48 protein-coding genes and 1 tRNA gene are annotated in these 53,001 nt (G+C 72.9%); 35 read left to right on the plus strand and 14 right to left on the minus strand.

Annotation, left to right across the window (positions count from 1 at the left end):
- The first annotated feature begins 9 nt into the window (after window positions 1-9).
- From HGA03_RS17520 to HGA03_RS19670, 9 genes are all read left to right on the plus strand, one after another.
- Window positions 10-327 (plus strand): hypothetical protein, encoded by a 318-nt coding sequence (locus HGA03_RS17520; protein ID WP_425591864.1) that lies wholly within the window; start codon window positions 10-12, stop codon window positions 325-327.
- 698 nt (window positions 328-1,025) lie between these two features.
- A complete protein-coding gene (locus tag HGA03_RS17525) occupies window positions 1,026-1,706 on the plus strand; it encodes a hypothetical protein (protein ID WP_168631587.1) in 681 nt (226 codons plus the stop codon).
- 31 nt (window positions 1,707-1,737) lie between these two features.
- Window positions 1,738-2,163, plus strand: coding sequence for a ribosome silencing factor (gene rsfS / locus HGA03_RS17530; RefSeq protein WP_168631588.1), 426 nt, complete (start codon window positions 1,738-1,740; stop codon window positions 2,161-2,163).
- Window positions 2,160-2,855: a histidine phosphatase family protein gene (locus HGA03_RS17535; protein ID WP_168631589.1), complete on the plus strand. Its 696-nt coding sequence runs from the start codon at window positions 2,160-2,162 to the stop codon at window positions 2,853-2,855. The genes rsfS and HGA03_RS17535 overlap by 4 nt, the downstream gene beginning before the upstream one ends.
- Window positions 2,856-2,960: 105 nt before the next feature.
- Window positions 2,961-3,033 (plus strand) — tRNA-Ala (locus HGA03_RS17540).
- Between the two features lie 85 nt (window positions 3,034-3,118).
- Complete coding sequence (locus HGA03_RS17545; RefSeq protein WP_168631590.1) at window positions 3,119-3,901, plus strand: helix-turn-helix transcriptional regulator; 783 nt, start codon at window positions 3,119-3,121, stop codon at window positions 3,899-3,901.
- Window positions 3,902-3,955: 54 nt separating this feature from the next.
- Window positions 3,956-4,573 (plus strand): LysE family translocator, encoded by a 618-nt coding sequence (locus HGA03_RS17550; protein ID WP_168631591.1) that lies wholly within the window; start codon window positions 3,956-3,958, stop codon window positions 4,571-4,573.
- A gap of 28 nt (window positions 4,574-4,601) precedes the next feature.
- Entirely contained in the window at window positions 4,602-5,096 is a 495-nt protein-coding gene (locus tag HGA03_RS17555; protein WP_168631592.1) for a DUF6153 family protein, read from the plus strand.
- Window positions 5,097-5,191: 95 nt separating this feature from the next.
- Window positions 5,192-6,229, plus strand: coding sequence for a CueP family metal-binding protein (locus HGA03_RS19670; RefSeq protein WP_308439759.1), 1,038 nt, complete (start codon window positions 5,192-5,194; stop codon window positions 6,227-6,229).
- Between the two features lie 57 nt (window positions 6,230-6,286).
- Here HGA03_RS19670 and HGA03_RS17565 read toward each other — a convergent pair whose 3' ends face one another.
- The gene (locus HGA03_RS17565) at window positions 6,287-7,168 is read right to left on the minus strand and encodes a MurR/RpiR family transcriptional regulator (RefSeq protein WP_168631593.1); all 882 of its coding nucleotides are present in this window, start codon (window positions 7,166-7,168) and stop codon (window positions 6,287-6,289) included.
- Window positions 7,169-7,281: 113 nt separating this feature from the next.
- Between HGA03_RS17565 and murQ the strand changes: the two genes are divergently transcribed.
- The 7 genes from murQ to HGA03_RS17600 all read left to right on the plus strand — a co-directional run bounded on the left by murQ (window position 7,282) and on the right by HGA03_RS17600 (window position 13,513).
- Complete coding sequence (gene murQ / locus HGA03_RS17570) at window positions 7,282-8,190, plus strand: N-acetylmuramic acid 6-phosphate etherase (RefSeq protein WP_239073564.1); 909 nt, start codon at window positions 7,282-7,284, stop codon at window positions 8,188-8,190.
- Window positions 8,191-8,226: 36 nt separating this feature from the next.
- Window positions 8,227-9,672: a PTS transporter subunit EIIC gene (locus tag HGA03_RS17575; RefSeq protein ID WP_168631595.1), complete on the plus strand. Its 1,446-nt coding sequence runs from the start codon at window positions 8,227-8,229 to the stop codon at window positions 9,670-9,672.
- Window positions 9,672-10,712, plus strand: a complete 1,041-nt coding sequence (locus HGA03_RS17580; protein WP_168631596.1) for a MupG family TIM beta-alpha barrel fold protein — start codon at window positions 9,672-9,674, stop codon at window positions 10,710-10,712. The genes HGA03_RS17575 and HGA03_RS17580 overlap by 1 nt, the downstream gene beginning before the upstream one ends.
- Window positions 10,713-10,856: 144 nt before the next feature.
- Window positions 10,857-11,348: an NUDIX hydrolase gene (locus HGA03_RS17585; RefSeq protein ID WP_168631597.1), complete on the plus strand. Its 492-nt coding sequence runs from the start codon at window positions 10,857-10,859 to the stop codon at window positions 11,346-11,348.
- Window positions 11,345-12,238, plus strand: coding sequence for a DMT family transporter (locus HGA03_RS17590; protein ID WP_168631598.1), 894 nt, complete (start codon window positions 11,345-11,347; stop codon window positions 12,236-12,238). The genes HGA03_RS17585 and HGA03_RS17590 overlap by 4 nt, the downstream gene beginning before the upstream one ends.
- A gap of 10 nt (window positions 12,239-12,248) precedes the next feature.
- Entirely contained in the window at window positions 12,249-12,848 is a 600-nt protein-coding gene (locus HGA03_RS17595; RefSeq protein ID WP_168631599.1) for a GNAT family N-acetyltransferase, read from the plus strand.
- Between the two features lie 32 nt (window positions 12,849-12,880).
- Window positions 12,881-13,513, plus strand: coding sequence for a CYTH domain-containing protein (locus tag HGA03_RS17600; protein WP_168631600.1), 633 nt, complete (start codon window positions 12,881-12,883; stop codon window positions 13,511-13,513).
- A gap of 3 nt (window positions 13,514-13,516) precedes the next feature.
- Here HGA03_RS17600 and HGA03_RS17605 read toward each other — a convergent pair whose 3' ends face one another.
- The 3 genes from HGA03_RS17605 to HGA03_RS17615 are packed head-to-tail and all read right to left on the minus strand — an operon-like array spanning window position 13,517 to window position 17,467.
- A complete protein-coding gene (locus tag HGA03_RS17605; protein ID WP_168631601.1) occupies window positions 13,517-14,860 on the minus strand; it encodes an L-serine ammonia-lyase in 1,344 nt (447 codons plus the stop codon).
- Window positions 14,861-14,867: 7 nt separating this feature from the next.
- Window positions 14,868-16,199: a DUF3100 domain-containing protein gene (locus HGA03_RS17610; protein WP_203767394.1), complete on the minus strand. Its 1,332-nt coding sequence runs from the start codon at window positions 16,197-16,199 to the stop codon at window positions 14,868-14,870.
- Between the two features lie 53 nt (window positions 16,200-16,252).
- Entirely contained in the window at window positions 16,253-17,467 is a 1,215-nt protein-coding gene (locus HGA03_RS17615) for a M20 family metallopeptidase (protein ID WP_168631603.1), read from the minus strand.
- Window positions 17,468-17,535: 68 nt separating this feature from the next.
- Between HGA03_RS17615 and HGA03_RS17620 the strand changes: the two genes are divergently transcribed.
- Together HGA03_RS17620 and HGA03_RS17625 are read left to right on the plus strand one after the other, a co-directional pair.
- Window positions 17,536-18,558, plus strand: a complete 1,023-nt coding sequence (locus tag HGA03_RS17620; protein WP_168631604.1) for an Lrp/AsnC family transcriptional regulator — start codon at window positions 17,536-17,538, stop codon at window positions 18,556-18,558.
- Window positions 18,559-18,579: 21 nt separating this feature from the next.
- Window positions 18,580-19,482 carry a VOC family protein gene (locus tag HGA03_RS17625; protein WP_168631605.1) on the plus strand — a complete coding sequence of 301 codons (903 nt, stop codon included), beginning with the start codon at window positions 18,580-18,582 and terminating at the stop codon, window positions 19,480-19,482.
- Window positions 19,483-19,485: 3 nt separating this feature from the next.
- Here HGA03_RS17625 and HGA03_RS17630 read toward each other — a convergent pair whose 3' ends face one another.
- Entirely contained in the window at window positions 19,486-20,523 is a 1,038-nt protein-coding gene (locus HGA03_RS17630; protein WP_168631606.1) for a glutathione S-transferase family protein, read from the minus strand.
- A gap of 98 nt (window positions 20,524-20,621) precedes the next feature.
- Between HGA03_RS17630 and HGA03_RS17635 the strand changes: the two genes are divergently transcribed.
- Window positions 20,622-22,487 (plus strand): hypothetical protein, encoded by a 1,866-nt coding sequence (locus tag HGA03_RS17635; RefSeq protein WP_168631607.1) that lies wholly within the window; start codon window positions 20,622-20,624, stop codon window positions 22,485-22,487.
- A gap of 1 nt (window position 22,488) precedes the next feature.
- Here the strand turns inward: HGA03_RS17635 and HGA03_RS17640 are convergent, their stop codons facing one another.
- From HGA03_RS17640 to HGA03_RS17650, 3 genes are all read right to left on the minus strand, one after another.
- Window positions 22,489-23,688, minus strand: coding sequence for a hydroxymethylglutaryl-CoA synthase (locus HGA03_RS17640; RefSeq protein WP_168631608.1), 1,200 nt, complete (start codon window positions 23,686-23,688; stop codon window positions 22,489-22,491).
- A 210-nt stretch (window positions 23,689-23,898) separates the two neighbouring features.
- The gene (locus HGA03_RS17645) at window positions 23,899-24,957 is read right to left on the minus strand and encodes a hydroxymethylglutaryl-CoA reductase (RefSeq protein WP_168631609.1); all 1,059 of its coding nucleotides are present in this window, start codon (window positions 24,955-24,957) and stop codon (window positions 23,899-23,901) included.
- Window positions 24,958-24,997: 40 nt separating this feature from the next.
- Complete coding sequence (locus HGA03_RS17650) at window positions 24,998-26,038, minus strand: LacI family DNA-binding transcriptional regulator (RefSeq protein ID WP_168631610.1); 1,041 nt, start codon at window positions 26,036-26,038, stop codon at window positions 24,998-25,000.
- 166 nt (window positions 26,039-26,204) lie between these two features.
- Between HGA03_RS17650 and HGA03_RS17655 the strand changes: the two genes are divergently transcribed.
- From HGA03_RS17655 to HGA03_RS17690, 8 genes are all read left to right on the plus strand, one after another.
- The gene (locus HGA03_RS17655) at window positions 26,205-27,581 is read left to right on the plus strand and encodes an ABC transporter substrate-binding protein (RefSeq protein WP_168631611.1); all 1,377 of its coding nucleotides are present in this window, start codon (window positions 26,205-26,207) and stop codon (window positions 27,579-27,581) included.
- Window positions 27,582-27,660: 79 nt separating this feature from the next.
- Window positions 27,661-28,539, plus strand: coding sequence for a carbohydrate ABC transporter permease (locus HGA03_RS17660; protein WP_168631612.1), 879 nt, complete (start codon window positions 27,661-27,663; stop codon window positions 28,537-28,539).
- Window positions 28,539-29,327, plus strand: a complete 789-nt coding sequence (locus HGA03_RS17665; RefSeq protein ID WP_168631613.1) for a carbohydrate ABC transporter permease — start codon at window positions 28,539-28,541, stop codon at window positions 29,325-29,327. Before HGA03_RS17660 ends, HGA03_RS17665 begins: the two co-directional genes overlap by 1 nt.
- Window positions 29,328-29,402: 75 nt before the next feature.
- On the plus strand, window positions 29,403-30,284 hold the full coding sequence (locus HGA03_RS17670; RefSeq protein ID WP_168631614.1) for a TolB family protein: 882 nt from the start codon (window positions 29,403-29,405) through the stop codon (window positions 30,282-30,284).
- Window positions 30,284-30,736, plus strand: a complete 453-nt coding sequence (locus HGA03_RS17675) for a VOC family protein (protein ID WP_168631615.1) — start codon at window positions 30,284-30,286, stop codon at window positions 30,734-30,736. Before HGA03_RS17670 ends, HGA03_RS17675 begins: the two co-directional genes overlap by 1 nt.
- The gene (locus HGA03_RS17680) at window positions 30,733-31,836 is read left to right on the plus strand and encodes a Gfo/Idh/MocA family protein (protein WP_168631616.1); all 1,104 of its coding nucleotides are present in this window, start codon (window positions 30,733-30,735) and stop codon (window positions 31,834-31,836) included. Before HGA03_RS17675 ends, HGA03_RS17680 begins: the two co-directional genes overlap by 4 nt.
- An 88-nt stretch (window positions 31,837-31,924) precedes the next feature.
- A complete protein-coding gene (locus tag HGA03_RS17685; RefSeq protein WP_168631628.1) occupies window positions 31,925-32,614 on the plus strand; it encodes an ABC transporter ATP-binding protein in 690 nt (229 codons plus the stop codon).
- Window positions 32,611-33,303, plus strand: coding sequence for an ABC transporter permease (locus HGA03_RS17690; protein ID WP_168631617.1), 693 nt, complete (start codon window positions 32,611-32,613; stop codon window positions 33,301-33,303). Before HGA03_RS17685 ends, HGA03_RS17690 begins: the two co-directional genes overlap by 4 nt.
- Window positions 33,304-34,440: 1,137 nt before the next feature.
- Here the strand turns inward: HGA03_RS17690 and HGA03_RS17695 are convergent.
- The 3 genes from HGA03_RS17695 to HGA03_RS17705 form a co-directional block, all read right to left on the minus strand.
- Window positions 34,441-36,210, minus strand: a complete 1,770-nt coding sequence (locus tag HGA03_RS17695) for an ATP-dependent nuclease (RefSeq protein ID WP_168631618.1) — start codon at window positions 36,208-36,210, stop codon at window positions 34,441-34,443.
- A 201-nt stretch (window positions 36,211-36,411) separates the two neighbouring features.
- Window positions 36,412-36,966 carry an NUDIX domain-containing protein gene (locus tag HGA03_RS17700; RefSeq protein ID WP_239073793.1) on the minus strand — a complete coding sequence of 185 codons (555 nt, stop codon included), beginning with the start codon at window positions 36,964-36,966 and terminating at the stop codon, window positions 36,412-36,414.
- A gap of 257 nt (window positions 36,967-37,223) precedes the next feature.
- Window positions 37,224-38,492 carry a hypothetical protein gene (locus HGA03_RS17705; protein ID WP_168631619.1) on the minus strand — a complete coding sequence of 423 codons (1,269 nt, stop codon included), beginning with the start codon at window positions 38,490-38,492 and terminating at the stop codon, window positions 37,224-37,226.
- A gap of 327 nt (window positions 38,493-38,819) precedes the next feature.
- On the opposite strand from HGA03_RS17705, the gene HGA03_RS17710 reads away from it, so the two are divergent.
- The gene (locus HGA03_RS17710; RefSeq protein ID WP_168631620.1) at window positions 38,820-39,596 is read left to right on the plus strand and encodes an LLM class F420-dependent oxidoreductase; all 777 of its coding nucleotides are present in this window, start codon (window positions 38,820-38,822) and stop codon (window positions 39,594-39,596) included.
- A gap of 457 nt (window positions 39,597-40,053) precedes the next feature.
- Here the strand turns inward: HGA03_RS17710 and HGA03_RS17715 are convergent, their stop codons facing one another.
- Together HGA03_RS17715 and HGA03_RS17720 are read right to left on the minus strand one after the other, a co-directional pair.
- The gene (locus tag HGA03_RS17715) at window positions 40,054-41,769 is read right to left on the minus strand and encodes an alpha/beta hydrolase (protein WP_168631621.1); all 1,716 of its coding nucleotides are present in this window, start codon (window positions 41,767-41,769) and stop codon (window positions 40,054-40,056) included.
- Window positions 41,770-41,804: 35 nt separating this feature from the next.
- Entirely contained in the window at window positions 41,805-42,263 is a 459-nt protein-coding gene (locus tag HGA03_RS17720; protein ID WP_168631622.1) for an SRPBCC family protein, read from the minus strand.
- A 53-nt stretch (window positions 42,264-42,316) separates the two neighbouring features.
- Between HGA03_RS17720 and HGA03_RS17725 the strand changes: the two genes are divergently transcribed.
- From HGA03_RS17725 to holA, 7 genes are all read left to right on the plus strand, one after another.
- The gene (locus HGA03_RS17725; protein WP_275407621.1) at window positions 42,317-43,009 is read left to right on the plus strand and encodes a metal-dependent transcriptional regulator; all 693 of its coding nucleotides are present in this window, start codon (window positions 42,317-42,319) and stop codon (window positions 43,007-43,009) included.
- 104 nt (window positions 43,010-43,113) lie between these two features.
- Window positions 43,114-44,322: an MFS transporter gene (locus HGA03_RS17730; RefSeq protein WP_168631623.1), complete on the plus strand. Its 1,209-nt coding sequence runs from the start codon at window positions 43,114-43,116 to the stop codon at window positions 44,320-44,322.
- 10 nt (window positions 44,323-44,332) lie between these two features.
- A complete protein-coding gene (gene leuS / locus HGA03_RS17735; RefSeq protein ID WP_275407622.1) occupies window positions 44,333-47,266 on the plus strand; it encodes a leucine--tRNA ligase in 2,934 nt (977 codons plus the stop codon).
- An 86-nt stretch (window positions 47,267-47,352) separates the two neighbouring features.
- Window positions 47,353-48,189: a DegV family protein gene (locus HGA03_RS17740; RefSeq protein WP_168631624.1), complete on the plus strand. Its 837-nt coding sequence runs from the start codon at window positions 47,353-47,355 to the stop codon at window positions 48,187-48,189.
- 594 nt (window positions 48,190-48,783) lie between these two features.
- Window positions 48,784-49,452, plus strand: a complete 669-nt coding sequence (locus HGA03_RS17745) for a ComEA family DNA-binding protein (protein ID WP_239073794.1) — start codon at window positions 48,784-48,786, stop codon at window positions 49,450-49,452.
- The gene (locus tag HGA03_RS19675; protein ID WP_168631626.1) at window positions 49,449-51,026 is read left to right on the plus strand and encodes a ComEC/Rec2 family competence protein; all 1,578 of its coding nucleotides are present in this window, start codon (window positions 49,449-49,451) and stop codon (window positions 51,024-51,026) included. Before HGA03_RS17745 ends, HGA03_RS19675 begins: the two co-directional genes overlap by 4 nt.
- Before the next feature lie 4 nt (window positions 51,027-51,030).
- Window positions 51,031-52,056, plus strand: a complete 1,026-nt coding sequence (holA, locus tag HGA03_RS17755) for a DNA polymerase III subunit delta (RefSeq protein WP_239073796.1) — start codon at window positions 51,031-51,033, stop codon at window positions 52,054-52,056.
- A 32-nt stretch (window positions 52,057-52,088) separates the two neighbouring features.
- Here holA and HGA03_RS17760 read toward each other — a convergent pair whose 3' ends face one another.
- Window positions 52,089-52,844, minus strand: coding sequence for an EAL domain-containing protein (locus HGA03_RS17760; RefSeq protein ID WP_168631627.1), 756 nt, complete (start codon window positions 52,842-52,844; stop codon window positions 52,089-52,091).
- Window positions 52,845-53,001: the final 157 nt, after the last annotated feature.

A 53,001-nucleotide genomic window follows, 5' to 3' on the forward strand; every position in this document is an offset into this window, starting at 1 on the left:
GACTTCGCGATCAACCAGGTGTCGATCAGCCCGGAGCGGGCCGAGAACCTGGACTTCTCCTCCTCGTACTACGACACCGCGCAGGCCGTGGTCACGGTCGAGGGCAGCCCGGCGGCGGGACGACGACGGGCGCGGCCGCGGCCGGTGCTCCGACGACCCGGCCCGCCGGCGGCACCTCGCGGCGCGCGTTGCGGGGTGGCCCAGTGTCCGCCGTGGGCCCGGACGGGCGCACCGCGGAGCAGGGTGGCGCGCCGTACCAGGTGCCCGGCATACAGCCCGACGCGCCCGCGCGCACCCGCCGGTCGATCCGGTCGACCGACCCGGTGACCGGCGGCGCCGACGGACAGGTCCCCGGCGCACGTGCCACCGGGACGCCGAGCGGCGCAGCTGCCGAGCGCGCCCCGCAGGCCGGACGATTCGCCGGGACCACGGGTGACGCCGGTGCGCCGGCCGGAGCCCCGGGCCGCGCGGCGGGACCGGGCGGGGCCGCGGGTGGTGCGGCAGGACCTGGTGGGGCCGCGGGCCGCGTGGCGGGACCGGGCGGGGCCGGGGGCGGCGCGGCAGGACCGGGCGTGGTCGCGGGCTCGGGTGCCGGCACCAGGGGCACGACCGGGCCGGGCGCTACCTCGGGTGGCGCGATGGGACCGGGTGCTGCCATGGGTGGCGCGACCGGACCGGGTGCTGCCACGGGTGGCGCGACGGGACCGGGTGCTGCCACCGGGAGTCCCGCGGGACCGGGCGGAGCCACGACCGGTGGCGTCTGGGGGCGCGGCACGGCCGCGGGAGCCTCCGCCGGAGCTCCGGCGGGTACGCAGAGTGGCGCGGGATCGGCCGGGGCCGCGAGCAGCGCCGGTGGGCCGGCACGGCCCGCTGGACCGGCCGGCGCCGCAGGACGCGCAGCAGGACCGACCAGGGCTGCCGGGGGTGCCGCCGGTCCGGCCGGTGCCACGGGAGGCTTCGGGGGACCGGCCAGTGCCGCGGGCGGTGACGCCGGAGCTGCCGCCGCGCGCGGTACGCAGACCGGGGTGGCTCCCGGAACCGGCGCCACGAGCGCGCCGGGTGCGCCCGGGCGTACCGGGCCCGTCGCCGGTGTCCCGGGCCAGGCCCCAGGCGTCTGGGGCGCGGGCGCCGCTCGAGCGGGCCAGCCCGGTGGTACGGCCGCGGGATCGACCGCGCAACCGGCCTCGGGTGCTCCGGCCTGGGGCCGGACCTCTGCCGCCGGGACGAGTGGTGGGCCCGGTGCCGCCGGAACCCCGGGTGCCGCCGCATCCGGTGCTGCGGCCACCACCACCTCGTGGACCCCGGCGGGCACCGGCGCGGACACCACCCCGGCCACGACGCCCGGCGGCGACGCCCCGGCCGACCCGTCGCAGGGCGGCGAGGAGGTGCCGGACTGGCGGTCGCTGCTCAAGGCGATGGCCCCGCCGCCCGGCCCGGCCCAGGAGCCCGCCGAGACCGGCAGCATCCCGGTCGTCGGGAAGGACGAGAACACCGACGAGGTCGCCGCCGTCGACACCGAGGTGCCCGAGCGGATCCGGCGCCCGCTGCCGTTCACCTGGTTGCAGTGGATCATCCTGATCGTGGTGTTCTTCGTGCTCGGCTTCCTGATCGTGCTGGTCGCCAAGACCGCCGACATCGGTGCCACCGGCGATGTCGCCCCGGCGTTCGCGCTGGCCGCGGACCTGCTGCCCAGTCCACTGACCTGATCCACCCACCCGATCCACCCCGAGGAGACCCGTGTCGGCATCCGACCGCGCGATCGACCTGACCATCGCGGCCGCCCGCGCCGCCGCCGACCTGAAGGCGGAGGAGATCATCGCGCTGGACGTCAGCGAGCAGCTGGTGCTCACCGACGCCTTCCTGATCGCCTCCGGCACCAACGAGCGCCAGGTGAACGCCATCGTGGACGCGGTCGAGGAGGCGCTGCACAAGCTCGGCGCCAAGCCGCTGCGCCGCGAGGGCCGTTCCGAGGGTCGCTGGGTGCTGCTGGACTTCGGCGACGTGGTGGTACATGTCCAGCACGCCGAGGACCGGGTGTACTACGCCCTGGAGCGGCTGTGGAAGGACTGCCCGGTGATCGAGCTGCCCGCAGACCTGCACGGTCCGGACGACGACGGCACTGAGGGCACCGAGGGCACTGAGGGCACCGAGGACCCGCGGTGACCGCCGGGCGGGTGGTGCTCTGGCGGCACGGGCGCACCGCCTGGAACGCCGGTGCCCGGTTGCAGGGCCAGTCGGACATCCCGCTGGACGAGGTCGGACTGTGGCAGGCCGCCACCGCCGCGCAGGCACTGGCCGCCCAGCACCGTCCCGCCCGGATCGTCAGCTCCGACCTCGGCCGCGCCCACGCCACCGCCCAGGCCCTGGCCGACGTGACCGGCATCCCGGTCCAGACCGATCAGCGGCTGCGCGAGCGCTCGTTCGGGGTCTGGGAGGGTCTGACCGCCGAGGAGATCGACGCCGGCTGGCCGGAAGAACAGAAGGTCTGGCGGGCCGGGGGGCACCCGGAGGGCATCAATGCCGAGACCCGCGCCACCGTCCAGTCCCGGGTGGTCGAGGCAGTCGAGTCGCACGCCGCGGACCTCGGCCGGAACGACGTGCTGGTGGTGGTCTCGCACGGCGCCGCGATCGGTGCCGGGCTGACCGGCCTGCTCGGGCTGCCCGCCGAGTGGCGCGGCCTGTCCGGGATGGCGAACGCGCACTGGGCCGAGGTGGTCCCGTCCCGCCGTGGCCACGACCCGGCCTGGATGGTGCAGGTGCTGAACTTCGGGCCGGTCTGGGCGTCCTCGGACTGGAACTCCGGACCGGACACCGAGGCCGCCACCCTGGACGAGGAGGTCCGCGATCCGGCGTGAGCCGGGTCACCGGAGCCGATTGGCGTTTTGCCTCGCCGATCACCTATGCTCGTACACGCCCGCACGGCGGGTGATGAGGCAAGATCCCTGCGGATCGCGGCTCATGGGGCTGTGGCGCAGCTGGTAGCGCACCTGCATGGCATGCAGGGGGTCAGGGGTTCGAGTCCCCTCAGCTCCACCCACATCGGAAGGGCCGGTCTTCGGACCGGCCCTTCTGCGTGGGTGGCGTTCCCGCCCCCGCAGCGGTGCCGAAGGGAGGGCCGGTGTCCGAGTTCCGGCGCAGCACGCGGCTGCCCCACCTGGAGGCCCGGCGCTCCAGCCAGGACACCTCCTGCTACCGGGCGCACTCCCACGACACCCTGTCGATCGGCCTGGTCGAGGCCGGTGCGACGGTGCTGACCGGTGCGCTCGACGGCGCGATCCGGCTGGGGGAGGGCGACGTGGTCGTGATCCCGGCCGGGCACGTGCACGCCTGCAACCCCGCGGCCGGTCGCTGGCGGTACCAGATGATCCACCTGGACCAGGACTGGGCGGCCGCCCTGGCGCCCGAGGCGACCGAGCTGTTCGACGGGGTGCGGGTGTTCCGCCGGCCGGACCTGCCCGCCCTGGTCGATGCGCTCGGGGACGCGATTGCCGCGGACGTGGACGCCCCGGTCCTCCGGACGCGGACGCAGGCCGTGGCGACCGCGCTGGACGCCGCAGCGCCCGCCCATGTGGCGCCGGAGCGGGCGGACCCGGAGTTGCTCGACCGGCTGGCCACGGTCCTGCACCGGCTCGGAACCGCGGAGACCAACCCGGCGCTCGACGACCTCGCCGCGTCGGTGGGCATGACGCGATCCCAGCTGGTCCGGGCGATGCGCCGCGTCACCGGGCTGTCCCCGCTGGCCTGGCGGCAGAACGCCCGCGTGATCCGGGCCCGGCGGATGCTCCGCGCCGGCCGGCCGATCGCCGAGACCGCGCACGCGCTCGGGTTCACCGACCAGAGCCACTTCCACCGGGTGTTCCGGGCGCATGTCGCCGCCCCGCCCGGCGCCTACCGGGGCTGACCGCCCGAACGTACAAGACCGCGACCGTGGCCGGCCGGGATGCTCGGCGGCGAGATGGAGCAGTTTCTCGCGGTGGCCGCCGCGCACTTCCTGGCCCTGCTGATCCCCGGCGTCGACTTCTTCCTGATCGCCCGGACCTCGCTGGCGCACGGCTGGCGCAATGCCACCGGCGCGTGCCTGGGCATCGCCGCCGCCAACGCGCTGTTCATCACCGCCGCGTTCTGCGGGGTGTCGCTGATCTCGCACCCGCTGGTGCTCGGGATCGTGCAGGCGGCCGGCGGTGGGTTCCTGATGGTGATCGGGGTCGCGTTCCTGCGGTCCAGCCCGGTGGCCGACCTGGGCCGGGCCGAGGGCGTGCAGGCGGCGACCTGGCGCAGCAGTGCCGGGCTGGGTCTCGCCTCCGGGCTGCTCAACCCCAAGAACGCGCTGTTCTACCTCAGCCTGGCGGCCGTGGTCGGGACGGTCGCGCCGCTGACCCGGGTGCTGTACGGCGCGTGGATGGTCGGCGTCGTCCTGCTCTGGGACGTGCTCGTGGCGGTGGCGCTCGGGTCCCGGCGGGCGCTGGCTCGGTGGGGGCGGGTGCTGCCGTGGCTGACCCGGATCGCCGGGGTGTTCCTGGTGCTGTTCGGCGGCGCGATGCTCGTGACGCTGGTGGTCCAGCACCGGGGGTGAGCGCTCCGCCTGGCGTACGATCGCGCCCGTGGCGACGGTGGTGGCGAGACGACCCGGAACGGGTCTGCGCCGCCTGCTGGCCGGTGGACTGCTGGTGGTTGCCGTGATCGTCGGGCTGCTCACGATGCACGCGCCGGACCCTGGCGGTGCTGACCACGCCGCGGCCAGCGGGCATGCCGCCCTCGCCCTCGACACCGCCGCCGGACGCGCCGATCACACCGGTCGTGCCGCCGCGGCCGTGCACGCCGCCCGGGCCGGTGCTCCGGTCGCCACGGTGCTCGCGGGGCTGCCGGGGCAGACCGACTCCGGCGCCTCGTGCATCGGGTGCGGGACGCAGGGGCACACCGGGCAGGCGATCGGCTGCCTGCTGATCCTAGTGCTGGCGATCCTGCTGCTGCCGGCGCCGGGCCGGGCATTCCTGCGGGGCGCACCCGCGCGTGCCGGTGCGGGGTGGTGGCCGGTGGGCCGGATCGCGGTGCCGCGACCACCGTCGTTGGCGGTGCTCTGCATCAGCCGGACCTGAGGGGTGGCAGGACCCGGTGCACCCGCACCGTGGTCCCCGCACCATCGCGCCGCGCTGCCCGCGGTGCGACCCACCCACCACGTTCGGAGTACCCGATGACCATGCGTGCTGCCGCGCCCGCGGCCCTTGCCCTGTCCACCGCTCTCGTCCTGGCGGGCTGTTCCGCCGGAACGACCGATCCCGCCGACGCGGACGTGATGTTCGTGTCGATGATGGCCGTCCACCACGAGCAGGCGATCGAGATGAGCGACGTCCTGTTGGCGAAGGACGACGTCGACCCGGAGGTCGCCGACCTGGCCCGGGAGATCCAGTCCGCCCAGGAGCCGGAGATCGACCAACTGCGCGGCTGGCTGGCGGACTGGGGCGTCGATGATGCCGACCAGGACATGGCCGGGATGGACCACGGCGACGGGATGGTCGCCGACGACGACCTGGCCGCGCTCGACGCCGCGGACGGTCCGGCGGCCTCCCAGCTGTTCCTGACCCAGATGATCGAGCACCACGAGGGTGCGGTCGAGATGGCCCGGACCCAGATCGAGGACGGCACCGTGCCGGAGGTGACCGACTTCGCCCAGACGGTGGTCGAGGACCAGACCGCCGAGATCGAGCGGATGCAGTCGATGCTCGGCGACACCGACACCGACACCGACACCGCCGCCCTGCTGGACCGATACGACCTCGGCGGGCTGGACGCGGCCGGGGTGATCGACCGGCTGGACGCCCTCCCGGTCGACCAGCGTCCCACCGGGCTGATGGCCTCGGTGCGCCCGGACGTCCTGCTGCTCAGCGACCAGGACACCGCCGCGGCCGAGCTGCCGATGCCGACCGGCCGGGTGTACGTGTCGGTGGCGCCCTACCGGGAGCAGACCCACGACTGCTGGTTCCACAGCCTGACCACCTGCCGCGGCGAACTGGCGAACACCGAGGTCCGGCTGACGCTGGTCGCCGACGACGGCGAGGTGCTGGTCGACGAGACCTGGACCACCTTCGACAACGGCTTCACCGGGCTGTGGCTGCCGCGGGGGATCGAGGGCGAGCTGACCGTCGAGGCGGATGGCCGGACCGGCACCGCTCGGGTGTCCACGGTGGGCGATGAGGACGCGACCTGCGTGACCACCCTGCGGCTGAGCTGACCGGACCGCTCGGCCGCTCCTCTCCGCGGTGGGGGAGCGGTCGAGCGCCCCGCGGTGCTACCGCGCCCCCGGCCACCTCAGGTGCTGCGGGTCCACCGCCGCCCGGGTCGCCCGCAGCGCCTCGTCCACGTTGTCGTAGCGCAGCTGCGCCACCCGCATGAACAGGAAGTCGACCACGGCGAGCTGGGCCATCCGGCTGGCGAGGGCGGCCGCGCGCAGGGTGGCCTCGCGGGCCGGGGTCTGCAGCACCTCCTGGGCGGCGCTGCCGATCGGTGAGGCGGGGTCGTTGGTGACCGCGACGGTGTAGGCGCCCGCCCGGCCGGCGACCTCCAGGGTGCGCAGCACGTCGACGGTGCCGCCGCTGAACGAGAACGCGATCGCGGTGGTGTCCTGGTCGGCGAGCGCGGCGTGGGTGAGCTGGACGTGGGTGTCGATGGACTGCAGGCACATCAGGCCGATCCGCTGCAGTTTCTGGGTGAGGTCGGTGGCAGCCAGGCCGGAGGCGCCGACCCCGAACACCGCGACGTGGTGGCCGGCGGCGACCCGCTGCGCGACCCGTTCCAGGGCGGCCAGGTCGAGGGTGCGGGCGGTCTGCTCGATGGTGCGGGCCTCGTGGAAGGCGACCTTGCCCACCATGTCGGCGAGGGTGTCCGAAGCGTTGAGCTGACCCTCGGCGATGTCCGAACGTTCGAGTTCGACCGCGCGGCGGGAGAGCTCCTGGGTGAGCCGGACCCGCAGGGCGGGGAAGCCGGAGAAGCCGAGGGTCTTGGCGACCCGGACCACCGACGCGCGGGACACCCCGGCCCGGTCGGCGAGCGAGGAGACGGTGGCGCTGAGGGCGGCCTCCGGGTCGTCCAGCAGGGCGGCGGCGACCCGGCGTTCGGCGGGGCCGAGCCGGGGCAGGGCCGCGCGGATCGCCTCGAGCGCGTCGTCGGGCATGACACCTCCGGGAATGGTCCGCGGCAAGTCTGGCACACCAGGATGACACGATGTTTGACCAAGCGCCCATCAGCTGGAACGATGTTTCACGCACCGCCGACAAGGGAGTTCACGTGCCAGACCTCGACGCACTCAGCACCACCGAGGCGCAGAACCCGCGCACCCGCCGGCTCGACGCGATGTCCGTCGAGGAGCTGCTACGGGTGATGAACGCGGAGGACGCCCGGGTCCCGGACGCCGTCGCCCGGCAGATACCGCAGATCGCCGGAGCGGTCGAGCTGGTGGTGCAGGCCCTGCGCGCCGGCGGCCGGCTGATCTACCTCGGCGCCGGCACCAGTGGACGGTTGGGGGTGCTGGACGCCGCGGAGTGCCCGCCGACCTTCGGCACCGATCCGGGCCAGGTGGTCGGGCTGCTCGCCGGTGGTCAGGACGCCATGTTCCGCGCCGCCGAGGGTGCCGAGGACCGGGCGCAGGACGGCGTCCGCGACCTGACCGAGCTCGGCCTGACCGACCGGGACGTGGTGGTCGGGATCGCGGCCTCCGGTCGCACGCCGTACGTGATCGGCGGGCTGGACCACGCCCGGGCGGTGGGCGCGGCGACGGTGTCGATCGCCTGCAACCCCGGCGCCGAGGTCAGCCGGCACGCGCAGGTGGCGATCGAGCTCGACAACGGCCCGGAGGTGCTGACCGGCTCCACCCGGCTCAAGGCGGGCACCAGCCAGAAGCTGGTGCTCAACATGATCTCCACCGCGGCGATGGTCGGGCTGGGCAAGGTCTACGGCAACCTCATGGTCGACCTGCGCCCGACGAACGAGAAGCTGCTCGCCCGGGCGGTGCGGATCGTCCGGGAGGCCACCGACTGCGACGAGGACACTGCCCGCGCCGCCCTGGCCGCCGCCGACCACCACGCCAAGACCGCCATCGTCGCGATCCTGTGCGGCATCAGCGCCGATGCCGCCCGGGACCGGCTCGCGGCTGCCGACGGCTTCGTCCGCGGCGCCGTCGACACCACCCCGAACTGACCCATCCCAGCCCACCGACCCCTGCGAGGACGCACCGTGGACTACTCGAAGCTCAGCGCCGAGCTGCTGCCCCTGGCGGGCGGGTCCGGCAACATCTCCTCCTTCACCAACTGCATGACCCGGCTCCGGCTCGACGTGGTCGACCAGTCCCGGGTGGACGCCGACGCGATCAAGGCCCTGCCCGGCGTGCTCGGCGTGGTCGAGGGTCCGCAGTTGCAGGTGATCGTCGGCCCCGGTCACGCCCAGCGGCTGCGGGACGCCTTCGCCGCGCAGAGCGAGCTCACCCCGGCGGCGGAGGTCGACGACCCGGACACCGCGGACGCCGCTGCCGACCTGCACGCACTGGAGGCCGAGAACAAGGGACGGGTCAAGGCCCGGCAGCGCACCCGGGTGCACACGCTGTTCCGGCACATCGGGAACATCTTCATCCCGATCATCCCGGGCTTCATCGCCTGCGGCCTGATCTTGGCGATCGCGAACGTCTGGAAGCTGATCAGCCCGGATGTGGTGAACAACGCCTGGTACCTGGCGTTCGCGGCGCTGGGCGGCATCGTGGTCGGCGCGCTCAACCTGGTGGTCGGGTACAACACCGCCAAGGAGTTCGGCGGCACCCCGATCCTGGGCGTGATCGCCGGTGCGGTGCCCTACCTGCCGGCGCTGGGGGGCATCGTCGCCGCCGAGGGGGTCGAGGCGCAGCCCCTGACCATCCCGCTGTTCGGCGAGCTCAAGCCCGCACTCGGCGGCATCATCGGCGTGATCGCCACCGCCTGGGTGTTCACCGTGATCGAGAAGCAGGTGCGCAAGCGGGTGCCCGCGTCGCTGGACCTGTTCGTGGTGCCGGTGATCACGGTGCTGGTCGGCTCGGCCGCCTGCGTGTTCATCGTGATGCCGCTGTCCGCACTGCTGATGCAGGGGATCAACTGGCTGCTGATCGACTTCGCGCTGGAGCAGGGCGGGATCATCGGCGGCTACCTGCTGGCCTCGCTGTTCCTGCCGCTGGTCATGCTCGGCATCCACCAGGGCCTGACTCCGCTGCACGCCCAGCTGATCACCGACCACGGGTTCACCGAGCTGCTGCCGGTGCTGGCGATGGCCGGTGCCGGTGAGGTCGGGATGGCGATCGCGATCTACATCAAGACCAAGAGCCCGCGGCTGAAGGGCATCATCCGGGCCGCGCTGCCGATCGGTGTGCTGGGGGTCGGGGAGCCGCTGATCTACGGTGTGTCGCTGCCGCTGTTCTACCCGCTGATCACCGCCTGCCTCGGCGGTGGCTTCGGCGGCGCGTTCGTGGCCTGGGGGATGCAGGTGTCCGGCGGGTTCGGGGCCGGGGCGCTCGGGCTGTCCGGCGTGCTGATGACCGCGGTGATCTCCAACGGGCAGTGGCTCTGGTATGTCGGTGGCCTGCTGGTCTCCTACGTGATGGGCTTCCTGCTGACCTACTTCTTCGGGTTCAAGGAACACATGGTCGAGAGGCTGGGCTGATGCTGTTCTCGCTCTACCCGACCGACCCGGCCCCGGTGCGGTCGGCGGTGATCGACCAGGTGCTGCGCCGGGGTGGGGACGGGCCGGTGTTCACCTCCCTGCACCTGCCGGAGAGCGACGGCCTGGCCGAGTGGGGTGGGCTGTTGCACGACCTGCACCGCGAGCACGGCCTGCAGTTCTGCGGCGACATCTCCCCGCTCACCCTGGACCGGCTCGGCGGCGGGGACGCGGCGCTGGACCGGCTGCGGGACTGGGGACTGGCGGTGCTGCGGATCGACTTCGGCTTCGACCCGGCCGACATCCGCCGGATCGCCGAGCGCACCGGCTGCCGGATCGCGGTGAACGCCAGCACGGTGCAGGAGCCGGAGCTGGCCGCGTTGGCCGGGCTGCCGCTGGTCGGCTGGCACAACTACTACCCGCGCCCGGAGACCGGCCTGGCGCTGGACCACTACCTGCGTCAGGACCGGCTGTTCCGGGACCGCGGGCTGCCGCTGTTCGTCTTCCTGCCCGGCGAGGTCACGTTCCGCCCGCCGATCGGGGAGGGGCTGCCGACCCTGGAGCACCAGCGGCACCGCACGGTCTGGCGCAACTACCTGGAACTGCGCCGGCTCAGCCCGGACAGCACGGTGGTCTGCGCGGAGGGCGTGGTCGCGGAGGACCACCTGGACTGGATCGAGCACCACCAGCGCACCGGTGAGGTGACCGTGCCGCTGACCGGGCTGGACCCGGCGGTGCGGGACCTGGTGGCGGGGCCGCGCCGACTGCGGATCGACGGCGCCCGGTCGTCCTTCCGCCTGGAGGGCACCCGGGGGGACGGGGTGCCGGCCCGGCGGCGGAACGGCGATCTGCGGCCGAGGGGGAGCCTGCAGATCGACCTGCCCGCCGCCGGGCGCTATCAGGGCGAAGTGCACCTGATGCGCGAGGACCTGCCGCTGCACCCCTGGCAGTCCTGGGTGGGCGCGATCGCCGGCCCCTACACCGGGATCGTCGACGAGCTCACCCCCGGCCAGGTGATCCGCCCGGTGCCCTTCGAGCCCTGACCCGGAGCCCGCCGCGTCGAGGGCGCAGTTGCCGGTGGCCGGGCCGCCCTGAGACCACCGCGAACTGCGCCCTCGGCGCCGGACACTCAGCGGCCGGGCACTCAGGGCGGCCGGGAGCGGGCGCGCGGGTCCTAGAGTCGTCCCATGCCTACCCCTCCGTTCGTGCTGTCCCTGCGGGAGAAGATCGGTCACGACCTGCTGTGGATGCCGGGGGTGAGCGCGGTGGTGTTCCGCCCCGCCGAGCTCAGCCCGACCGGCCGGGAACAGGTGCTGCTGGTCAAGCGCGCCGACAACGGCCAGTGGACGCCGACCACCGGCATCATCGACCCGGGCGAGGAGCCCGCGATCGCCGGTGCCCGGGAGGTGCTGGAGGAGACCGAGGTGGTCGCCGAGGCCGAGGCCCTGGTCTGGGTGCACACTCTGCCGCCGATGACCTACACCAACGGCGACCGGTCGCAGTACCTGGACCTGACATTCCGGTTCCGCTGGCTGTCCGGTGAACCGGGCCCCGGCGACGGGGAGAACTCCGAGGCCCGCTGGTTCCACCTGGACGAGCTGCCGGCGATGTCGGCGGAGATGGTCGCCCGGATCGAGCACGCCCGTACCCCGGAGCGGGGCTGCCGGTTCACCGCATGACCGAGCGGGCCCGGGGGCTGGTCGTCGCCGGCTGCCTGACCGGGGCGACGCTGTTCTGGGCCGGCAACTACGTGGTCGGTGCGGCCGCGGTCCGGGAGCTCAGCCCGGTGTCACTGACCGCGCTGCGCTGGGCGATCGCGGCGCTGCCGCTGGTGGTGATCGCCCAGCTGGTGGAGCGGCCGGACTGGCGGGCGGCGCTGCGGACCTGGCGGCGGCAGCTGATGCTGGCCGTGGTCGGGATGATCGGCTACGCGCTGCTGGTGTACTCGGCGTTGCAGCACACCAGCAGCGTGAACGCCTCGCTGGTGAACGCGCTGAACCCGGCACTGATCGCGCTGCTGGCCGCCGCACTGGCCCGCTCGGCGCCGTCCCGCCAGGCGGTGGCCGGGATGCTGCTCGGCCTGGCCGGGGTGCTGGTGGTGCTGACCCGGGGCCGGATCGAGACGCTGCTGTCGCTGCACGTCAACCTGGGCGACCTGCTGATGCTGGGCGCGATCACGGTCTGGAGCATCTACACCGTGATCGGCCGGTCGAATGCGGGCAGCGTGCCACCGATCACCGCCACCGCGATCCAGGCGGTGCTGTCCGCAGTGGTGATGGCCCCGTTCGCGCTCGCCGGCCAGGTGCACTGGCCCCGCACCGGGTCGGGCACCATGGCGCTGCTGTTCATCGCGGTCTTCCCCTCGCTGGGGGCGTACCTGCTGTGGAACCTGGGCCTGCGCCGGCTTCCGGAGCGGGCAGCGGGCACCGCCGGGGTGTACATGAACCTGATCACCGTGTTCACCGTGGCGATCAACGCGGTGCTCGGCTACCGGATCGGTGCGGCGCAGCTGGTCGGCGGCGCGCTGGTGCTCGGTGGGGTGCTGCTGGTGCACCGGGCCCGCCGATAGGGTCCGGAGCATGGAACTGCGCCGTTTCGCCCGCCCGGACCTGCCGGGGCTGTACCGGGTCTGCCTGCTCACCGGTCACGCCGGTCAGGACGCCACCGACCGGTACCGCGACCCGGATCTGCTCGGGCACCTGTACGCCGCCGCGTACCCCGCCGCCGACCCGGGGCTGAGCTGGGTGGTCCGGGACGAGCAGGGTGTGGCGGGCTACCTGGTCGCCACCGCCGACTCCACCGCCTTCGCCGCCTGGCAGGAGGAGCACTGGTGGCCGGAGCTGCGTGAGCGCTATCCGCTGCCGGGCACCGGGACCGAGGACGACCTGCGCGCGATCCGGACCATCCACGACGGTCAGACGCCGCGGGCCGAGGTGGTGGACCGTTACCCGGCGCACATGCACATCGACCTGCTGCCGCGCACCCAGGGCCAGGGGATGGGCCGCCGGCTGATCGAGACCGTCGCCGCCGAGCTGCGCAGCCGCGGGGTACCGGGGCTGCACCTGGGGGTGGCCGAGACCAACACCGCCGCGATCGCGTTCTACGACCGGGTCGGCTTCCGCACCTTCTCCCGCCACGACTGGGGCCGGGTGCTGGTGATGGACCTGGCCACCGCGTAGGTTGGCCGCGGGCGACCGGGGGAGGGACCGACGTGAGTGACACCGGCTACGGGGACTTCGAATTCGAGCGGCGGTTCTTCGTGCGCGAGCTGCCCGCCGAGCTGCTGAGCGAGCCGGACCCGGTGCTGATCGTGCAGAGCTACTTCCTGGCCGCCGACGGCTATGCGCTGCGCCTGCGGGTGCAGGCCGACGCGCTGCGGCTACCGCTCGGGCCGGAGGTGGACCCGCTGGACGTGCTGGAGCAGGTCGGCGACCGGTTCGACTTCTGCGCGGTCAGCCTCAAGGGCCCGATGAACGCCGGCACCCGGTACGAGGCCGAGCGGGAGATCGACGTCACGGTCGGGATCGAGATGATCCGGCGCGGCGGCGAGCGCCTGGTGAAGAACCGCTACGCCACCTGGCTGGGCCAGGACGGCTGGGTGATCGACGTCTTCGGTGGCGCGAACGCCCCGCTGGTGATCGCCGAGTGCGAGCGGTCCGGCCCGGTGACCGATCTGCAGATCCCGTCGTTCTGCGTCACCGAGGTGACCGACGACCCGCGGTTCGCCAACGACGGCCTGGCCGGCCGGCCCTACCGCGGCTGGGCGGACGACTTCGCGCGGGAGCTGGCCGCCACCGGCCCGCGGTTCCTCACCGGCTTCGGGCACAACGACCTGCAGCGCTGAGCCTCAGCACTCGACGACGTTCACCGCCAGGCCGGCCTCGCTGGTCTCCTTGTACCGGGAGGACATGTCCGCCCCGGTCTGCCGCATGGTCTCGATCACGGTGTCCAGGCTGACCACGTGCTGCCCGTCGCCGAGCAGGGCGATCCGGGCGGCGGTCAGCGCGGTCGCCGCGGCCACCGCATTGCGCTCGATGCACGGGATCTGCACCAGCCCACCGACCGGGTCGCAGGTCAGGCCCAGGTGGTGCTCCATCGCGATCTCGGCGGCGTTCTCCACCTGGCGGGGCGTGCCACCGAGCACCGCGGTGGTGCCGGCCGCGGCCATCGCGCAGGCCGACCCGACCTCGCCCTGGCAGCCGGCCTCGGCGCCGGAGATCGAGGCGTTCGCCTTGACGATCGAACCGATCGCGGCGGCGGTGAGCAGGAAGGTGTGCACGTCGTCCCGGCCGGCGCCGTGTTCGGCCACCAGGTAGTGCAGCACCGCGGGCAGCACCCCGGCCGCGCCGTTGGTGGGGGCGGTGACCACCCGGCCGCCGGCGGCGTTCTCCTCGTTGATCGCCATCGCCCACACCGCCAGCCGCTCCTCGGCGGCGACCCGCTCGCCCCGGGCGGCCCGCTCGTCCAGGGCGCGCTGGGCGGCGGCAGCCCGGCGGCGGACCCGCAGGCCACCGGGCAGCACCCCGTCGGCGCTCACCCCGGCGGCCACGCAGGCGCTCATCGCGGCCCAGATCGCGTCCAGCCCGCGGGCGGCCTCCGCCTCGCCGTGCAGCGCGACCTCGTCGGCCCAGGCGACGTCGGCGATCCGGCCCTCGCCGACCGCGGCCAGCAGTTCGGTGGCGGTGCGGTAGCTGGAGGGCACCGGGGTCGGCTCCGGCGGACGGGAGCCCGCGCGCAGGATGAAGCCGCCGCCGATCGACAGGTAGCAGCTGGCCCACAGCTCGTCCTCGCCGCGGGTGGCGGCCAGGGTGAGCGCGTTCGGGTGTCCGAGGTCGCGGGCGAAGGGCTCGAAGGCCACGTCCGCGGCGGTGACCGGGATGCCCTCGACGTCGATCGACCCCCCGGCGGACAGGTCCGCCCAGCGTCCGTGCACCAGCGCGGGGTCGCAGGTCTCCGGGGTCATCCCGCGCAGCCCGGCCAGCACTGCATCCGGGGTGCCGTGCCCGATGCCGGTGGCGGCCAGCGACCCGTGCAGCCGGATGTGCAACCGGTCGACGTGCCCGAGCAGGTCGTGCTCGCGCAACTCGTCGACGAAGGCGCGGGCCGCGCGCATCGGGCCGACGGTGTGCGAACTCGACGGGCCGATGCCGATGGAGAACAGTTCCAGCGCGGAGACGTAGACGCCGCTCACGGTGCTCCTAGTTCCAGATGGTGAGGGCCAGCTGAGCCACGGTCGAGGCCAGCAGGTAGGCGGAGGTGATCGAGACCAGGCCGACCGGGATGATCTTCCACCCGATCGCCTTGAGCATCGGGAGATCCTTGCCCAGGCTCAGGCCCGCGGTGCTCAGCACCAGGGTACAAACGCCCAGGAAATCCACCCGGTTGACCAGGTCCAGCAGCGGCTCCTGGATCGGCGACCAGGGGGTGGAGATCAGGGCGCCGAGCGTGATGACCAGGAACATCGCGCCCACCTTGCCCCGGGTCAGCCGGGACAGCGACAGCCCGATCGCGACCAGGGCGGCCAGCACCAGGAACCCGGCCAGCGCCCGCCAGTCCAGGTGCAGCGCCAGGCTGCGCGGGGCGACCGCGTTCACCAGGAAGCCGGCCAGCACCAGCACGGTCAGCACGGTCCAGGTGGCGATGCCGACCGGCGGGGCGGTGACCACGGCAGGTGCCGGGGCGGTGGCGGCGGGTGCGCGCAGCTGCTGGCGACGGGTGAGCAGCTGGTAGTACTTCTCGGCCAGCGGCAGCGCCACGTACATCCCGACGTACACCCCGAGCAGGCTGGTGATCACGTTGGAGGTCGCCGCCAGGGCCAGCACGTCGTCGGCCAGCTCCGGGTGCGCGGTGGCGACGGCACCGGAGGCGGCGGCCATCATCGACCCGGAGCCCACCCCGGAGCCCATCGCCAGCGCCCGCGGGTCGAAGACGTTCAGCGCGGACATTACCGAGGCGACCACCGTGATCACGATCGCCCCGAACAGGGTGCCGAAGGCGTACATCGACAGCACCCCGCGGTACTGCGGCGAGTCCGGCCCGTAGCGCTCGCTGACCATCGCGAAGGCGCCCTCCCGGTCGATGGAGAACGTGGCGCCGACGGTGGCCGGTCCCATCCGCAGCAGCACGGCCAGCGGCAGGGCGAGCGCCAGGGTGCCGAACAGGTGCCCGACCTCCTGCAGCAGCAGCGCCGGGCCGGCGTTGAACAGCATCCGGATGTTCGGGCCCATCGTGAACGACAGCCGGGCGATCAGCAGCAGCACCGCCACCCCCATCACCGTGGAGGCGGTCGACTGCAGGTCGAGCGGGAACCGCCGCCAGGGCTGGGCACTGATCGCCCCGCCGATCAGCAGGCCGAAGACCAGCGGCAGCACCGCGATGTCGGCGAAGCTGCCGACCGAGATCGTCCACTTGCCGAGGAACTGCGCGGTCCCGGCGATCACGATCATCAGGGTGACGACCACCCAGAGCCGGGGCGAGCGCCAGGTGTAGCGCAGGGCGGTCGGGGCAGGGTCGTGCACGAGGCTGGTCATGGCGTCTCTCATCTCTCGCGGCGGCGGGCGGGGAGGCGGCTGAGGTGTGCTGGTCAGGCGTGCAGGGTGCTGCGGGTGGCGCCGGCGGGGCGTTCGGCCCGGCGGCGCAGCAGGTCCGCGCGGACCTGCGGGTCGAGGGCGGCGGCCAGCACGGTGCGGGCCAGGGCGGCGGCACCGTCCAGGGCGGCCCGGTCGCCGGCCGGGGTGCGGGCCGCGGCGGCGAAGTCCGGGGTGTGCGGGGCGGCGGTGGTGCCGAGGATGGCGATGGTGGGGTGGATCGAGGGCACCACCTGGGACACGTTGCCCATGTCGGTGGAGCCGCCGCGCAGCCCGCCGGACCCGTCGATGGTGCGGCCCAGGTCGGTGAGGGCGGCATCCCAGAACCGGCTCAGGTCCGGGTCGGAGGCCAGCGGCGCGTAGGGGTGTTCGGTGCTCTCCACGGTCCAGCTGCACCCGGTGGCGATCGCCGCGCCCTCGAAGCAGGCCAGCACCCGGCGGTAGGTCTCGCGCCACACGTCCACGTCGCCGGCCCGCACCTCCAGCTGCACCTCCGCGTGCGCGGGGATGATGTTGGTGACGTCACCGCCGTGTTCGACGAAGGCGTTCACGCTGGTCCCGGCGGGCAGGTGTTGGCGCAGCAGGCCGATGCCGGTCAGGGCCAGCGTGGCGGCGGCACCGGCGTTGATCCCGTGCTCGGGTGCGGCGGCGGCGTGCGAGGCCCGGCCGGTGAAGGTGATCCGGACCCGCTGAACCGCCTGGGCGGCGAAGGCACCGCTGGGGGCGTCCACCCCGGACATGCCGTGCACCATCAGGGACATCGCGGCGTCCTCCCAGGCGCCGGCCAGCAGCAGGTCGACCTTGCCGCCGCCGTGCTCCTCGGCGGGGGTGCCGAGCAGGGTCACCCGCAGCCCGGCGGCGTCGGCCAGCGGGGCCAGCGCCAGGGCGGCACCGACCGCGGCGGTGGCGATGATGTTGTGCCCGCAGGCGTGGCCGATCCCCGGCAGTGCGTCGTATTCGGCGCACAGCGTGACGGTCAGGTCGCCGGTGCCGGTCACCGCCTCGACGGCGGTGTCCAGGCCGTACACCCCGACCTCGGTGGCGAAGCCGGCCTCGGCCAGCACGGCGGCGACCCGCGCGGCGGACCGGTGCTCCTGGTAGGCGAGTTCCGGGTCCTCGTGCAGGGCGTGGCTGAGGGCGAGCAGGCGCTCGCGGTGCCGGTCCAGGGTGGCGGTGACCCGCTCGGTGGCGTCGTCGAGGGAGAGCGTCATGGCGACACAGTGGACTGTGTTTGACTTCACACGGGTGAACTCGCACGGATTCTGCGGAAGGCGGGCCGATGGCGCACGGATATCAGCCGGATCAGGTCGACATGCGGATCCTGCACGCCCTCCAGGTCGAACCGCGGGCGAGCTGGACCGAACTGGCCCCGGTGGTCGGCGCCGACCCGGCCAACCTGTCCCGGCGCTGGTCGCGGCTGCGCGCGGCGGGCATCGCCTGGGTCACCGGGATGACGGACCAGGCCGACCGGGGCGGGGGTGCGCTGATCGAGATCGAGTGTGCCCCGGGTGATCTGCACGCCACCGTCCGGGCCCTGACCGCCGAGCCGGAGGTGGTGACCATCGACTACACCGTCGGCGGCCGGGACCTGCTGGTCACGGTGCTGGCCGACACCCAGCGCCAGGTCGCGGACTACGTGCTCGGGCCGATGGCGCGGCTGCGCGGGATCCGGGCCGCGCACACCCACCTGATCACCGAGCGGCTGCTGGACGCCCGGCGCTGGCGGCTGCGGGAGTTGTCGCCGGCCGAGGTGGCCCGGATCCCGCGGTTCCGGCCGCCGCGCAGTCGGGCCGCCCGCACCGTGGCACCGGAGTTGTTCGAGGTGATCCGGCAGGAGCTGGCGGTGGACGGCCGGGCGAGCGCGGTGGCGATCGCCGGGCGCAGCGGGTTCTCCGCCCAGCGGGTGACGGACGCGATCGCCACCCTGCGCACCGACGGGCAGCTCTACCTGCGCACCGACCTGGCGCGGGATCTGTCGGACTGGCCGGTGTACACCTGGTACTTCCTGCAGGTGCCGGCCCCGGTGATGGCGCAGGCCCGGGTGACGCTGGCCCAGGTGCCGGAGATCCGGTTGGCCGCGCTGTGCGCCAGTCGCTACAACCTGGTGCTCGCGGTCTGGCTGCGCAGCGTGCAGGACGTGCAGTCCTTCGAGGTGGCGCTGTCCCGGGCGCTGCCGGGGGCGGTGATCGCCGACCGGTCGGTGGTGGTGCGGATCGCCAAGCACCTGGGTCATGTCCTGGACGACGACGGCCGGGCGACCGGGACGGTGGTGCCGATGCGCCGGCCTCTGGTCAATGGTTGAACACTCAACTACAGTGGAGGCATGACCACCTCCACCCCGCAGGACCGCCTGGCCGCCGACACCGCCATGGGCCCGGTCACCCTTCTGGTCGGCGACCTCGACCTGCAGCTGCGCTACTACCGCGACGTGCTCGGCCTGACCGTGGTCGAGCGCCCGGACGAGCGGATCGACAGGGTGGGCCGCCCAGACGTGGTCGTCCTGGGCCGGGGCAGCAGCGCACTGATGGTGCTGCGGCACACCCCGGACCTGCCGCCCACCCAGCGCTCGCAGGCCGGGCTGTTCCACACCGCGATCCTGTTCGACACCCGGGAGGCGCTGGCCGCGACCCTGGCCTCGGTCGCCGCCCGCGCGCCGCAGACCTACATCGGCAGCGCCGACCACCTGGTTTCCGAGGCGTTCTACCTCACCGACCCCGAGGGCAACGGCGTCGAGCTGTACTGGGACCGCGGCCGCGACACCTGGCAGTACGACGCCGACGGGCACGTGGTGATGGACTCGCTGCTGCTGGACCCGAACGACTTCATCCGCCGGCACGGGGACGACGCGAGCCTGGGCCGCCCCGGCATCGGCCGCCCGGTGGTCGGGCACGTGCACCTGCAGGTCGGCGACGTGCCCAGCGCCCGGTCGTTCTACGTGGACGCGCTCGGCTTCGACGTGACCGCCGAGTGGCACGGCGCGCTGTTCGTCTCCGCCGGCGGGTACCACCACCACCTGGCGGTGAACACCTGGAACTCGGCCGGTGCCGGACCGCGGGCCTCCTCGCTCGGGCTGGGCGAGGTCACCCTGGTGGTGCCCGGCAGCGACGACATCGGCGCGCTGCGGGAACGGCTCGGCCACCACGGGGTCGGCGTCCAGGACGACGGGGCCACCGTCACCTTCACCGACCCGTGGCGCAACGTGGTCCGGGTGCGCGCCGCGGCCTGAGGCTCAGCCCCGCATCGCCGCGGCGGTGTGCGCCGGGTCGACCTGCTCGCCGTCGCGGACCGGCCCGGGCGGGGTGCCGTCGCCGAACGGCCGCCCGCCCAGCGCCTCCCGGCCGTGCGGCGTCAGCCAGCCGCTCAGGTCCGGGCCGGCCGGCACGATCCGGGTCGGATTGATGTCCTCGTGCACCACGTAGTAGTGCCGCTTGATGTGGTCGAAGTCGATCGTGTCGCCGAAGCCCGGGGTCTGGAACAAGTCCCGGGCGTAGGCCCACAGCACCGGCATCTCGGTCAGCTTCGACCGATTGCACTTGAAGTGCCCGTGGTACACCGCGTCGAAGCGGACCAGCGTGGTGAACAGCCGGACATCCGCCTCGGTGATCGTGTCGCCGACCAGGTAGCGCTGCCCGGCCAGGCGCTCGCTCAGCCAGTCCAGCCGGGAGAACAGCCGCTTGTACGCCCGGTCGTAGGACTCCTGCGAGCCGGCGAAGCCGCACCGGTACACCCCGTTGTTCACGTCGGTGAACACCGCCCGGGCGACCTGGTCGATCTCGTCCCGCAGCGGCGCGGGGTACAGGTCCGGGGCGCCCGGCCGGTGGTAGGCCCGCCACTGGGTGGACAGGTCGAGGGTCAGCTGGGCGTAGTCGTTGGTCACCACCTGGCCGGTGGGCACGTCCACGATCGCCGGGACCGTGATGCCGCGCGGGTACTGCGGGTCCCGCTTGAAGTAGGCGTCCTGCAACCGGGGGATGCCCAGCACCGGGTCGACGCCACCGGGGTCGAGGTCGAAGGTCCAGGAGCGTGCGTCGTGGGTCGGGCCGCACACCCCCATCGAGATCGCGTCCTCCAGGCCGAGCAACCGGCGCACGATGATCGCCCGGTTCGCCCACGGACACGCCCGGGAGACCACCAGCCGGTACCGGCCCGGTTCGACCGGCCAGCCGTCCTCGCCGCCGACCGTGATCCGGGTGGTCAGGTAGCGCTGGTCCCGGACGAACTCGGTACCCGGCGTGACGTACGCCCCCGCGGTGCTGTGCTCGGTCATGCCCCCATTCTCACCCCGGACCGCCCGCCCGCACAGCGAGCCGGTGCCCGGTTTGCCTACAGTGGCCGGGCCCCTGTGTCGCCGACCCGGTGAGGACCGTGCCCGCTTCCACCCGTTCCCGTTCCGTCCTGCTCGCGGCCGTCGCCGCCGGTGCCCTGCTGCTCGCCGGGTGCACCAGCGACCCCGCGCCCTCCGACGCCCCGGCCGATGCCGTCGAGCTCACCACCGACCCGGCCGAGCCGATCGCCGCGCCGGTGGTGCTCCGGACCGACGACCCGGTGCAGACCGCGATCGAGGCCGGCGAGCAGCTGTTCGATGCGGCGCCGGTGGTGGTGGTCGCCGAGCCGGACCAGGCTGCGCTGGCCACCGCGGCGTCGGTGGCGGTGGCGGCGGGTGCACCCCTGCTGCTCGACGACGGCGCGGCGGGGGAGACCGCCGCCGCCCTCGAACGGCTCGGCACCAGCCACGTCCTGACGGTCGGGGAGGTCGGGGAGCTGCCCGAGGGCCTGGCGGTGGCCGGTGCGGACCCGGAGACGCTGGCCGCCGCGGGGCTGGACCTGGCGGAGACGACTCCGGTGGACCCGGACGAGTTGATCGCGGCGGTCGGGGGGCTGGACCGGCCGGACACCCCCGTGCTGAGCCTTGCCGATGCCGATGCCGATGCCGATGCCGATGCCGATGCCGATGCCGATGCCGATGCCGACGCGGACTCCGGCGACGACACCGCCACGACCGGGACCGACGACCCGGCGACCGCCGCAGCCGACGCCACCCCGCGCGCCGCCGACACCGCCGCAACCGCCGGCGACGCGCCCCTGTTGCCGGCCTGGAGCATCCCCACTGCCACCCGGGCCACCGCCCCCGCCGCCTCACCCTGGCCGGACGACGCCACCATCACCGCCCCCACCACCGACGCCGGGGCCACCGCCGTCCTGATCGACCCGCAGGCCGACGATGACCCGCTCGCCCTGGTTCCGGCGCTGGCCACCGCGCGGGCCGCAGGCCTCCCGGTGATCGAGGTGCCTGGCGGCGACCCGCGCGCCACCTCCGAGAGCGTCCGGGCGTTGGACGGCACCACCGCCGCCCTGGCACTCGGCGACAGCTTCGGCAGCACCGAGGAGTTCGCCCCGCGCCTGGCGACCGCCGCCACCGGGGTCGAACTGCCCGGCGGCGGCCAGCTGGTGTTCCCCGCCGGGGACGGCGTGACCGGCAAGCGGTACATCGCGCTCTACGGCACCCCCGGCACCCCGGCGCTCGGCGTCCTCGGCGAACAGGACGTGCCGGCCACCGTCGCCCGCGCCGAGCAGACCGCCGCGCCCTACCGCGCACTGACCGGCGACACCGTGGTGCCCACCCTGGAGATCATCGCCACCATCGCCTCCGCGGGGCCCGAACCGGACGGCTCCTACTCCCGTGGCCGCAGCGTGGACGAGCTGCGCCCGCTGATCGAGGCGGCCGGGGACGCCGGGATGGCCGTGGTGATCGACCTGCAACCCGGTCGCACCGACTTCCTCACCCAGGCCCAGCGCTACGCCGAACTCCTGGAGTACCCGCACGTCGGCCTGGCCCTGGACCCCGAGTGGCGGCTGGGGCCCGACCAGGTCCACCTGCGCCAGATCGGCTCGGTCGGCGTGGACGAGGTGAACCAGGTCTCCGACTGGCTGGCCGGGTTCGTCCGGGAGCGGAACCTGCCGCAGAAGATGTTCCTGCTGCACCAGTTCTCGCTGCGGATGATCACCGACCGCGAGCGGCTGGACGTCGGCCACGACGAGCTGGCCACGATCATCCATGCCGACGGCCAGGGCAGTCAGCCCGCCAAGGCCGGCACCTGGACCACCCTGCACCAGGGCGCGCCGGACGTGCACTGGGGGTGGAAGAACTTCTACGACGAGGACCAGCCGATGCTGACCCCGGAGCAGACCTACCAGGTGTCGCCGGTGCCGGACCTGGTGACCTACCAGTAGCTCAGGCGACCGCCTCGGCGGCCTCGTCGCTGCGCACGTACACCCGCTGGTGCCCGCTGATCGCGGCCAGCCGGAACGGCGAGCGGCTGGTCACCGGGATCGGGTGCTCCCCGCCGTCCACCGGGTTGGCCGGGGCGACGATCCGCAGGTACTCGTCGTGGTCGACCCGGCGGCGCTCGTCCACCCGGCGGCGGTGCTCGGCGGTGCGCAGGTGGTCGCGGTAGCCCGGGACGACCAGGCCGGTGAAGAACTCGCCGACCGAGCCGGATCCGTAGGAGAAGAAGCCGATCCGGTTGCCGGCCAGGTCCTCGGTGGCGTGGTCGAGCAGCGAGATCAGGCCGATGTACATCGACGCGGTGTAGCTGTTGCCGATCTGCTTGTTGTAGCGCAGCGAGTCGCCGATCTGGGCGTCCAGCACCTCGGGATCGCGGGGGGCGCCGACCACCTTGGTCAGGTGCTGGTGCGCCTTGACCGCCATCTTGGTGAACGGCTGGTGGTAGCAGAAGGTGTCGATGTCGGTGAAGGACGGACCGCCCTGGGCCTGCAGGTCGGCCCAGGCGCCGGACAGCGACTCGGTGTAGGCGCGCAGCGACAGCCGGCCGTCCACCACGGCGGTGGTGCGGTAGTTGGGGCGCCAGAAGTCCATCACGTCGGTGGTGTGCAGTCCGGACAGCGGCTCGATCTGCACCAGCCGGGGGTTCGCGGAGATCAGCATCGCCACCGCCCCGGCGCCCTGGGTCGGCTCGCCGGAGGACCCGACGTCGTACCGGGCGACGTCGGAGCAGATCACCAGGACCTTCTGCTCCGGGTTGCGGGTGACCAGGGCGAGCGCCATCTGCAGCGCGGAGGTGCCGGAGTAACAGGCCTGCTTGAGTTCGACCACGCGGCAGGCGGCGTGCAGGCCGAGCAGCCGGTGCACGTAGACCCCGGCCGACTTGGACTGGTCGATGCCGCTCTCGGTGGCCAGCAGCACGGTGCGGATCGCGGCCCGGCCGGCGTCGTCCAGGTCGGCGATGATCGGCTGCGCGGCGGCGGCGGCCAGCGTGACCACGTCCTCGTCCGGGGCGGCGACGCTCATCCGCTCCTGGCCCAGTCCGACGTAGTACTTCGCGGGCTCGACGCCGTGGCTCGGAGCCAGGTCGGCCAGATCCAGGTACTGATCCGCGGTGGCGAAGGACAGATCGTCGATGCCGAGCTGCATGCTGCGTCCTCAAGGTGTCGCTGACACCGCCGGCCGGAGGGGCCGCCGGTGGCCCTCGCCGGTGTCCGGCCGGGATCGTGCGCCGGGACGGGAGCCCGGACGACTGTAATCCCCGCGCCGAACCGCGACCAACGGCAGGAGGCCACCTTCACCAGGCCCGCACGTGGCGGTGACGGGACCGTGACCTCTCGGCGGGCGTTCAGCCGCCGTTCAGCCCTGGGCCTGACCCCGCTCCAGGGTGAGGTGGGCGGCCATCAGCTCGCCCGGGTTGGTCTGGGCGGCCAGCAGCGACAGCTCGCCGCAGAGTACGGTGGCCGCGCAGAGCACCGCCAGCCGGCGCGCGTTCGCCCCGGGCTCGCGCTCCTCCCGGCAGCCGATCCGGCGCAGGTTCTCCTCGACGAAGTCCAGGCCCTTGCCGTTGCCCACCGAACCGACGATCAGGTTGGGCAGGGTGCAGGAGAAGTACAGGTCGCCGTCGCGCACCTCGGCGTGGGTCAGGCCCTGGGAGCCCTCGACGATGTTGGCGGCGTCCTGGCCGGTCGCCAGGTAGAACGCCAGCAGCATGTTGGCGTAGTGCGCGTTCGCCGAGCGCAGTCCGCCGGCCAGCATGGTGCCGATCAGGTTCTTGCGGATGTTCAGTTGGACGATCGCCTCCGGCGTGGTGTGCAGGAAGCGCTCCACCAGTCGCCGGGGCAGCCCGATCTCGGTCACGACGTTCTTGCCGCGGCCCAGGATGCCGTTCACCGCGGTGGCCTTCTTGTCCGAGCAGAAGTTGCCGGACACCGACCCGTAGCGCAGCCCCGGCACCCGGCCGAGCACGTGCTCCATCAGCCGGTCGGAGGCGTTGGTCACCATGTTGTGCCCGGAGGCGTCGCCGGTGGTCAGCTCGAACCGCACGAACAGCAGGTTCGCGGCGATCTGGACGTGCAGGTCGATCAGCCGGGCGAACCGGCTGCTGCCCGCCACCACCTGTTCCAGCTCGGACCGGTGCGCGGTCAGCCACTGCACCGCGGCCAGCGCGACCCCGGCGTCGTCGGCCTCGAACAGCACCGACCGGCTCATCCGCTCGTCCACCAGGGTGGCCGTGATCCCGCCCTCGACCATCGTGGACAGCCGGGCGCCGCGCCGGACGCTCGGCCACAGCGGGGACTCGTAGGTCGCCAGCGGCACCTCGGTCTCACCGGTCATCACGTTCCCGCTCACCCGCAGCGGCCCCACCCACTTCAGCGGGACGGGCGCGGCGGAGTCGGGGGTGATCGCGGTGGACATGGGGCCTCCGGGGACGACGGGCGGGACCGGCCCAGCGTAGTCAGCGCGGGGGAGCGGTGCTGTCGCGCTGCACCAGCGAGGTCGCCAGCTCGATCCGGTCGGTGGACAGGGTGAGGTTCGTGCGGTCGCGGACGATGATGTCGCCCGCGGCGGCGGCCATGTCGGCCAGCGGCTGGCGCACGGTGGTCAGCGGCGGGCCGGCCCACCGGGCCAGTGACAGGTCGTCGTAGCCGACCACCGACAGGTCCTCCGGGATCCGGATGCCGCGCTCGCGGGCGGCGGCGTAGACCCCGAGTGCCTTGAGGTCGCTGGTGGCGAAGATCGCGGTCGGGGGGTCGGCCAGGTCGAGCAGCCGGAGGGCGGCCTCCGGGGCGGTCTCGTTCTGGAACTCGTCCACCACGATCAGCTCGGGGTCGACGGGCAATCCGGCGGCCTCCATCGCGGAGCGGAAGCCGGCCACCCGGGCCCGGGTGGCCATCAGGTCGTTCGGCCCGGCGACCACCCCGATCCGCCGGTGGCCGAGCTCGATCAGGTGCCGGGCCGCGGCCACACCGCCGGCCCAGTTGGTGGAGCCGACCGAGGGGGCGTCCGGCGGCGGGTCGCCGGAGGGGTCGACCACCACGAACGGGATGGTCCGGGAGTGCAGCTGTGCCCGGTCCCGGTCCGGCAGTTCGGAGGCGACCAAGATGATGCCGGCCGGCTGGCGCTGGGCGGCGGCGCGGGCCCACCCCGGTGCGACGCCGAAGCGCACGCCGCTCTCCACCACGCTCAGGGTGAGGTCGTGTGCCCGGGCCACCCGGGAGGCGCCGCGGATCAGTTCGATCGCCCACTCCCCGGCCAGCGAGCCGAAGACGATCTCGATCTGCGGGGCGTACAGCCGCTCGGAGCCGCGCTTGCGGTAGCCGGCGCGCTCCAGGGCCCGGGTGACCCGTTCGCGGGTCTCGGGTGAGACACCTTTCCGGTCGTTGAGCACCTTGGAGACGGTGGCGACGGACACGATCTCGGCGGCGGCGATATCGGCGAGAGTCGGGCGTTCAGTGCCCTGACCTGCTCCGGCACCCGCGGCTGGGGGAGTCGACATGGCGCGAGTGTAACCACGGATCCTGGCCCGGCGCCACGAAAGGTTTCCATTTGAACGAGAAATCTTGACGCTCGAAACCACGACACTTACGTTGGCCGCGAGGCACACAGAGGTGCCGCCTGTCCCCGCCGGGAATGGCCCCGGCGGTCGGCGAAAGAGGAGAACGATGACGTTGGGTGGACGTAAGACGATCAGCCGCCGCGTGGTCCCCGCGGTCGCGCTGGTCGGCGCGCTGGCGATGACGGCAGCGTGCGGTGGTGGCGGCTCGGCGGACCCGGCCGCCGACGACTCGGCGACCTCGGGGGAGATCACCTGGTGGGGCTGGACCCCGGAGCTCGGCGTCGGGCAGCAGTACATCGACGCCTTCAACGAGGAGTACCCGGACATCACCGTCACCTACAAGCAGGTGGCCACCGCGGACTACGACTCCGCGATCCGCCCGGCGCTCGCCTCGGATGTGGGCCCGGACGTGTTCAACATCGCCCCCGGCGGCGGGATCGGCTCGATCCAGGCCTACGGCGACTTCGCGATCGACCTGTCCGACGCGGCCGAGGACGCCCTCGGTGCGGACTGGGAGAGCAAGCTGGTGTCGCTCGGCCCGGAGGGGCTGACCGACGCGGACGGCGCGCTCAAGGGCCTGCCGCTCGGGTCGACCTTCGCCGGCACGCTGTGGATCAACCCCGACCTGTTCGCCGAGCACGGCCAGACCGTGCCGACCACCCTGGACGAGTGGATCTCCACCTGTGAGGCCTTCGAGGCCGCCGGCGTGACCTGCTTCGCGCACGGCGCCGCCGACAACGGCTTCAACCAGGACCTGATCCACGCCATCGCCGAGAGCATCGAGCCGGGTGCCTGGGCCGCCGCGGTGGAGGGCGACGGGGACTGGACCGACCCGACCATCGTCGAGGCGTTCACGATCTATCAGGAGATGTTCGACAACGGCATCATCGGCGAGGGCGCGCTCGGGATGCAGCAGTACCCGGATGTGAACAACCAGTTCATCTCCGGCGGCGCGGCGATGGTGCTGATGGGCACCTGGTACATGCAGTACTCCACCGTCGACGGGGCCACCGCCGCGGTGGACGCCTCCGGGGTGGCCGGGGCGGAGCCGTTCCCGATCGTGGCGGCCGAGTTCCCCGACATGACCGGTGACGGCAACCCGGCCCCGCTGTTCGGCGACGCCGACTACGGCCTGGCGGTCGCCGCCAAGTCGGACTACCCGGAGGCCGCCACCACCTTCGTCACCTGGCTGACCACCTCCGAGGCCGCCCAGCAGACCGTGGCGAACGCGCTGAACGACACCCCGTCGCTGGCCTCGATCACCCCGGGCTGGGACGACATCGAGCTGGTGGACGCCGACCAGCAGCAGGACGTCCTGGCCGAGCTGATCGAGCGCTCGAACTCGGTGACCGACCCGCGGCTGGGCAACGTCGACACCGCCACCGGGCAGGCGATCGGCGCCGCGATCCAGTCGGTGGCCACCAAGTCCCAGACCCCGCAGGAGGCGCTGGAGACGCTGGCGAGTTCCGTGGCGGGCAGCTGACATGTCCGTCGCGACACCGGGGGCCGCCGTCGCCGGGAGCATCTCTCCCGGCGGCGGCCGGCCGCCCGGCCGCCCGAGCATGAGGTTCCGGCACCTGCGCCCGCAGGGCTACACCTGGATCCTGCCGGCCTTCCTGCTCTCGGTCGGGCTGATCTACTACGCGGTCGGCTACACCGGCTACATGTCCACCCTGGACTGGAACGGCACCTCGCCGACCTCCACCTCGGTCGGCGCCGCGAACTACGAACGGGCGTTCGGCGACCCGATCTTCTGGCGGGCGATCCGGAACACCGCGATCGCCTTCGTCTTCACCTTCGTGCTGCAGACCGGGCTGGGCTTCCTGTTCGCGGCCATGCTGCACTCGCGCCCGCGCGCCGGGAACGTCTACAAGGTGGTGCTGTTCCTGCCGGTGGTGCTGGCCCCGGCGATCACCGCGCCGGTGTTCCGGCAGATCTTCGCCCCCGACGGGCAGCTCAACCAGTTCCTGCGGGCGGTCGGCCTGGACGGGCTGGCCCAACCCTGGCTGGCGCAGACCTCGACGGCGCTGTGGGCGGTGCTGGTGATCATGGTGTGGCACGGCACCGGACTGGCCGTGATCCTCTACTTCGCGGCGATGAGCCAGATCGACCCGGAGACGCTGGAGGCCGCCGAGGTCGACGGTGCCGGGAACCTGCGCAAGCTGGTCAGCATCATCGGACCGGGGGTGCGCGGCACCACCATCGCGCTGGCCACCCTGACCGCGATCGGCGTGCTGAAGATCTTCGACATCCCGTATCTGGTGACCGTCGGCGGACCCAACTTCGCCACCGAGTTCCTCGGGATCATGATCTACCGGACCAGCATCCTGCTCGGCCAGGTCGGCTACGCCTCGGCGATCTCGATCCTGATGCTCGTCCTGGCGATCGTGATGGGCGTGGTGCTCAACGTGCGCCGCGGCCGGGACGGGAAGGGGGCCTGATGCTGACCGTCCGCACCCGGTCCCGCCGGATCGTCCTGCAGATCGTGCTCACCGCGATGACCCTGCCGTTCTTCCTGCCACTGGTGGCGATGGTGCAGGGGTCGCTGGCCGGACAGGGCTGGGGCAACTACCGGGCCGTGCTGTCGGTGCCGGAGCTGCCGCTGTTCTTCCGCAACAGCGTGATCATCGCGGCGGTCACCATCGTGATCGTCTACAGCTTCACCATGCTGGCGGCCTTCGGCTTCGCCAAGCTGCGGATCCGCGGCCGTGAGGTGCTGTTCTGGATGATGCTGGTCGCGCTCACCCTGCCCGGCGTGGTGCTGCTCGCCCCGTTGTTCGCCACCACCACCTCGCTCGGGCTGTACAACACCTACCTGGCGGTGATCCTGCCGCTGGCGGCGCTGCAGATCCCGTTCGCGGTGCTGCTGGCCCGGAACTTCGCCCACGGCATCCCGGACGACCTGATCGACGCCACCCGGATCGACGGCGCCTCGACCTTCAAGGGCTTCTGGTACGTCGTGCTGCCGATGATGCGCCCGATCGGCGCCGCCATCCTGATCTTCACCCTGATCGGGGCCTGGAACGACTATCTGTTCCCGCTGGTGTTCCTGGTCGACCCGTCGACCCAGACCATCACCCAGCTGCCGTCGTTCTTCGTCGGGCAGTTCAGCAATGACCAGACCAAGGTGCTCGCGTCCGCCGTGATCACCGCGATCCCGGAGGTCGTCGCCTACATCTCGCTCCAGCGCCTGTTCGAGCGAGGACTGTCGGCCGGCGCCCTGAAGTAGCCGCACCCGGGCGCCGTCGGACCATCCGGCGGCGCCCGGTCCCATCCGATCCCGACCCGAAAGCCTGATCACCCGATGCCTCGCACCCTCTCCGCCGGTCAGCGCGCGGAGCTGTACATCCACGACCTCGTCTCCGGCAGCTCCCGGCTGCGCCACACCTCCCACGACCTGCTGTTCGAGGCCCCGAACTGGACCCCGGACGGTCGCGAGCTCGTCATCAATGGCGACGGCCGGCTGTTCCGGCTCGGCGTCGAGTCCGGCGACCCGGTCGAGATCCCGCTCGGCGACCTGGACCCGATCAACAACGACCACGTGATCAGCCCGGACGGCCGGACCGGGTACGTCTCCAGCGACGACGGCCACCTGTACGCGGTCCCGCTGGACGGGCAGGGCGGCATCCGGCGGGTCAGCACCGACAAGGGCGACCGGTTCCGGCACTACCTGCACGGGATCAGCCCGGACGGCGGCACGCTGGCCTACATCGGGATGGAACTGCTGCCCGGCGACCGGGTGCGCACCAACGTCTACCTGCTCGACCTGGCCACCGGCCAGGAACGGCAGCTGACCGACGACGACAGCCCGGACGACGGCGCCGAGTTCTCCCCGGACGGGCAGTGGATCTACTTCAACTCCGAGCGCGGGTCGACCACTCCGGGGCACGCCCAGCTGTTCCGGGTCCCGGTGACCGGCGGCGAACCCGAGCAGCTCACCGACGACGAGCGGGTGAACTGGTTCCCGCACCCGGACCCCTCCGGCCGGCGGATCGCCTACGTCAGCTTCCCGCCCGGCACTCTCGGGCATCCGGCGGATCTGGACGTGCTGGTCCGGCTGATCGACCAGGACGGCAGCATCCGCGATCTGGCCGCGATCTTCGGCGGGCAGGGCACGCTCAACGTGCCCAGCTGGTCGCCGGACGGCACCGCGCTGGCCTTCGTCGCGTACCCGGTGGAGGCGTGATGCGGCACCCGGTCCCGCTCGACGGCTTCATCCAGGTCGCCCTGGTGGTCGAGGACATCGAGGCGGCCCTGGACGGCTGGTGCGCCGTGTTCGGCGTGCCACGCCCGCCGGTGCACGTCACCGAACCGGCGCCGGACCCGGAGGTGACCTACCGCGGCGAGCCGGCGTCCTACGGCCTGAAACTCGCCGTGATCGACTGCGCCGAGCGCGGGTTCATCATCGAACTGCACGAGCCGGACCAGAACCCGTCCACCTTCCGCGAGTTCCTGGACCGGCACGGCAACGGCGTGCACCACCTGGGCTTCCGGGTCGGCGACGCGCGCGATGCCGTGGTCGGGGACCTGGTGGAGCTGGGCTACCCGCTGCGCACCGTCGCCGCCGACGCGAGCTGGACCATCGTCGACACCGAGGACCAGCTCGGCGTCAACCTCAACGTGAAGCCGCGGCCATGAACGCCGGACCCGCCGGCGTCGGCGTGATCGGCGCGGGCAACATCGCCACCCAGTACCTGACCACCCTGCTCGGCTGCCCGGACGTGGCGGTGCGCGGCATCGCGGACGCCGACCCGGACCGGGCCCGCGACCTGGCCGGCCGGCACGGCATCGCCGCACTCGGGGTGGACGAGCTCCTGGCCCGCGACGACATCGAGGTCGTGCTCAACCTCACCCACCCGGCCGCGCACGCCGAGGTCGGCCACCGCATCCTGGCCGCGGGCAAGCATGTGTGGAGCGAGAAGCCACTGGCCACCGACCACGACGCGGCCGCCGGGCTGCTGGCCGCCGCCGAGTCCGCCGGGCTAAGGGTCGCCTGCGCACCGGACACCGTGCTCGGCGCCGGGATCCAGACCGCGCTGCGCGCCATCGCCCGCGGCGACATCGGCGAACCGCTGACCGCGACCACGATGGTCCACCTGCCCGGCCCGGAGTCCTGGCACCCGTCGCCGGAGTTCCTCTACGCCCCGGGCGCCGGCCCGCTGTTCGACCTGGGCCCCTACGACGTGACCACCCTGGTACTCGCCCTCGGCCCGGCCACCCGGGTGCACGCGGTGTCCAGCACGTCCCGGGCCACCCGCACCATCGGCTCCGGACCGCGCGCCGGGCGGACCTTCCCGGTGCAGGTGCCCACCCACCACGCCGCGCTGATCGAGTTCGCCGGCGGGCGCTCGGCCCAGTCGACGTTCTCCTTCCAGCACGCCCTGCCCCGCAGCGGCTTCGTCGAGGTGAACGGCACCGAGGGCACGATCGTGCTGCCCGACCCCAACCGGTTCGACGGGACCAGCCTGCTGTGGCGGTACGGCCACGACGAGCCGGCACCGATCCCGGCGGCCGGGTCGGACCACGGCCGGGGCACCGGGGTGGTCGAGCTGGTCCGGGCGATCCGGGCCGGGGTGCCCGAACGTGCCTCCGGGGCGATGGCCGCACACGTGCTGGACATCCTGCTGGCGGTGGACCGGGCCGCGGCGAGCGGGGCGGTGGTGCCGGTGGCATCGACCGTCGCGGTGCCGCAGCCGCTGCCGGAGGGGTGGGACCCGGCCGAGCGCACGCTGGGCTGACCCCGGCCCTCGGTCCCAGCCGGGCGACCGGGGCGGCCCATACGCTGCGCGCAGTCCTGCCCATCGGAGGGAGACCGGCGTGATCGAGATGCGGCACGTGGAGAAGGCCTTCGGGCCTCAGACGGTGCTCGCCGACGTCACGTTCCGGGTAGACGAGGGGGAGATCTTCGGGCTGCTCGGACCGTCCGGCGCCGGCAAGACCACCCTGATCCACATCCTCACCCGCCAGCTGGCCGCGGACGCCGGTGAGCACCGGATCGACGTGGCCCCCTTCGACACCGGGCTGATGCTGGAGCAGGACGGACTGTTCACCCGGCTGTCCTGCCGGGCGAACCTGGACGTCTTCGCCCGGATCTACGCGATCGACCGCAGCCGGTCGCTGGACGCGCTGGCCAGTGTCGGCCTGGCGGAGGCCGCGGCCAAGCCGGTCGGCGCGCTGTCCAAGGGGATGCGCCAGCGCCTCGCCCTGGCCCGGGCGATCCTGCACCGTCCCCGGGTGCTGTTCCTGGACGAGCCGACCTCCGGCCTGGACCCGGCCACCGCCCGCGGCATCCACCGGCTGATCCTGCGGCTGCGCGACGACGGCGCCACCGTCTTCCTCACCACGCACAACATGGACGAGGCCGTGGAACTCTGCGACCGGGTGGCGCTGCTGCACCGCGGGCGGATCGTCGAACAGGGCAGCCCCACCGACATCTGCGCCCGCCACGACGCCTTCCGCACGGTGCCCGACCTGGGATCGGTCTTCATCACGATGACCGGGGAGGAACTCGAATGAGGAGCGCCCGCGCCATCGTCATCAAGCAGGGGCTCGACATGCTCAAGAACTGGACCGTGCTGATCCAGTTCGTGATCTATCCGGTGATCGCCTTCATCTTCACCCTGCTGGTGGCCCGGAAGAACGACGAGATCCCGGACACCATGTTCGTCACCATGTTCGCGGTGATCTTCGCCAGTATGACCATCATCATCGCGATCACCTCCGTCATCGCCGAGGACCGGGAGAACGGCAGCATCCGGTTCCTGGCGATGGCCGGGGTCAAGCCGCACGAGTACCTGGTCGGCACCGGCGGGGTGGTGGTCGCGGTCAGCGCCGTGGTGGTGGCGGTGTTCGCGGTGATGGGCGGGTTCACCGGCGCCGGCACGATCACCTTCTTCGGCTGCGTCATGCTCGGCGTGATCGCCTCCACCCTGCTCGGCGCCATCCTCGGGATGCTCGCCCGGAACCAGCAGTCCGCGGTCGCGCTCGGGATGCCGGTGGCGATGGTGCTCGGCTTCGGCCCGATGCTCGCCACCTTCGACAGCACCGTCGAGCGGGTGTTCACCGTGTTCTACACCCAGCAGGTCAGCCTGGTCGCCAACGACGTGTCCGCCGGCCTGCTCCGGCCGCTGCTGGTGATCGCCGCGAACCTCGCCGTGCTGGCGGCGCTGTTCGCGGTGGTGTACCGGCGCCGAGGCCTGCGGTAGGGCCGGACCCGTTCAGGCCACCGGCGGTTCAGGCCACCCGGCCGAGCGCCACCGCCGCGTGCAGCAGTGCGCCCAGGGTCTCGTTGTCCGTGATCGCCCCGTGTCAACGTTCTCCTTCCAGCACGCCCTGCCCCGCAGCGGCTTCGTCGAGGTGAACGGCACCGAGGGCACGATCGTGCTGCCCGACCCCAACCGGTTCGACGCAGCCTGCTGTGGCGGTACGGCCACGACGAGCCGGCACCGATCCCGGCCACCGGGTCGGACCACGGCCGGGGCACCGGAGTGGTCGAGCTGGTCCGGGCGATCCGGGCCGGGGTGCCCGAACGCGCCTCCGGGGCGATGGCCGCACACGTGCTGGACATCCTGCTGGCGGTCGACCGAGCCGCGGCGAGCGGGGCGGTGGTCCCGGTGGCATCGACCGTCGCGGTGCCGCAGCCGCTGGCGGAGGGGTGGGACCCGGGCGCGCGCATGCTCGGCTCACCGGACAGCCTGCCCCCCGGCCCGGTTGAGGGCGGACCGAACCAGGACGGAGTGCCGCACTCGGCTGGGGCATGGACGAAAAGAGGAGCTGCTATCAATGATGGGTTTCGGTGGGAGCGCCGAATTCGGCTTGTTCGGGAAGCTTGATGCCGCGATGATGCTCAAGGAGGCGTCGATTAGCATCCTGGCTAATCAGGCCGTGTCTAGTCACTCGAATTGGTGCGAACTCCTTCGACTGGCGGGTCGCGATGAGTTCCTGAGCGACTCCACCATGCAGCATATCTGCAACTGCTGGCAACGCCTCTCTGACGCGACTCATCAGTCCATACCCTGGGTTTGATTCTGGATCTGGTTGCGATGGCGTCCGATAAGCGACTCCTGAACTGCCCCATGGTCAGTGGCAGCCGTACTTTACCCATAGCATGTGCGTCGCATTGCCCAGCGGTTGGGGCGTTAAGGAGAAGAAGCTGCTGATCCTATGCTCTCAGCTCGACCCGATCTTTGTTATGGACATAGCTTCGGCTATCGCTGAGCGCTACCACATCGAAGCACGCGACGATTTTCGTTCCCCGCCGCGATCTGTTCGGCGTCGGTGAGTCGGGCATCACGTAGACCCTCGACGCTTCTCATGCGGTTCCAGGCCATGTGGCCATCCTGTCAGTGGATGTGGTGATACTCGCCGCCAGCCGGTGCAACCGAGTTGCCGTTCGCAGTTCGTATGAAGTCGACCAGCTTCGTGATCTGCGACTTGAGGTCGTAGATGTCGAGGTGCTCAGGTCTGAGCATGGCGGCCGCCGCGCGAGCCACACCCACCTTGTCGTAGCGGACGCCGTCTTCGCGGCGCGGCAACGGGTTGTCCCACTGGTCGACCGGCACATACTCGACTGAGTGCACCTGCTCGACGGCCGCCTTCAGGATGTCTCCTGGCAGGTAGTTCTCGATCGTGTAGCACTTGGTGATCCAGGCGAACCCTGGTGCCGGTTCGGAGGCCTGGAACTCGTCGGAGATCCGCTTCTTCGTCGCGCTGATGCGTTGGCGTGAACCCGTCTTGTCCGAGTCGATGACTACGGCGCTGGCTCGGTTGAGCTGACGCAGTTCGATGAAGTCGTCGAGCGCGTCTTCGCTCACGGTGAGGTGTGAGAGCAGCTTGCCGCCGTAGAACATGATCGTGTAGTCGATGCCCTCAGCTAGGCCGTCGTCGACGAGCTGGAGCCAGCGGCGGATGTAGGTGCGATCGGAGGGTCCCTCAGCCCAGATGACGCAATTGGCTTGGAGGATGTCTGAAGGCCGGTAGCCGAGGTCGTTGCAGATCCCGACGAGTTCGTGCGACTTCTTGGCCAGCCGGACCTCGCTGCCTTCGGTCGTAAGGCGAACGTGGTAGGCCGTGGCGCGGGCGTCGTCGAGCAGGTGGGCAGAGTGCGTCGCGATGACGTACTGGTTGTCGGTGTGATCCGTGAGGTAGCGCACGAGCTTCTTCTGCAGCAGCGGGTGCAGGTTGGTCTCTGGCTCCTCGACGCAGACGAGCGACTTGGTCGTGACCGTTGCCGCTGCTGCCAGCACGATCACCTGCTCGACACCGCTGCCCAGGCTCGACAGCGGGAGGACTCGCTGCGGCGTCTCTACCTGGATGGTCGAGAAGTCGTATGGGATGTTGAGCGACGCATGCGGGTCGCCGAGCACGGTCTGGACGAACGTGTTGATTTCTGCCCATCGCGGCTTCGCCGACTCCCACTCATCGTCACGCGGGTTCTGCAGTGCCGAGAGCGCACGGATGATCCCACGGCCAGACAGCCAGTCTTCGTCCCCCGACTCAGAGGACTCGACTCGTCGTGAGCTGCTGATCGTCACGACCGGTGGTAGGTCCGCAAATGATGCCATGCTCGCGAGCAGCCGGCTCATGACGTTGGCGGGATCAACCAAGCCGCCGCCGCCGAGGACGCGAAGAACGCGACGGAAGTCCTGGCCGGCCCAGTTCGGCCACGAGCTCATCGCCTGTGCGATGAGCCACGGTGCTGGCACGGCACTACCATTGATCAGGGCGAAGCGAGCCCAGTACACGCCGTCGTTGTCAGACATCAGCAACTTCAGTTGCTCCTGGAACTCTTCGAGGGATCGAGGTCCGCCGGCGGGTTCCGTAGCTGCTCGGAGCGGCATTCCGATCTGCAGCGTGGTGTCGTGGTTGAAGCCGCGGGGAACGTCGGGGCCGGTTAGGTCCGGCTGGCGGCCCCTCCTGGTGAACTGGGGCGCGACATGCTGCAGGAAGCGCAGCACGTTCGACTTGCCGCTGTTGTTGATGCCAGCGAGAACCGTGACCTTAGTCGGGAACAGCAGCGTCTGCCACGACGCGAACGACCGGTACCCAGAAAGTCCGATGCCGGCTAGGAGTGGCTGGTAGTCGTCGCCCGGCTGGTCTGCGGTGTCGGTCACCAGATCATGCTCCCACCACCGTCGGACAATGAAGGTGCACTGGCTAGGTCTGAGCCCACCTACTTGGTCTGGCCTTGGGCTCGATCAGCGGCTCCGGTTTCGTCGTCCGGACGTCGGGCCTCTCCGGTTCCAACGCGGAGAAAGAGCCCCGGGTCTGAAGCCGCGCGAACGATTCTGTCGCGGCGATCCGGGACGGGCTGGTCAGGACACCCGGCCGAGCGCGACCGCGGCGTGCAGCAGCGCCCCGAGCGTCTCGTTGTCGGTGATCTCCTCGCGCCGGACCAGGTCGAACAGCTCGTGCCAGCCGACCTGCCGCACCCGGACGATGCCCTCCTCCTGCTGGGCGTGGCCCTCCGTGGCCGGTAGCAGCCCGCGGGCGAGCAGCACGTGACCCGGGGCGTGCGCGACGCCGTTCAGCGAGTGCACCGCCCCCAGGTGCTGCCACTGCTCGGCGTCCAGGCCGGTCTCCTCCCGGAGCTCCCGCCGGGCCGCGACCTCGATGTCCTCGCCGTCCGAGCCGCCGGCCGGCACCTCCAGCGAGAGCTCGCCGGTGGTGTACCGCTCGACCTCGACCAGCACCACCTCGTCGTCGTCGGTCACCGGGACCACGAACACCGCGGGGTGCCGCACCTCGACCACGCCGTAGATCCCGCGGCCGCCACCCGGGGTGGTCACGGCGTCCTCCCGGACCCGGATCCAGGCGTTCTCGTAGACGGTGCGGGAGTCGTGGGTCTGCCAGGCGTGCATGCCGGCCATCGTGCCAGCCTGATGCCGACCTCGCGGTGGGCCGGGCGATCAGCCTCTCCGCCCGACGGCGAACCGTTCGTGGTGGACCCCGGCGATGGGGAACCGTTCGGCCTGCAGATCGCTCGTCAGGCAGCGCCGCCGGGTCATCCCCGAGCGCGCGGATCGTGAACTGGATCGATGCGTCCGCTGATCCACCCCGCTGGGACCACGTTCCCAGCGGGGTGGTGAAGCGTTGCGGTAGGGGTGATCCGAGCGGGGCCGGTCGGTCAGCGCCGGCGGGCGACCATCCGCCGGGCGACCAGGAGCCCGACGCCGAGGACGGCGGCCAGGCCTGCGGTCAGCAGGACCGGGGTGGTGGAGCTACCCGTGGTCGCCAGCGCGGAGGCCGCCGGCGTGAGCTGGGCCGTGGGGGTCGCAGGAGCCTGGACAACCGGGGTGGACGGGGTCGTCGGGGTGGCCGGGACGACCGGCGTGGCCGGGGTGGGCGGCGTGACCGGAGTGACCGGGGCGGCCGGGTCCACGAGGCGGACCAGGGTCGTGGCGGTGCCGACCTCCGGGACGGTGGCGCCGTCGACCGTCTCGGTGGCGATCAGGGTGGTGTCACCGAACGCGAGGTCGTTCACTTGGACCGGGCCCCAGGTGCCGTCGGCACCGACGGTGGCGGTGGCCAGGGCGGCACCGGAGCCGTCGGTGAGGGTGACGACGGAGGCCGGGTCGGCGGTGCCGGTGACCTGCACGGTGCGCAGGTCGGCGTCGGGTTCCCCGGCGGTGATGGTGACCGGGTCGGCGACGCGGAAGCTCTCCCGGTCGACGGCGATCTGGCTGCCGTCGGCGAGGGTCAGGGTCGCGGTCAGGGCGGCGGACTCGCTCCAGTCGAAGTCGATCGTGGCGGGGGCCGTCCAGGTGCCGTCGGCGGCGACGTCGGCCTCGCCCACGGTGGCGCCGTCGCTGTCACGGGTGACGACGACGTGGCCCTGGGCGGTGCCGGTGCCCGCGAACTCGGGCCGGCGGGTCAGCTCCGGGTCGGACGGCGGTGTCAGGTCCACCCGGGCGGTGACCTCGGGCACCTCCACCGCGTAGAACGTCTCCTGGGCCCAGTCCACCACGCCACCGCGGCTGTGGTCGCCGAGGAATCGGCCCTGGTAGGGGCCGTCGGTGGCCATGAAGCCCACCCGGTCGGTGCCCGGCTCCGGCACCGTGGTGACGTTCTGGCAGGGTTCGCGGTACCAGGTCACCGACTCGAACGGGTTGCGCTGGTCGACGCTCACGCAGCGCACCTCCCCGGTGTCGGTGGTGAAGGAGATCGGTCCGCTGGTCCCCACGGCGGGGACCGTGAACAGGTGGATGTCCCCGGTCGAGGCGGTGCCGAGCAGCACCGAGGCGTAGTGGCTGTACGTCGACCAGTCGGCGATCGTGGTGGTGATGCGATCCGGGGACGTCGGCGCCGGGTCGGCCGCCACCGCGGCGGGGGCGCCGGTGGCAAGGAGTGCAGCCAGCAGGGTGGCGGCTGCGCACAGGGGGGTGAGGGTCCTCATGGTTCGTCCTTGTCGAGGGGAGCCCTCGATCGGGTGCGGGGTGAGGGCGCGCTCGCAATCTAGGGAGCGTGCGGCTGCCGGACCGGGGTGGCGAAGTCCGGTGAGTGGCGCGACCCGGGGAGGTGGGTGGGTGCCGCAGCCCGGCTGGGTACCGCACCCAGCGGCCGCCGGCGGTCGGCTGCGGCCCCCCGGGCAGGAGGTGGGCGATGGCCACCGGACGGTACCGGGTCAGCGCCGGCGGGCGACCATCCGCCGACTGATCAGCAGCACCAGGCCGGCCGGGCCGACCCATGGTGAAGCACCATCGCGGGTTCTAGCGTGTTCCCCATGACCCACTCCCTCCGCATCGGAGTCCAGCTCCAGCCCCAGCACGCCGACTACCACCAGATCCGGGACGCGGTGCGCCGCGCCGAGGACCTGGGCGTGGACGTCGTCTTCAACTGGGATCACTTCTTCCCGCTCTACGGCGACCCGGACGGCAAGCACTTCGAGTGCTGGACCATACTCGCCGCGTGGGCGGAGCAGACCAGCCGGGTGCAGCTCGGCGCCCTGGTCACCTGCAACAGCTACCGGAACCCCGAGCTGCTGGCCGACATGGCCCGCACGGTGGACCACATCAGCGGTGGCCGGCTGATCCTGGGCATCGGGGCCGGCTGGTTCGAGAAGGACTACGACCAGTTCGGCTACGAGTTCGGCACCGCCGGTTCCCGGATCGCCGAGCTGGGCGCCGCCCTGCCGCGGATCAAGGCGCGGCTGGCGGCGGGCAACCCGGCCCCGACCCGGGAGATCCCGATCCTGATCGGTGGCGGCGGGGAGAAGAAGACCCTGCGGATCGTCGCCGAGCACGCGGACATCTGGCACTCGTTCGCCGACCTGGAGACCCTGACCCGCAAGAGCGCGATCCTGGACGAGCACGGGCAGGCCGTGGGCCGGGACACCGCGACGCTGGTCGAGCGCAGCGTGGGCGTCGGGGCACCGCCGGCCGAGGTGGCGCAGCCGCTGGTGGCGGCCGGGGCGACGCTGTTCACCGTCGGGGTGAGTGGGCCGGACTACGACCTGTCGCTGGTCGAGCAGTGGGTGGCCTGGCGGGACGCGCAGGGCTGAGCGCTCCTCTGGTTCGTCGAGCGGTGGGTGCGCTGGAGTCGAGTGGGCGGATCCGACACTCACCGCCCGCCGAGCCCTGGTCCCTGCTCTCGATCTGAGCCCTCGGCCTCGCCCCACGCGCTCGGTCCGCCCTGCTGTCGGCTCCCTGCTCCAGCGTCCACGACCTGCCTTGGCTGGGGCCCTGCTTCTGCGTCGAGAGTGCACGAATGCACGCCTCCGAGGCCGGGAGGTGTGCATTCGTGCACTCTCGGCGAGACGGGGACAGGCGGCCGGGTCGATCTGGGGGATTCGGGCGAGTGCGTCGTGGCAGCGTCGGGCGCGGCGAGTTCAGGTCCGGCCGGTTCGAGGGGCCGGCCGGACAGCGGGTCCATCTGGTTCGGGGGACCCGGCCGGACAGCGGGTCCATCCGGCTCGGGGGCCGGGCCGGGCACCGGCGGCACGGCACAACCCTGAGCGGTCAGCCGATGTCCTGCCCGGGCACGGTGGGCAGGGTGAGCGTCTGGTCGATCAGGTCCTGCAGGTCGGTCAGCTCGTCGTCGGTCCAGCCGTCGACCCGGGTGGCGTCGGCCCAGGCGGTGACGATCTGCGAGGCGTAGTTGTGCCCGTGGCCGTCCGGCACCGACACCCCGAAGAACTGGTCCACCGTGACCTGCAGGAACGTGATCACCGGGTACCAGTGCATCCGGGGTGAGACGTCCGGGCCGCGCGGCTCGGCCAGCCAGTCGGGCTGGCGGGTGAGCAGGTCCCAGCTCCACCAGACCACCGGGTCAGAGGCGTGCTGCAGGTAGACCACCCGCGGGGCCTCCCACGGACCGTCCGGGCGGGACAGATCGGCCGGCCGGGCGGCGAACCGGACCGTCCGGCCGTCGTCGACGATCGGCTGCCACTCCGGGCTGCCCGGGTCGCGGCTGTCCTCGATAGTGCCCCACAGGTAGGTGAAGCTCGGGGTGCCGACGTACAGGGCCCCGTCGGTGCGGGTGGTGAGGTCGCCGAGCGAGCCGAAGGCGGACTGCGCGGCGAACGACCCCAGGCTCAGGCCGTAGGAGATCAGCCGCGGCCGGTCGTCCTCGGGCAGCTCGGACCAGCGGGCGTGCACTGCGTCGAACAACTCGCGGCCGGCCTCGCTGGCCCGGTCGGCGTCCACCAGGAAGGACAGCCAGGACGGCAGGAAGGAGTACTGGATGGTGGCCACCGCGGTGTCGCCGCCCCACAGGTACTCCAGCGCGGCGAGCTGCTGCGGTTCGGTCCACCCGGTGCCGGTGGCACCGGCCACCACCAGGACGCTGCGTTCGAAGGCGCCGGTGCGTTCCAGCTCTTCGACCACCAACTGCGCGCGGCCGGCGGCGGTGTCGGCGGAGTCCAGCCCGGCGTACACCCGGATCGGTTCGGTGGCCGGCTCGCCGGTGACGTCCTCGATCTCGGGCACGGTGGGACCACCGGCGACGAAGGTCCGCCCGTAGCGACCGAGCGAGTCCCAGCTCACCAGGGACTCCGGCGATCCGGAGCGCAGCGCCGACTCGGGCCGTTCCACCCCGGGTTCGGTGCCCGCGTTGGTGTCGGCGTAGACGTGGTCGGAGATGGTGATCACGCCGCGGAACAGCACCCCGGCGGCCAGCCAGTAGACCAGCGCGGCGACCACCACCACCCCGGCCAGTGAGGCGACCGGCGCGGGCACCCAGCGACCGAGCAGCCGGGCCACCCGCTGGGACGCCCGGCGCAGCGCCCGGCACAGGGTCAGCAGCAGGGAGAACACCAGCACCGCGATCAGCCCGACCAGGAAGCCGGAGGACCGGTGCTGCCGCTCGCCGACCAGGGCCCGGACCTCGTCCTGCCAGTCGGCGCCGACGCCGATCACGATCAGGGCCAGCAGCGGCCCGATCAGGCAGAGCAGCTGCCAGGCCACCCGCCTGACCCGCTCCGGTGGCCGCGGCACGCCGACCCGGCGCAGCACCCAGGCGACCAGCGCCCCGGTGCCGTAGCCGAGCAGGGCGCCGACCCCGGCGATCGCACCCAGGTACAGGGTGGGCCGGGGCAGCAGGGAGGGCGTCATCGCGGCGGCCAGGCCGAACAGCGCCCCCAGCATCCCGGCCCAGGGCAGCCGGCGCCGGCGCAGCCACTCGCCGACCGCGGTCAACACGGTCGCGGTGGCCGTCCGCAGGGTCTCGGTGTGCACGGTGCTCCGTCCGCCGGGGTCGTGGTCGAGTCCTATCACGGGGCGCCGACCCGCTCGAGGTAGCCGCGCAGGCCGACGCACCCGGACCGCATCGCGTGGGCGTGCGCGCGGCGGAACACCGGGGCGAGCACCGGTCCGGTCCGGCGCATCCAGGGCCGGGTGGTGCGCACCCGCCAGTCGAGCTCCAGCGTGCTGCCGCCGGGCGCCGGGTCGATGCTGACCAGGCCGGTGCCGACCAGGTCGCCGCTCACCGCCAACCGGGCCCGGCGGGGCGGTTCGCGCTCGGTGACCACCAGGCCGAACCGCAGCGCGTACCCGTACCGGACCGGGCGCAGCACGAACAGTGCACAGTCCTCGGCCGACCACGGCGAGGTCAGCCCCGGCCACCAGCGCGGCCAGCTCAATTCCGGGTCCGCCAGCACCTGCCACACCCGGTCCGGCCCGGCAGGCAGGGACCAGCGGGTGACCAGGTGGTACTCCGGTGGGGTCGGCACGCAGGTCACGCTAGGGCGGTTGGGTGGACGGCGCGCCCCGTACCCTGAACCCCGTGAGCGAGACGAGCGAGCTGACCTCCGTCGCCCAGGACTACCTCAAGGTGATCTGGACCGCCGGGGAGTGGTCGGAACCGGCCGTCACCACCAAGATGCTCGCCGACCGCCTGGGCGTCGGCCCCTCGACCGTCTCCGAGACCGTCCGCCGCCTGGCCGACCAGGGGCTGGTGGAGCACGCCCGGTACGGCGCGATCGCGCTGACCCCCGAGGGTGCCCGGCATGCCGTCCAGGTCGTGCGGCGGCACCGGCTGATCGAGACCTTCCTGGTCAGCGAGCTCGGCTACGCCTGGGACGAGGTGCACGACGAGGCCGAGGTGCTGGAGCACGCGGTCTCGGACCTGATGGTGGAACGGATCGACGCCCGGCTCGGCCACCCCACCCGCGACCCGCACGGCGACCCGATCCCGGCCCCGGACGGCACCGTCCCGTCCCCGCCGGCCGACATGCTGTGGGAGCTGCACGACGGCTGCGGCACGGTGGCCCGGATCTCCGACTCCGACCCCGGACTGCTGCGCTACCTGGCGGAGATCGGCGTGGTGCTGGACGCCCGGGTCGAGGTGATCGAGCGCCGCGACTTCGCCGGGATCACCTCGGTGCGGCTGACCGCCCCGGGCGCCGAACCGCGGGTGGTGGAGCTCGGCGAACCCGCCGCGCGGGCGATCTGGGTGCTGCTCGACTCGTCCCAGTAGGCTGCGGCCACCGGAACAGCGACGGCGCTCGACGGATCGGGCCGCCGCACCCGAGGTCCCAGGACGCGCACCGGCGGCCAGCAGTCTCGACCGCAGGAGCACCCATGACCACCGGCCCCACCGACGTCCTCGACCCGAACCCGGTCATGCGCCGGGCCCGGTTGCCGCTGCTCGCGCTCGCCCTGGGCGGGTTCAGCATCGGCACCACCGAGTTCGCCACGATGGGCCTGCTGCCGCTGATCAGCGACAACCTGGACGTGACCATCCCGCAGGCCGGGCACGTGATCACCGCCTACGCGCTCGGCGTGGTGGTCGGCGCCCCGCTGCTGACCACCGCCGCCGCCCGGATGAACCGGCGCACGCTGCTGCTGGTGCTGATGGCCGCGTTCACGGTCGGCAACCTGCTGTCCGCCCTCGCCCCGACCGCGGGTTGGCTGGTGGTGGCGCGGTTCGTCGCCGGGCTGCCGCACGGGGCGTTCTTCGGCGTCGGGGCGGTGATGGGGGCGCACGTGGCCGGGCCCGGTCGGCGCGGGCAGGCGGTGGCCACGATGATGGCCGGGCTGACCATCGCGAACGTGGTCGGGGTGCCGCTGTCCACGGTGCTGGGCCAGTGGCTGGGCTGGCGGGTGGCCTTCGTCGCCGTCGGCGTGCTCGGCGGGCTGACCCTGCTGGCGCTGTGGCGGTGGATCCCGGGCCTGGCCGTGCCGGACGGTGCCTCGGTCCGCTCGGAGGTCGGTGCGCTGCGCAACCCGCGGCTGTGGGTGGCGGCCGGGGCCGGCGCGATCGGCTTCGGCGGGATGTTCGCGGTCTACTCCTACATCTCCCCGCTGCTGACCGATGTCACCGGGCTGAGCGAGGCGACGGTGCCGGTGGTGCTGGCGCTGTTCGGGATCGGGATGACCGGCGGCACGCTGCTCGGCGGCCGGCTCGCCGACCGGTCGGTGATCCGGACCGTGCTGGCCGGGTTCGCGGCGACCATCCTGGCGCTGGTGCTGATCGCGCTGCTCGGCGGCTGGGTGGTGCCCGGGGTGCTGGCGGTGGTGGCGCTCGGGGTCGCGTCCCAGGTGCTGGGGCTGGCGTTGCAGTCCTGGCTGATGGACCTGTCGCCGGCCGCCCCGTCGCTGGGCGCCGCGCTGTGCCATTCGGCGCTGAACGCGGGCAACGCCTTCGGTGCCTGGTCGGGCGGCCTGGTGATCGCCGCGGGGCTGGGCTACCTCGCCCCGGCCTGGGTCGGCGCCGGGCTGGCCGCGGTGGGCTGCACCGTCGTGGCCGGGACCGTGGTCATGGGCCGGAGGGTCCCGGCGGCTCGGTAGACTCCGGCGGGTGACCTCGCCCGTTTCCCCCAGCAGCCCCGAGTCCAGCGCGCCCGCCGAGGTGCCGTTCCGCTACACCGCGGCCCTCGCGGAGCAGATCGAGCTCAAGTGGCAGCAGGAGTGGCTCGACCGCGGCACGTTCTTCGCGGCGAACCCCGGTGGCGAGCTGACCGACGGCGACGGCGGTCACGCGGCGCCCGGCGCCAAGCCGTTCTTCGTGATGGACATGTTTCCGTACCCCTCCGGTGCGGGCCTGCACGTCGGGCACCCGCTGGGCTACATCGCCACCGACGTGGTCGCCCGGCACCGCCGGATGCAGGGTGACAACGTGCTGCACGCGCTGGGCTACGACGCCTTCGGCCTGCCCGCCGAGCAGTACGCGGTGCAGACCGGCCAGCACCCGCGCACCACCACCGAGGCCAACATCGAGATCATGGCCCGGCAGCTGCGCCGGCTGGGCGTGGCCCACGACCCGCGCCGGTCCTTCGCCACCATCGACCCCGGCTACGTGCGCTGGACCCAGTGGATCTTCCTGCAGATCTTCGAGTCCTGGTACGACGAGCACGCGGTGCGCCCGGACGGTGGCCGCGGTGCCGCCCGCCCGGTGTCCACCCTGGTCGACGCCTACCGGAACGGCCGCGAGCTGCCCGAGCTGGACTGGCTGCCCGAGGGCGCGACCTGGGCCGATCTGGACGAGGTGTCCCGCCGCAAGGTGATCGACAGCCAGCGGCTGGCCTACGTGTCGGAGACCCCGGTCAACTGGTGCCCGGGCCTGGGCACCGTGCTGGCCAACGAGGAGGTCACCAGCGAGGGCCGTTCCGAGCGCGGCAACTTCCCGGTGTTCCAGCGCACGCTGCGGCAGTGGAACATGCGGATCACCGCCTACGCCGACCGGCTGGCCGACGACCTGGCGCTGATCGACTGGCCGGAGAAGGTCACCGCGATGCAGCGGAACTGGATCGGCCGCTCCGAGGGCGCGCACGTGCACTTCGAGGTGACCGACGCCGACCAGCCGCTGACCGTCTTCACCACCCGCCCCGACACCCTGTTCGGCGCCACCTACGTGGTGCTGGCCCCCGAGCACCCGCTGGTGGACCAGATCGTGGCCGGCGCCGACGACACCTGGGGCGAGGACATCCCCGAGGTGTGGCGCGGTGGTGCGGCCAGCCCGGCCGAGGCGGTCGCCGCCTACCGGCGTGAGGCCGCCGCCAAGACCGCGGTCGAGCGCCAGGCCGACGCGGGCCGCAAGACCGGCGTGTTCACCGGCGGCTACGCGCTGAACCCGGTCAACGGCGAGTCGCTGCCGGTGTTCATCGCCGACTACGTGCTGATGGGCTACGGCACCGGCGCGATCATGGCCGTGCCCGGCGGCGACGCCCGCGACTACGCCTTCGCCCAGGCGTTCGAGCTGCCGATCGTCTACACCGTCGCCACCCCGGAGGGCTTCGAGGGTGCCGCCTGGACCGGCGACGGCGCGGTGGTGAACTCCGCGAACGACACCCTGGACCTGAACGGCCTGGACGTCGCCGAGGCGAAGTCCCGGATGATCGACTGGCTGGAGGCCGAGGGCGCCGGCGAGCGCACCATCACCTACCGGCTGCGCGACTGGCTGTTCAGCCGTCAGCGGTACTGGGGCGAGCCGTTCCCGATCGTCTACGACGAGAACGACCTGCCGGTGGCCCTGCCGGACGACGCGCTGCCAGTGAACCTGCCGGAGGTGCCGGACTACGCGCCGCGCACCTTCGACCCCGAGGACGCCGACTCCTCGCCGGAGGCCCCGCTGAGCCGGAACTCCGACTGGGTCGAGGTCACGCTGGACCTGGGCGACGGGCCGAAGACCTACCGCCGCGACACCAACACCATGCCGAACTGGGCCGGGTCGTGCTGGTACTACCTGCACTACCTGGACCCGGAGCACCGCACCGGCGAGCTGGTCGACCCCAAGCTGGAGCACTACTGGATGGGCCCGGGCCACAACCCGGAGGACGTCCACGGCGTCGGCGGCGTCGACCTGTACGTCGGCGGCGTCGAGCACGCCGTGCTGCACCTGCTGTACGCCCGGTTCTGGCACAAGGTGCTGTACGACCTGGGCCACGTCGGCAGCCGCGAGCCGTTCTACAAGCTGTTCAACCAGGGCTACATCCAGGCGCACGCCTACACCGACTCCCGGGGCGCCTACGTGCCGGCGGCCGAGGTGGAGGAGACCGAGGACGGCTTCGTCTGGAACGGCCAGCCGGTCACCCAGGAGTACGGCAAGATCGGCAAGTCGCTGAAGAACGTGGTGTCCCCGGACGAGATGTACGCCGCCTACGGTGCGGACACCCTGCGGGTCTACGAGATGTCGATGGGCCCGCTGGACCTGTCCCGCCCGTGGGAGACCCGGGCCGTGGTCGGCGCCCAGCGCTTCCTGCAGCGGGTCTGGCGCAACGTCGTCTCCGAGGAGACCGGCGAGGTCACCGTCAGCGACGACACCCCGGACGAGGCGACCCTGCGGGTGCTGCACCGCACCATCGCCGGGGTGGCCGAGGACATGGGCCAGATGCGGATCAACACCGCCATCGCCAAGCTGATCGTCCTGAACAACCACCTGACCGCGCTGCCCACGGTGCCGCGCTCGGTCGCCGAGCCGCTGGTGCTGATGACCGCACCGATCGCGCCGCACCTGGCCGAGGAACTGTGGCAGCGCCTGGGCCACGACCGCTCGCTCGGCCACGAGCCGTTCCCGGCCGTCGACGAGCGGTACCTGGTCGAGGACACCGTCACCTGCGTCTTCCAGGTGCAGGGCAAGGTGCGCGGCCGCGCCGAGGTGCCGGCCGACATCACCGAGGAGCGGCTGACCGAGGTCGCCCTGGCCGACGCCAACGTCCAGCGCGCGCTGGACGGCCGCGAGGTGCGCAAGGTGATCGTCCGCGCACCCAAGCTGGTGAATGTGGTGCCGGCCTGAGCGAGCACGGCACGCCCGGGTGGTTCCGCCGCCCGGTCTGGGCCGGACGGCTGCGGCTGCCCAGGCGGCCGGAGCCCGGTTCGGTCGTGCCCCGGGTCGCGGTGGTCACCGACTCCACCGCCGCCCTCAGCCCGGACCAGGCCGCGGAGTGGGGGATCACGGTCGTCCCGCTCGACGTCGCCGCGGGTGACCGCCGCTACCGGGACGGCGTCGACCTCGGCCCCGCCGAGCTGATCGAGCTGATCGAGGCCGGTACCCGGGTCACCACCTCACAGCCCGCCCCCGCGGCCTTCGCCGAGGTGTACCAGCAGCTCGCCGACCAGGGCGTCCGCGAGGTGGTCTCGGTCCACCTGTCCGGCGCCCTGTCCGGCACCGTCCGTGCCGCGGGTCTCGCTGCCCAGCTCGCGCCGCTGCCCGTGCACGTCGTCGACTCCCGCAGCGCCGGCCTCGGCCTCGGCTTCGCTGCCCTGGTCGCCGCGCGCACCGAGGGCGACGGCGCCACGGTCGCCGCCGAGGCGGAACGGGTCGGGCAGTCCAGCGCGGCTTGGTTCGTGGTCGACTCCCTCGACCACCTGCGCCGGGGTGGCCGGATCAGTGCCGCCGCCGCAGCCCTCGGCACCGTCCTCGGCCTGCGCCCCGTGCTCGCCCTGCGTGAGGGCCGGATCGATGTCGCCGAACGGGTCCGCACCCGCCCCGCCGCGCGCGACCGGCTGGTCCAGCTCGTCCACGACGAGGCCGCCCGCCGGCCGGGCCCGGTCCGGATCGCCGTGCACCACCTCGGCCGCCCCGACATCGCCGACACCCTCGCCGACCGGCTGCACGAGGTCGAGGGGGCGGTGGAGATCCGGGTCGCCGAGGTCGGGGCGGTGCTGGGCGGGCACCTGGGGGCAGGGGCGCTCGCGGTGGTGGTCGTCGACGCCTGACCGGCTCGGCCGACGTCCCTGACCGGGCTCGATCCACCGGACGTCCTGCTCGGCAGGCCACCCCGGTCCGCTGGGCGCCCCGGGCCACCGGACCCGCCTGGAGACCGGGGTGTCGACTGTCCACAGCCTGAGCGATGCACCCGTGGTCCCCAAGCCGAGGGCTGCGAGCTGCCTCCGCCTGCGGTGCGTTCCTAACGTGCGGGCATGGCGAGGCATGTGGCGGGGGACCGGCTCGAGGGGTGGCGCCCGCATCCGGGGACGGAGCTGGAGTCGGGCGCGCCCGAACCCGGCGAGCCGTGGGGATCTCCCGAGGAAGCTCGGCGAGGTGTGGGCGTGCGAGGTGTGGGCGTGCACGGACAAGGCATGCCGCCGTGGCCGCCGGATGACGCGACGCCGCCGCGGGGTGTGCCGAGGCGCGGAGGGGGCGAATCGGTGGAGCGCTGGGACGGGACGACACCGCCGCGTGGTGTGGCGCGGCTCGGCCCCGGCATGGCAGGGGGGACCGGTGAGGCCGGCCACGCGTCGGAGCGCGCAGACGAGGAGCACGATGGCCGCGCGCCAGCGGTCGACTGGCCCCGGGGCACCCGTGCGGGCTTGGTCGCGGCCGTCGGCACTGCGGACCCGCCCGCCTTCGACCTGGACCTCGATCATCATCCGCGCCGCCTGCCCCGGCTCGCCATCCCGCCGCGCACCGCGGTGATCGCGTTGCTGGCGCTGGCCCTCGTGGTCGGCGCGGCGGTCCTGCGCACGGTCGCCGCGACCCCGGGCGTCCCGGTCGAGCTCGCCGAGCCCCGTGCGACCGCGACCTCCGCCCCGGCCGATCCGGAGGTGACCGAGGCGCCCACCCTGCTGGTGCACGTGGTCGGTCAGGTGGCCTCGCCGGGCCTGGTCGAGCTGGCCTCGGACGCCCGGGTGTCGGACGCCCTCGACGCCGCCGGTGGGCCGCTGCCCGATGCCGACCTCGCCGCGCTCAACCTCGCCGCCTCGGTGTCCGACGGTGATCAGATCCGCGTCCCGGCGCCCGGTGAACAGGTCGAGGCACCGCAGCCCGCCGCCCCCGGTAGCGGCGACGGGCTGATCGACCTCAACCGCGCCTCCGCCACCGAGCTGCAAGGACTGCCGGGGGTGGGCCCGGTCCTGGCCGAGCGGATCGTCGCAGACCGTGAGGCGCAGGGTCCGTACGCCAGCGTCGACGACCTGGACCGGGTGTCCGGCATCGGTCCCGCGATCCTGGCCAACCTCCGCAGCCGGGCGACGGTGTGACCGCCATCCCGCGTGGGCCGAGCACCCCGCCCCACCACGACCCGCCCGACCGCGCCCGGATCGACCTGCGCCTCGCCGCCCCCGCCGCGGCCGCCTGGCTGGTCGCCCTGGCCCTGACCGCCTCGCCTGCCCGGCTGTCGGTGCTGGTGGCCTTCGCGGCCGCAGCATGCCTCTCCGGCACACTGGTGCGAGCCGCACCGAGCCGCTCCCGGCATGAACCTGCCCGGAGGGGAGCCGGGCACCCACCCGCCGCAGGAGCCCTGGCCCCGCGCCGGAGTCGCCCCTCGCTCACCCTGACCTGCGGAGCCGTCCTCCTGCTCGCGGTGGCCTGCGCGGCGCGAATCTCGGCCCGGGAGGCGGCCGGGCTGCGGGAGCTCGCCGCCGCCGGTGCGACCGTCGACCTGGTGGGCACCGTCAGCTCCGCCACCACGGTGGTCTCCGGTGCGCCCGGCACCTCCAGGGTCCTGCTCGCCCTGGATGCCCTGCGCGGCCCCGACGGCGACTGGTCGGCCTCCGGCGCTTCGGTCCGGCTCTTCCTCTCCGAGTCCCCGGCACCGGGCGGCACGATCGCCCTGACCGCCCGCCTCGCCCCCGCCACCGGGACGCACGACCGTGCCCTCGCGGTCGGCCGTCCGGTCGGCGAGGTGGAGATCCGAGCCGGACCGGATCCGCTCACCGCGCTGCTCGCCGGTCGCCGGGACGCGCTGGCCGCGTTGGCCCGTGACCTGCCCGGCGATGCGGGTGCCCTGCTGCCCGGTGTGACGGTGGGGGACACCTCCGGCGTCGGCGACCTGGACGCGGCGATGAAGGGGTCCGGGCTGGCGCACATCACCGCCGTGTCCGGGGCGCACTTCAGCATGGTCGGCACGGCCGTGCTGCTGGTGTCGTCCTGGTGCGGGGTGCCGCGCCGGTGGCGGTGGCTGCCGGTGACCGCGGTCAGCATCGGCTTCGTCGTGCTGGTGGGTCCGGGACCGACGGTGGTCCGCGCCGCGTTGATGGGCGGGGTCGGTGTGCTGGGTGTCGCGGTGGGGCGGCCGTCGCGGGCGGTGCCGGCACTGTGCGTGGCCGTGCTGGGCCTGCTGGTCGCCGATCCGTGGCTGTGCGCCGATCTGGGGTTCCTGCTCTCCGTGGTGGCCACGGCGGGGATCGCACTGGTGGCGGCACCACTCGCCGCTGCCTGGCCCGGACGCCTGCCCGCCGGTGTCGCCCTGGCGCTCGCGGTGCCGGTGGCGGCGCAGGCCGCCTGCGCGCCGGTGATCCTGCTGCTCGACCCAGCGGTGGCGGTGTACGCGGTGCCGGCGAACGTCATCGCCGCACCGGCAGTCGGCCCGGCCACCCTGGGCGGCCTGGCCGCGGCGTGCTTCGCCGGGTGGTGCCCACCGGTGGCCGAGGCGGCGGCCGCGATCGCGGGGGCGGCGTGCTGGTGGATCGGGACGGTGGCGCGGGTCGCGGTGGCGCTGCCCGGCGCCCGGTTGTCCTGGCTCTCGGGCTGGCCGGGGCTGGTGCTGCTGGCCGTGGCGACCGCCGCCGGGACGGCCCTGCTGCTCCGGTGTCGCCGGGGCATGGCACCCTAGGTCCGTGCCCGCTGCCACGTCCTCCCGTCGTCCTGCCCGTGGATCGACGTCCGCCCCGGCCGGTCTGAGCTGGGACGAGGCGGAGCTGGCGCCGATCATCCTGGTCAGCGGCCCCGAGGCCCTGCTCGCCGAGCGCGCGGTGGACCGGCTGATCGGGCTCGCCCGGGAACGTGACGACGCGGTCGAGGTCACCCGGATCGACGGCTCTGCCTACGGCAGCGGAGAACTCACACTGGCGACCAGCCCGTCCCTGTTCGCCGAGGACCGGTTGATCGTGGTCGAGAACGTGGAGAAGGGCACCGACGAGCTGATCGCCGACGCGATCGCCTACGTCGGGGGCCCCGCCGAGGACGTGGTGCTCATCCTGCGGCACGGCGGTGGGCAGCGCGGCAAGAAGCTGCTGGACACCGTGAAGCAGGCCGGATGCCCGGTGGTGTCCTGCGAGGCGATGAAGCGCGATGCCGACAAGGCCACCTTCGTCACCCAGGAACTGCGCCGTGCGGGCCGGCGGATGGATGCCCGCGCGGTCCGTGCGCTGGTGGATGCCGTGGGTTCGGACCTGCGGGAACTGGCCGCCGCCTGCACGCAGCTGATCGCGGACACCACCGGCGTGATCGGCGTCGAGGTGGTGGAGCGGTACTACGGCGGCCGGATCGAGGCCACCGGCTTCCGGGTCGCCGACGCCGCGGTCACCGGATCGGCAGGGGAGGCGGTGTCGCTGCTCCGGCACGCCCTGGCCACCGGCGTGGACCCGGTGCCCCTGGTCGCGGCGCTGGCCGCCCGGCTGCGCACCCTGGCGAAGGTCTCCACCCTGCGCGGGCGCGGCGGGGGTGCGGAGAAGGACCTCGGCCTGGCGCCGTGGCAGATCGACCGCACCCGCAAGGAGCTGGCGCACTGGACGCCGGAGACGCTGGCCGAGGCGATCACCGCGATCGCGCAGGCCGACGCCGAGGTCAAGGGCGCGAGCCGGGACCCGCAGTTCGCCGTCGAGCGCGCCGTGCTCCGAATCGCCCGCGCCGCGTCGCGCTGAGCGAGGTCATCTGCCCCGTCCGGCCCCTGGTGTCAGATCAGGCGACCGATGTTGTCGTGGTCCGGGCCCACCAGCGGAGACGCGGTGCGGTCCAGCAACAGGCACCGCTCCAGCAGGTTGCCCTGGTAGAGATCGAAGCCGAGCTGCCGTGACCCGCGCAGCTCCGTGCTGGTCTCGACGAACTCCGCCACCAGCAGCGCACCGTGCGAGCGGGCCAGTTCGACCACCGGCTCGCCCTCGATGTCCAGGTCCCGGGCGTCGATCTTCACGAAGTCGGCCTGGGGGAGGAGCATCCGCTGGTCCGGCCGGGACACGAAGCCCGACATCGCCACCCGGAACCCGATCTCGCGGAGCCGGCGCACACCCTGCAGGATCTCCTCGTCGATCCGGGTCGCCGCCGGGATCTCCACCACCAACCGGTCCGGCCGGTCCGGCAACGGCAGCGCCCCGGTCAGGAACGCCCGCGGGCAGCGGACGAACAGCCACCGGCCGTGCCCGACCTCGTCCACATCGGCCCGCCCGAACGTCGCCCGCAACACCGCGCTCGTCGCCCGCTCGTGCTGCAGGTCGGTCCACTTCGCGGCATCGACCCCCGACAGTGCGTCCGGGGTGCGGAACGCCAGTTCATAGCCGAAGGGGTGCAGCCGGGGCGAGAAGATCCCCTGGCGTCCGATCACGGCACGCTCGGTGGCGACGTGCGCGTTCCACTGCTGGCGCAGCTGCGTCGGGAACGCGGACTCCACGTCCGCGGTGAGAAGCCGGTCCAGCTCTCCCTCGTGTCGTGTCATGTGCGCTATGACAACACACGCGCGCGCGTCATGACAGTCCGTGTCGGGTCCGCGTGGGGGTGAACCGCATGGATACGGGCCATGCGGTCGGAGTTTCACCCGTGCGGAGGTAGGGCGCCGGCGGGGGTGTTGGCTGCCGCGGGTCGCGGCCGGGGGG

The sequence above is a fragment of the Cellulomonas denverensis genome, from assembly GCF_012396125.1.
Classification (GTDB): domain Bacteria; phylum Actinomycetota; class Actinomycetes; order Actinomycetales; family Cellulomonadaceae; genus Cellulomonas; species Cellulomonas denverensis.

Bases quoted from the DNA above. Each gene is read 5' to 3' on its own strand.
- HGA03_RS17550 (WP_168631591.1), top strand. From the start codon at position 3,956: ATGGAGCAGTTTCTCGCGGTGGCCGCCGCGCACTTCCTGGCCCTGCTG.
- HGA03_RS19670 (WP_308439759.1), top strand. From the start codon at position 5,192: ATGACCATGCGTGCTGCCGCGCCCGCGGCCCTTGCCCTGTCCACCGCT.
- HGA03_RS17565 (WP_168631593.1), bottom strand. From the start codon at position 7,168: ATGCCCGACGACGCGCTCGAGGCGATCCGCGCGGCCCTGCCCCGGCTC.
- HGA03_RS17580 (WP_168631596.1), top strand. From the start codon at position 9,672: ATGCTGTTCTCGCTCTACCCGACCGACCCGGCCCCGGTGCGGTCGGCG.
- HGA03_RS17585 (WP_168631597.1), top strand. From the start codon at position 10,857: ATGCCTACCCCTCCGTTCGTGCTGTCCCTGCGGGAGAAGATCGGTCAC.
- HGA03_RS17590 (WP_168631598.1), top strand. From the start codon at position 11,345: ATGACCGAGCGGGCCCGGGGGCTGGTCGTCGCCGGCTGCCTGACCGGG.
- HGA03_RS17595 (WP_168631599.1), top strand. From the start codon at position 12,249: ATGGAACTGCGCCGTTTCGCCCGCCCGGACCTGCCGGGGCTGTACCGG.
- HGA03_RS17610 (WP_203767394.1), bottom strand. From the start codon at position 16,199: ATGACCAGCCTCGTGCACGACCCTGCCCCGACCGCCCTGCGCTACACC.
- HGA03_RS17615 (WP_168631603.1), bottom strand. From the start codon at position 17,467: ATGACGCTCTCCCTCGACGACGCCACCGAGCGGGTCACCGCCACCCTG.
- HGA03_RS17620 (WP_168631604.1), top strand. From the start codon at position 17,536: ATGGCGCACGGATATCAGCCGGATCAGGTCGACATGCGGATCCTGCAC.
- HGA03_RS17625 (WP_168631605.1), top strand. From the start codon at position 18,580: ATGACCACCTCCACCCCGCAGGACCGCCTGGCCGCCGACACCGCCATG.
- HGA03_RS17630 (WP_168631606.1), bottom strand. From the start codon at position 20,523: ATGACCGAGCACAGCACCGCGGGGGCGTACGTCACGCCGGGTACCGAG.
- HGA03_RS17640 (WP_168631608.1), bottom strand. From the start codon at position 23,688: ATGCAGCTCGGCATCGACGATCTGTCCTTCGCCACCGCGGATCAGTAC.
- HGA03_RS17645 (WP_168631609.1), bottom strand. From the start codon at position 24,957: ATGTCCACCGCGATCACCCCCGACTCCGCCGCGCCCGTCCCGCTGAAG.
- HGA03_RS17650 (WP_168631610.1), bottom strand. From the start codon at position 26,038: ATGTCGACTCCCCCAGCCGCGGGTGCCGGAGCAGGTCAGGGCACTGAA.
- HGA03_RS17655 (WP_168631611.1), top strand. From the start codon at position 26,205: ATGACGTTGGGTGGACGTAAGACGATCAGCCGCCGCGTGGTCCCCGCG.
- HGA03_RS17660 (WP_168631612.1), top strand. From the start codon at position 27,661: ATGAGGTTCCGGCACCTGCGCCCGCAGGGCTACACCTGGATCCTGCCG.
- HGA03_RS17665 (WP_168631613.1), top strand. From the start codon at position 28,539: ATGCTGACCGTCCGCACCCGGTCCCGCCGGATCGTCCTGCAGATCGTG.
- HGA03_RS17670 (WP_168631614.1), top strand. From the start codon at position 29,403: ATGCCTCGCACCCTCTCCGCCGGTCAGCGCGCGGAGCTGTACATCCAC.
- HGA03_RS17675 (WP_168631615.1), top strand. From the start codon at position 30,284: ATGCGGCACCCGGTCCCGCTCGACGGCTTCATCCAGGTCGCCCTGGTG.
- HGA03_RS17680 (WP_168631616.1), top strand. From the start codon at position 30,733: ATGAACGCCGGACCCGCCGGCGTCGGCGTGATCGGCGCGGGCAACATC.
- HGA03_RS17685 (WP_168631628.1), top strand. From the start codon at position 31,925: ATGCGGCACGTGGAGAAGGCCTTCGGGCCTCAGACGGTGCTCGCCGAC.
- HGA03_RS17690 (WP_168631617.1), top strand. From the start codon at position 32,611: ATGAGGAGCGCCCGCGCCATCGTCATCAAGCAGGGGCTCGACATGCTC.
- HGA03_RS17700 (WP_239073793.1), bottom strand. From the start codon at position 36,966: ATGGCCGGCATGCACGCCTGGCAGACCCACGACTCCCGCACCGTCTAC.
- HGA03_RS17705 (WP_168631619.1), bottom strand. From the start codon at position 38,492: ATGAGGACCCTCACCCCCCTGTGCGCAGCCGCCACCCTGCTGGCTGCA.
- HGA03_RS17710 (WP_168631620.1), top strand. From the start codon at position 38,820: ATGACCCACTCCCTCCGCATCGGAGTCCAGCTCCAGCCCCAGCACGCC.
- HGA03_RS17730 (WP_168631623.1), top strand. From the start codon at position 43,114: ATGACCACCGGCCCCACCGACGTCCTCGACCCGAACCCGGTCATGCGC.
- HGA03_RS17760 (WP_168631627.1), bottom strand. From the start codon at position 52,844: ATGACACGACACGAGGGAGAGCTGGACCGGCTTCTCACCGCGGACGTG.